Here is a 55,090-nt window from a genome sequence, read left to right on the forward strand (position 1 = left end):
GAGGTGGAGGCCGAGGCGGTGCGCGGTGACGCCGGGCCCCCGGCGCCGGGCGCGCCGCCCACCGGTACGGCATTGGCGCTGCGCAACAAGGAGATCGAGCTCACGGATTTCTACCGGAGCACCTCCGAGGCGCGCGGGACCTGGCAGGGGCCGCAGGCTTCGGCCGGGTACTCCTCGGCCGCGCGGCGGGCCGGTGATCGCGCCGGGCGCGCGGCCCGGCTCGGGAACAACGCCGAACTGGACGGTCCCCGTGGGCAATTGCCGCGCGGGGAAGGATGATCGGTGATGCGTTGAGTGTGCGAGACGCCCAGCGCGCCCGTGTCTACGACGCGGAAATGCTGGTGCGCGGGGTGTTCGACCGCGCCGACGAGTTCGGCGCGCGCGGCATCGAGGTGTTCGGCTCGCAGGTGACGCTGCCGATCGAGCGGCGGTTCGCGTCGGTGGAGTCGGTGCAGACCTACGCGGATCGGGTGCTGGCGTTGAATTGGGTTCGGGCACAGTGGGAGCCCGCTGCCCACCCGATCACCGTGCGGGCTCGTGCGGGTGCGAAGGCGGCCCACTACGAGGCGGGGAAGGCGGTCCTCGCCGTCCCGCTGCACGCCCACGGAACCGCCTGGGCGCTGCGGGAATTGGTGATCCTGCACGAAATAGCCCACCACCTGGACCCGTCCCCGGCGGATTCGGCACCCCACGGTCCCGAGTTCTGCGATCGCTACCTCGACCTGCTGTCCGGGGTGATCGGTCCCGAGGCGGCACTTCTGATGCGCAGCACCATGTTCGACTGCGGCGTGCGCATCGGCGCGCGCTCGGGCGACTGAGCGCCCGCCCGAAAGCCTGCCGCCCGCGTCAGCTGTCCGGGAGCAGCTTCCGGACGCGGTCGAGCCGCTGCCGCCACCAGAGTTCGCGGGCGGGATCGGGGTGGCGGTAGCGCTCAAGGAGGGCGGGGTCCGGGGCGGGCGGTGCGGGCGGGACGGTGAGGTAGCCGTCGACCGGGCGCAGGGAGTCGGTGACGGTGTCGCCGGTGAGCAGGGACAGGGTGTCCAGGCCGCAGGCGAGGTCGAGGTGGGGGAGGGTGGCGGCCAGGCGGATCTGGGCGGCGAGGCCGACGCTGGATTCCAGGGCGGAGGAGACGATGCAGGGGAGCCCGGCGGCTGCGGCGACCCGCAGGGCGCGCCGGACACCGCCCAGGGGCGTGCATTTGAGCACCGCGATGTCGGCGGCGCCGGCCACCGCGACGCGGAGCGGGTCCTCGGCGCGGCGAATGGATTCGTCGGCGGCGATGCGCACCGTGACCCGGCGGCGGACCTCGGCGAGCTCCTCGATGGTGCGGCAGGGCTGTTCGACGTACTCCAAACCGCCCGCGGCACGGTCGATTCGGGTGATGTGGTCGATCGCGGTGGCCACGTCCCAGACCGCGTTGGCGTCCACGCGGACCGCGCCGCCGGGGCCGAGGGCCTCGCGGGTCGCGGCGACCCGGTCCAGATCCTCGGCGAGGGAGTCGGGATGGTCGGCGACCTTCACCTTGGCGGTGCGGCAGCCGGAGGCGGCGACGATCTCGCGTGCCCGGTCCGGCCCGACGGCCGGCACGATGCAGTTGACCGGCACCCGATCCCGTACCGGCGCGGGCCAGCCCGCGCTCACCTGCTCCACCGCGGTGGCCAGCCAGTTCGCGGCTTCGCGGTCGTCGTATTCGGGGAAGGCACAGAACTCGCCCCAGCCGAGCGGCCCGGGAATCAGCATCCCCTCGCGCACGGTGATGCCGCGGAATCGCGTCCGCATGGGTATGGCGTACACGACCGCGGCATCGAAGTCCGGTCCACCGGGTTCGTCACTCATCATCGTGCAGCCTACCCAGCGCGTTCGCCCCGAATCCCCTTCGCCGGACCCGGGGTAGCGGTCGCCCCCGTATGCGGTCAGAATCGGGATGACGACGATCAACCGGGGGAGCCCACCAATCATGTTTCCGCCCAACGAACCGCGACGGCCGGGGGCGGACGACCCGCGCTCGCGCCCGGGCCATCCCGGAACCGGCGATTTGCCGGTGATGAGCGGGCCGAGTGGCCAGTCTTACCCACCCAATCCGGGTGGACATCGGCCGAGCCCCGGGCCTGCCACGGGTGACCTGCCCGCCTTCGGCGGTGCGGGCGGCCGGTTCGGGAGCGGCCCCGGCGGTCCGGGACATGGGGTGGAAAGGCCTGCCGGGCACCCGGGGACCGGTGAGCTAGCGGCCTTCAACGGTGCGGGCGGACAGAACTTTTCGCCGGGCGGGGGCGGGCAGCTGCCCGGACCGGGTGAACGGAATCAGCCTCTCGGCCGGGCCTTCGGGGGCGCGGCGGAGGGTGCGGGACAACACATGTCGGGCGGGGCCGGGCATCCACGAACGGGAGATCTTCCAATGACGAACGGCGCGGGCGGGCCGGGTTACCCGGCGGGACCGAACAATCAGGGGCGGTCCGGTGACCCCGCGCAGCAGCGCAATCCCCAGGGGCCGGGGCCGGGAGGGCCGGGGCCGCAGCGTAATCCGGGTCAGCCGCAGGGGCCCGGGCGTCAGCAAGGGGCCGATGGCTACGGGCAGCCACAGGGCGCGGGTGGTCCGGGGCAGCCGGGACACGGTCAGCCGCAGGGGCCCGGTGGTCAGCCGCAGGGTCCGGGCGGGCCGGGGCGTCGGCCGGGATCCGACAACTACGGTCAGCCGCAGGGGCCCGGTGGGCCGGGACAACAGCAGGGTCCCGGCGGACAGGGGCAGGGATCCGGCGGGCCGGGGCCGCAAGGTCAGCCGCAGGGTCCGGGTGGGTACGGACAGCCGCACGGTCCGGGGCAGCCGGGCGGGTACGGGCAGCAGCCCCAGGGGCCGGGTGGGCCGGGGCAGTCCTGGGGCGCGGGCGGGCCGGGCCAGCCGCCGAGTGGTGCTCCGCCGCAGCGGAATTCGTGGGAGCCGGGGCCGCCGTCCGGTCCCGCTGGGCCGCAGCAGAGTCCGGAAGCGCCCGTGATGTCCAAGCCACAGGGCGGCCCGAACCCGGCGCAGAGTCCGGCCGATTCGTCCCCGACGGTGCGCCGGGCGATTCCGCCCCAGGGCGGCGGCCCGCACACGGGCGCGAACCCCGCCGTGCCCGGCGGTCGCGGTGATGCCCGCCCGGGCGGTTTCGGCGGCCCCGACACCGGCGCGAATCCCGCGTTCGCCGGTCCGCGCGGCGACGCGCGACCCGCCGGGAAGTTCGGCCCGGACACCGGAGCGACCCCCGCCTTCTCCCCCTACGACGGCGCGACCCAGGCATACGACATCCCGTCCGGCCCGAACGGCCCCGCCGGAAACCCCGGCGGCGCAGGCGATCCCGCCGGAACCCCCGCCGGGCAGGGCGACCCTGCCCCGAACACCAGCACATCCGCGAAGGCGGCCCCCACCCGCCGCAAGGATCTCCTCCTGGCGGGCGCGATCTACCTGGTGAACCTGGTGGTAGCCGCCCTGTGGTCCTACGACCTGTTCGGCAAGTTCTTCGACCTGGTCAAGAACCGCTGCTCGGCCAAGCGCGATTTCACCGTCGAGTGCATAGTGCAACGCCCACCCGCCCAGGGCCTCTGGGGCCTGCTGATCGGCGGCGGCGGCCTCTCCCTGACCCTGGTAGCCGCCCTGATCCTGACCGCCGTTGCCGCCATGACCGGCCGCCGCGCCTGGATCTACCCCGCCCTGGCCCTCCCGATCATCGCGATAACAGGCGCGATAGGCCACTTCCTGGTGGGCGGCGCCGTCAACTGACCCGAAATCCCCGCCCCGCCGGGGCATCCTGCCCGGTCGTCACCGCCCGGGCGCCGATCGCTGCGGCGGGCCGAAGGTATCGCGCCGGCGCGTCACCGGTCCGAGCCCCTCGGGGAACCTGGAGCGCGCGTCTGACACTCGACTACGGTGACGAAATGCTGCCGGGGCGTGCGTGCGACTCCGAACACGGTGAGATCCGGGCGCAGCTGTAGCGCCCGAGGTCTGCCACCGGCCCACAGTGGTGGTGGCACTCCCAGCCCCGCAGGGACTCTGTCCTGCCATACGGGTCGTCACCGCCCCGGCGCTCCATCGTGGCGGGCCGAAGGTGGTGCGCCGAGGTCGCCCACCCTGCGGCATCGGGCGAACCCTCGATCTCCATGCCCCGCCGGGATTTCCGCTGTCGGCAGCCGTCGTCGCATCCCGCCTCGATCTTCACCGGCTCGGTCACTATCGGTGCCGAGAGGTGCGGGTGTCGACGGAGCGGGCGCCCACCGACCCTTCGGCGGAATGAGCTTCCGGAGCGGGGACCGGACCGGGCGCGGACGCTTCGCATCGGGCGACGGTGGAAATGGGCGTTTCGGGGGTGGGGTGGGCGGGAAATCCGGGGTATGGCGGACTACTGGCGACCGCCGGTGCGGCGGGCGGATGTCGTTGTCGCGGTGGTGATCTACGTTCTCGCGGCGGCTTGCGCGTGGGTGGCGGTGGGGGTCGTGCCCAAGTACGAGGTGCTCGCGCGGGAGACGGGGGAGACCCGGTACCTGCCGTACGCCTACGCGGTGGGGTGGGCGGGGATCGCGGTCACGCTCATGGTGGTGCCGCTGTGGGTGTTGCGCGCGGTTCGGCTGCGTCAGCCCGCCTGGCGGACAGCCATATTGGCGTTTCCGCTCATGGCCGAGGCGCTGCTGCTGGGGCTGCTGGCGGCCGTCGTCGCCGTATCGCTGTGAGGGGCCGCCCGCCCGAACCCGCCGTGCGCCGCGACCGCTCACCCGGCTGTGAACCAGCGACCGGGTCGCTCGCTCGTGAGCGTGTGACCCGCTGACCCGTGAAAGCCCGACCGCCCGCCCCGGAACCCGGGGCGGGCGGCCGCGTCCGACTCAGAGGCGCTCGTAGATCGTGGCGTTCGCCAATCCGCCCGCCTCGCACATGGTTTGCAGGCCGTAGCGCGCGCCGCGCTCGTGCAGGGCGTGCACCAGGGTCGTGGCCAGCCGGGAGCCGGAGGCGCCGAGGGGGTGGCCCAGGGCGATGGCGCCGCCGTTCACGTTGACCTTGGACATATCCGCGCCGGTGTCGGCGGCCCAGGCCAGCACCACCGAGGAGAACGCCTCGTTCACCTCGAACAGGTCGATGTCCGACAGCTCGAGACCGCTGCGCTGCAGCACCTTTCGCGTCGCGGGGATCACCGCGGTGAGCATGAGCAGCGGATCGTCGCCGGCCACGGCGAAGCTGTGCAGGCGGGCGAGCGGGCGCAGCCCGAGCTGGGCGGCGCGCTCGCTGGTCATGATCAGCACCGCGGAGCTGCCGTCGTTGATCTGGCTGGCGTTGGCGGCGGTGATGTTCCAGCCGATCTGCGGGAAGCGGGCCGCCATCTCCGGGCTGTAGTACGCGGGCCGCAGCTTCCCCAGCGTGTCCGCCGTGCTGCCGACGCGGATGCCCTCGTCGGCGTCGAGCCCGCTCAGCGGCGCGAGCTGGCTCTCGAACAGCCCGTTCTTCGTCGCGTGCGCCGCCTTCTCGTGGCTGGCGAGCGCGAAGTCGTCCAGCTGTGCGCGGGTGAGCCCCCAGCGCGCGGCGATGAGTTCGGCGCTGATGCCCTGCGGCACGAGCCCTTCTGGGTAGCGCTCGGCGAACCCGGCGCCGCTCACGTCCTCGGCGCCGATCATGTTGGCGCCCATGGGAACCCGGCTCATGGATTCCACGCCGCCCGCCACGACGATGTCGTACGCCCCGGCGATCACGCCCTGCGCGGCGAAGTGAATGGCCTGCTGGCTGGACCCGCACTGCCGGTCCACGGTCGTCGCCGGCACGGATTCGGGATATCCGGCCGCCAGCGCGGCCCGGCGGGTGAGGTTGCTGCCCTGCTCGCCGACCGCGGTCACCACGCCGCCGATCACGTCGTCGATGAGCGCCGGGTCGATCTCGCTGCGCCGCACCACTTCCCGCAGGCTGTGCGCGAACAGGTCGGCGGGATGTACCCAGTGCAGGCCGCCGTCGGCCTTACCCCTGCCGATCGGAGTGCGTACCGCTTCGACGATGACTGCGTCTCTCATGGCATGTCCTTCTCGGAGCCCCTCGCGGGGTACCTGACTATATGTCGATAAAGTCAGATTACGAGCTGGCCATAGTGGAGGCAAGTCAGAGTTGTATGATGTGTGCCATGTCTGTCGTATTGGAAGGACCGCTCGCCGATCTGAGCGCGTGGCAGCCCGACGGCTGCTCCATCGCCAAGGCGATGGACATCATCGGCACCCGCTCGGCCATCCTGATCCTGCGCGAGGCCTACTACGGCACCCGCCGCTTCGACGGTTTCGCGAGCCGCGTCGGCATCACCGACGCCGCGGCCTCGACCGCCCTGCGCAAACTCGTCGACGCGGGCCTGCTGGAGAAACGCCCGTATCAGGAGGAGGGCAAACGCACGCGCAGCGAATACGTCCTCACCCGCATGGGCGCGGACCTGCTGCCCGCCGTCGTCGCGCTGTGGCAGTGGGGTGACGAGTACCTGCAGGACGGCACGCCCCCGCTGGAGCGGCTCGAGGACACCACCGGTGAACCGGTGCGCGTCGCGCTGATCACCGACTCGGGAACCGAAGTGCCCCTGGACAATCTGCGGGTCCGCGTCAACAAGAACTGGCGCCGTCCCCGGAAGTAGGGACGACGCCGTTCTCGCTGCTCGCGTACGGAATCCGTGCCGCGGCTCAGTTCAGCCGCGCGCCGGTCTCGGGGTTGAAGAAGTAGATGTGCTCGGCCCCCGCGTTCAGCGTCAGCTGCGCGCCCTTGGGCGGCGGGTTACGCCAATCCGCGCGCGCCACAATGGTTTCCCCGGCGCCGATGCCGCCGATGGTGCGCCCGTAGATGTAGGCGTCCGAGCCGAGTTCCTCGACGACGTCGACCTCCATGGCCACGCCCCCGCCGTTGCCGGTGGGCTCGAAGTGCTCGGGCCGGATACCGACCACGACCGACCCCGAGGTGCCCTCGACGACCGAGCGCGGCACCCCGAACCGGTAGCCGCCGAGCGCGACCGCACCCTGCTCGACCGGCAGCGTGAACAGGTTCATGGCCGGCGATCCCATGAACCCGGCCACGAAGAGGTTGGCGGGGTTGCGGTACAGATCGCGCGGGGAGGCGCACTGCTGCAGCAGCCCGTCCTTGAGCACCGCGACGCGATCACCCATGGTCATGGCCTCGACCTGGTCGTGGGTGACATACACCGTGGTGGTGCCCAGCCGCCGCTGCAACTGCGCGATCTGGGTGCGGGTCTGCACGCGCAACTTGGCGTCCAGGTTGGACAGCGGCTCGTCCATGAGGAACACCTGCGGCTGGCGCACGATGGCCCGGCCCATGGCCACGCGCTGGCGCTGACCACCCGAGAGCGCCTTGGGCTTGCGGTCCAGGTACTGCTCGAGGTCGAGCAGCTTGGCCGCCTCGAGCACCCGCTCGGCGCGCTCGGCCTTGGACACCTTGGCCATCTTCAGCGCGAAGCCCATGTTCTCGGCCACGCTCATGTGCGGGTAGAGCGCGTAGTTCTGGAACACCATGGCGATGTCGCGTTCCTTGGGCTCGGCGTGCGTGACGTCGTTGTCGCCGATGAGGATCCGCCCGGTGCTCACTTCCTCGAGTCCGGCGAGCATGCGCAGCGAGGTGGACTTGCCGCAGCCGGACGGCCCGACGAGCACCAGGAATTCGCCGTCGGCGATCTCCAGATTCAGTGCGTCCACCGCGGGCTTGTCCCCGCCCGGATACAAACGCGTGGCCTGATCGAAAGTCACCGTTGCCACGGTGCACATCCCTTCACCGGCAGGAACGTGCCGGACGATCCGAGTAGAGGGGGTGGTTCCGGACCTCGAGGTCCGGGCCCGGGCACGATATCAAGGTAGCCTCGGATCCGGACATGGCCCGGCCGGTTCGGGCCAGGAGATTGCCGAGGCGAGGAGCGTTCATGAGCCGACCGGTTCGTATCGGAGTGCAATTGCAGCCGCAGCACGCGCCCAATTACGGGCTCATCCGCGATGCGGTGCGCCGGTCCGAAGACGCCGGGGTGGACATCGTCTTCAACTGGGATCACTTCTATCCGCTGTACGGCGATCCCGAGGGCGCGCACTTCGAGTGCTGGACCATGCTCGCCGCGGTCGCCGAGCAGACCGAGCGGGTGGAACTGGGCGCGCTGGTCACCGGCGGTGGCTACCGCAACCCGGACCTGCTGGCCGACATGGCCCGCACCGTCGACCACATCTCCGGCGGCCGCCTGGTGCTCGGCATCGGCGCGGGCTGGTTCCAGAAGGACTACGACTCCTACGGTTACGACTTCGGTACCGCCGGAAGCCGTCTGGCGCTGCTCAAGGATTACCTGGCCCGCATCACCGATCGCCTGGCCAAGCTGAATCCGCAACCCGTGCGCGAGATTCCGATTCTCATCGGCGGCGGCGGCGAGAAGAAGACGCTGCGCCTGGTCGCCCAGTACGCGCACATCTGGCACAGCTTCGCCGAACTCGACGTGCTCGAGCGCAAGTCGGGCATTCTGGCCGAGCACTGCGCCGAGGTCGGCACCGATGTGAACGCCATCGAGAAGTCGGTGGACTGGCCGGGCGCGGACAAGGCGGCCGATTTCGTGAAGGCGGGCGCGACCCTGTTCACCGTCGGCACCGGCGGCCCGGACTACGACCTGAGCGTGGTGGAAGAGGCCGTGCGCTGGCGCAACGAGTTCAATCCGGAGTCCGTCGCCGGCATCGCCTGAGGTTTGCTGATCCGGGGACCCCGCGCGGGGGTACCCCGGATTCGCGGCCGATATTCATCTGGACTCCGCCGGACTGCAACTCTGGCTCGACGACCATGCGCCGCTAGGGTGGCTAGTCATGGTTCGCTTGCGCACAGCCGATCCCCGTCGCCCCGGGTGGCGATCTCGCGTGACTGCGGTCGCGGGGGTGTTGCTGGTCACTCTGGCGGGGGTCGCGACTATCGGTGTGGGCTCCGGCACCGCCGCCCCGGGCGGTGGTGATCTGTGTTCGCCGCCGGGCCTGTCGGCCGCCAGCGCCGCCCCGACGAATCTGGCCTCGGGGCAGCAGTCACCGGCCTCGGACAAGTACACGACGGCCACCACCGAACCGCTCGATCGCATCGATACGAGCAAACTCGGCCTGCTCACCCCCGGCAAGCTCAGCGTCGGCACGCTGTCCGACGCCCCGCCGAGCATCTGCGTGAACTCCGCCGGCGAGTTCACCGGTTTCGACAACGAGCTGCTGAAGGCGGTCGGGGCCAAGCTCGGCCTGCGGGTCGAGTTCACCGGCACCGACTTCTCGGGCCTGCTGGCCCAGGTGGCCAACGGCCGCTTCGACGCCGCGTCCTCGAGCATCACCAGCACCGACGCCCGCCGCGAGCTGGTCGGCTTCACCAACGGCTACGACTTCGGCTACTTCTCCCTCGTCGTACCGAAAACCAGTGGTATCGAGGCATTCTCGGACCTGAACGAGAGCACGCGGATCGGCGTCGTGCAGGGCACCGTGCAGGACGAGTACGTGGTCAACGAACTCGGCCTGGACCCGGTGAAGTTCCCGGACTACAACACCGCCTACGCCAATCTCAAGACCGGGCAGATCGACGCCTGGGTCGCGCCCTCGCAGCAGGCCATCGGCGCGATCAAGCCTGGCGATCCGGCCACCATCGCGCAGAACACCTTCAGCCTCAACAACTACACCGGCTGGGCGGTGCGCAAGGACAACCGCCCGCTCACCGACGCGCTCAACGCCGGGCTGGACGCGGTCATCGCCGACGGCACCTACGCGCGGCTGTATCAGGACTGGGTGCCACGCGAGATCCCGCCGGGCTGGAAGCCGGGTTCCAAAGCCGTTGCCGCGCCGCAGCTCCCGGACTTCGCGAAGATCGCTGCCGAACGCGGGGACAGCGGCGGGGACTACGAGCCCGTGCAGCCCAAATCCACCCTGGAACAGCTGAAGGACACCTTCTTCGACTGGTCGCTGTATCGCAAGGCGTTCCCGGATCTGATCAAGACCGGCCTGCCCAACACCCTGATCCTGGCGCTGGTCTCGGGTGCGCTGGGCACCGTCATCGGCATGCTGCTGGCCGTGGCGGGCATCTCCCGCACCCGCTGGTTGCGCTGGCCCGCCCGCGTCTACACCGACGTGTTCCGCGGCCTGCCCGCGGTGGTCATCATCCTGATCATCGGCCTGGGCGTCGGCCCGCTGGTCAAGAACATCACCGGCAACAACCCGTACTGGCTGGGCGTGGTGGCGCTGGCGCTGCTGGCCTCGGCCTACATCGGTGAGATCTTCCGCTCCGGTATCCAATCGGTGGAACCGGGCCAGCTCGAGGCCGCGCGCGCGATCGGCTTCGGCTACCGCCAGGCCATGACGCTGGTGGTCATCCCGCAGGGCGTGCGCCGGGTGCTGCCCGCGCTCATGAACCAGTTCATCGCGCTCATCAAGGATTCCTCGCTCATCTACTTCCTGGGTCTGCTCGCCACCCAGCGCGAGTTGTTCGCCGTCGGCCGGGATCTCAACGCGCAGACCGGAAATCTCTCCCCGCTGGTGGCCGCGGGCCTGATGTACCTGGTGCTGACGGTCCCGCTGACCCACCTGGTGAACTACATCGACCGGCGGTTGCGCACCGGCCGCCGGGTGGATCCGACCGAGCCGGTCGAACAGGCCGTGATCACCGAAGGACGTGGAGCATGAGTGCCTCGCTCACCGGAACCGGACTGCGTTTGACGCTGGGCGGCAACGAGATTCTGCGCGGCGTGGACATCCACGTCGACGCCGGCAAGACGACCACGGTCATCGGCCCGTCGGGCTCGGGCAAGTCCACGCTGCTGCGGGTGCTGAACCGGCTGCACGAGCCGACCGCGGGCGACATCGCGCTGGACGGGAAGTCGGTGCTGGCCGAGAGCCCGGACGCGCTGCGCCAGCGCATCGGCATGGTGTTCCAGCACTTCAACCTGTTCCCGCACCTGAGCGTGGCCGACAACATCGCGCTCGGCCCGCGCAAGCTGCGCGGTCTGGACAAGGAGCGGGCCCGCGAGCTGGCGCTGGAACAGCTGGCGGCGGTGGGACTTTCGGGCAAGGCCGACGTGCGCCCGGCGCAGCTGTCCGGCGGCCAGCAGCAGCGCGTGGCCATCGCCCGGGCGCTGGCCATGAAGCCCGAGCTCATGTTCTTCGACGAGGCGACCTCGGCGCTGGATCCGGAGCTGGTCAAGGGCGTGCTCGCACTCATGACCGACTTGGCCGCCGGCGGTATGTCGATGATCGTGGTGACCCACGAGATGGGTTTCGCCCGTTCGGTATCGGATCGGGTGGTGTTCATGGATCACGGGCTGGTGGTGGAGACCGGCGCGCCGGACGAGCTCTTCGACGACGCGAGCACGCCGCGCCTGCGGCAGTTCCTCTCGCAGGTGCTCTAATTCATCCGGGACGCGGGGCCGTCGTCTGACGCGGCGGCCCCGCATCCCGTCGGCTAACTAAGGGCAACCTAATTGGTCGTCCGTTCATCTGCTTGTCTTCTGCGGCTCTTCTGGCCTGGTTACCGTGCGCGCGACAGTCCAACCCCGGGAGCATGTTGTGAGCCTGAAACCCCTCGCCCTTTTCGTGAAGCACGACGGGGCCTCGTCGCGCGCCTCCATCACCTGTCAGTACAAGTGCGGCAACGCCTGCTTCCACGAGGTGCCCAACACCTCCGACGGCGCGTACTTCGGCGACATCGTCGCGGCCATCTCGCGCCGCCGCCTGTTCCAGGGCAGCGCGGCCGCGGTGCTCGCGGTCGGGGCGGGCAGCCTGCTCGCGGCCTGCGGCGATGACAAAGCCGGTGCGGCCGAAGCGGATCCGGGTACCGGGATCGGCACCGACTTCACACCCATCGCGCCCAACAAGCAGGACGCGGTGGTGATCCCCGAGGGGTACGACCAGGGCGTGGTGATCCGCTGGGGCGATCCGGTGCTGCCCGGGGCGCCCGCGTTCGACTTCGCGAAGCAGACCGCCGCGGCGCAGGCCCAGCAGTTCGGCTTCAACAACGACTTCGCCGCGCTGCTGCCCATCGAGGGCCGCGACGGCAGTTTCCTGCTGGTGGTCAATCACGAATACACCACCGAGCCGTACATGTTCACCGGGTACACCCCCGGAACCCCGACCAAGGAACAGGTCGAGATCGCCCTTGCCGCGCACGGGCTTTCGGTGGTCGAGGTCAAGGGCGAGAGCGGCGGCGGCAAGCTGACCCCGGTCATGGGCCAGTACAACCGGCGGATCACCGGCACCACCGAATTCAAGGTCACCGGGCCGGCGGCGGGCAGTGCCTTCCTGAAGACCTCCGCCGATCCCACCGGCGCGAAGGTGCTCGGCACCCTCAACAACTGCTCCGGCGGCGTGACCCCCTGGGGCACCGTGCTTTCCGGCGAGGAGAACTTCAACCAGTACTTCGCCGGGGTGATCGCCGACCCCACCCTGCAGGCGATGGGCAAGCGCTACGGCCTCGGCCACCCGGGCGCGGGCCAGGGCGAAATGCCCCGCCGCTGGGAGCTTTTCGACAAGCGCTTCGACGTGGCGCAGGAGCCCAACGAATCGCACCGCTTCGGCTACGTGGTCGAGGTCGACCCGTGGGATCCCAGCGGAACCCCGGTCAAGCACTCGGCGCTGGGCCGGTTCAAGCACGAGGCCGCCAACATCCACGTCACCGGCGATGGCACCGTGGTCGCGTACTCCGGCGACGACGAGCGCTTCGAGTACATGTACAAGTTCGTGTCCGCCAAGAAGATTCAGCCCGGCAACACCGCGGCCAGCCGCCAGGCGAACATGGGCATCCTGGCCCAGGGCACGCTGTACGTGGCCAAGCTGACCGGCGATCATCCCGATCGGATCGACGGCACCGGAAAGGTGCCCTCCGACAAGGGTTTCACCGGTAAGGGCCAGTGGATTCCGATCCTGGAGACCGGCGCGGACGGTAAGGGCCGCTCCCTGGTCGACGGTATGTCGGCCGAAGAGGTCGCGGTGTTCACCCGAGTCGCCGGTGACAAGGTCGGCGCGACCAAGATGGACCGCCCCGAGGATTTCGAGGCCAACCCCGAGACCGGCAAGGTCTACGTGGCGCTGACCAACAACAGCAACCGCGGCACCGAGGGCAAGGCCGGCGCCGACGAGGCCAACCCGCGCAACCAGAACAAGAACGGCCAGATCCTGGAGCTGGTCGACGACCACGCGGGTACGTCGTTCACCTGGTCGCTGCTGCTGGTCTGCGGCGATCCCAAGGCCGCCGACACCTACTTCGCGGGCTTCGACAAGACCAAGGTCAGCCCGATCTCCTGCCCCGACAACCTGGCCTTCGATCCGCACGGCAACCTGTGGATCTCCACCGACGGCAACGCGCTCAAGTCCAACGACGGCCTCTTCTCGGTGGCCCTCGAGGGTGAGCGCCGCGGCGAGACCAAGCAGTTCCTGACCGTCCCCATCGGCGCGGAGACCTGCGGCCCGGTCGTCACCGCCGACCGCGTCCTGGTCTGCGTCCAGCACCCGGGCGAGCTCGACGGCCACAGCGCCGACAACCCGGGCTCGCACTGGCCCGACGGCGGCACGAGCCAGCCTCGCCCGTCCGTCGTCGCGGTGTGGAAGAAGAACGGCAAGATCGGCGTGTAAGCGCCTGCGGCCGAGCGGGAGCCGATCCCGTTCGGCCGTCCCCCGATCAGGGGCGAACACCGCTCGAAGTCGAGTGGCGGATGGAAACCGCGATGAGCGCCCACGCGGCCGTCAACCGGTCGGCGGGCCGTCCAGGTCGCGAATTCCGTGATGTGGACGGCGATTTCGTGAGCTGCGCGACGGGGTTTCACGACACCCCACTTTCCGCGGTGCTTCACCGTGAGCGGCGAGTGCGAAAGTGGACGCCCGGCAGGGGCTAGCTGCTGCCGAAGCTCGGCATGTTCGCGAAGCGCGCGAAATCGCCCTGGGCGCCGCTGTACACGTTGATGTCGGTGCCCGCGGCGATGCCGGGGATCCGGCCGGAGTCGGTGTACTGCCAGAAGGTCCAGGCGGGCCAGCCGCCGGGCACCTCGGGTCCCTCGTTGCCGCGGTAGTCCGCGATCCAGAGCGGATAGCGGTGGAACTCATGGGAATCGGCCATCGCCGTGCGCCAGAAGTTCGGGTACGTGTAGATGATCGGCGTGCGGCCGGTCAGCGCCTGCACCGTGTTCAGGTAGCGGTGGGTCCAGTCGATGAGCGCGGCGGGGGAGAGCCCGCCCGAGTCCTCCATGTCGAGCACCGGGGGCAGGTCCAGCATGCCGTTCTGGCCGAGCACCACCGCCGCGTACATGGCGGCCTGCGGTTCGGGCGCGAGCGCGGGCCGGGCGTAGTGATAGGTCCCGCGCGCCACCCCGGCCGCCCGCATGAGCAGGCTGTCAGGCACGAAGTACGGGTTCACGTAGCTCAGGCCCTCGGTCGCCTTGACCATGGCGAAGTGATTGCCGGACGCGCGGACCGCGTGCCAGTCGATGCCGCGCCCGTCGATGTGCTGCCAGGACGAGACGTCGGGTCCGCTCACCTCCGCCGTCGCGGGGGCGGCGGCCACTGTCGCGAGAATGCCGGTCGCGGCGAAGGCCGCCAGGGCCAGCCGGTGTCGTCCTGCCATACGAGCGGACGCTATGTGAGACGCGTCGCTCTGGCCAGCGACCGGGCCGCATGTCGGCCAACTGTTAGCTGAATCTCAATCCCGCCGTTTTCGCTGATAGAGGGCTCGGCCGAGCTATAAGCGCGCGGCAGACCGCCCGGTCACGGGCGGTCCGGGCGGCACCTCCCCGTCACCCGAGCCAGTCGAGCACCGACGCCGCCGTCCACGACTGCTGCATCGACCCCAGCGGCTCACCGGTGAACGGTTCGTAGTACTCGGCGAACGTCCCGTCACTGGCCTGCCGCAGGCCCTCCGCGCGCAGCATGAACGCACGCTCGGCCCACCCGCGCCGGGCGAACACCCAGGAGAACAGCCAGCTCATCACCGGCCACACCGGGCCGCGCCAGTACTCGCGCGGGCGGAAGTCCTTCGAGACCGGCGACGTCGACGGCGGCAGCGCGTAGCGCAGGTCCGGATGCCCGCACCAGCGCGGCCCCTCGAACAGGCGCAGCAGCCGGCGTTCCGCGTCCCGGCCCAGCCCGCCGCACAGCAGCGGCGCGAACACCGCCAGGGTCTCGGTGTCGATCCACTCGTCCGCGCGCACGTCGTAGTCGCGGGCGGCGCCGGTGCGCGCGTCGGTGGTGGCGATGACCCCGGCCCGGAAGTAGTCGGCCCACTCGTAGAGTTCGCGCACGTCGGCCAGGGGCTGCTTGTAGTCCTCGCCGATATTGGCGAGCACATCGCACGCCAGCGCGAAGATCGCGGTGACGAACACGTCCTCGACGGCGAAGCTCATGGTGGAGGCGAGCTCGAAATCGTCGTAGCCCGAACGCCGCATCTGCTCGACCAGCCACAGGTACCTGTCGTACTCGCGATCGCTGGGCCGCTGCGTGGGATCCCCGACCACCTGCCGGTCGGCCCGCACATACGGCGGCAGGTCCGGGCCCGGAATCACGTTGGCGTAGGCGCGATCCCAGCGCGGCGAGTTGTCCATCCCGGACTCCCAGCCGTGATACAGCGTGATGCGGCCCTGCTGTTTGGGATCGCGCGCGTAGGCCAGCCAGCGATGCCAGCGCATGAGATCGGGCCAGCGCCGCTGCAGGAACTCCTCCGCCACGGCCCGGGTACTGCGCCCGTGCCGCCGCGAATGATCCAGAATCCGTTGCACCGCAATGGCATGCACCGGTGGCTGGGTGATGCCCGAGGTGTCCGGGCCGTCGGGCGCGTTCGCCGCCAGCCGGCGGCACTCCCAGCGCGCGGGACCCGGGAAGTACCCGTCCACCCCGTTCGCGAACACGATGTGCGGGATCATGCCGTTCCGCCATTGCGCGGACAGCAGGGTGTCCAGCTCCAGCGCCGCGCGCTCCACGCTCAGCGGCGCCAGCCCGACCGCGACGAACGCCGCGTCCCAGCTCCACATGTGCGGATACAGTCTGGGCGCCGCACTGGTCATGGTGCCCAGATCATTGCCGCGCAGCAGGTAGGCGGCGCGGGCCGCGAGCTGGGTCGGCGTGAAACCGGGATGTGTCATCGCCCTATTCTGCGACGGAACGCGCAGGTATGCGCGGTGGGCGTGCCGCACGGGATGGTCGGAGGGCGGCTCCGCTACGCCAGAATGCACTCTGTTCGCCTTCTCATGATTCGAACCTGTGGTGTGCCTAGCCGGAGCATCGCCGCGCGGGGGCGCCCGGTTACGGTGTTCGCATGGCGAATTCCGCGAAGACCAGCACAGACCGGCCGACCGCGTTGATCACGGGCGCCAGTCGCGGGCTCGGCGCCGCCATCGCGCGGGGGCTGGCCCCCACGCACCGCCTGCTGGTGGGTGCCCGCACGCCCGCGGCCCTGGAACCGATCCTGCGCGAATTGCCCGGCGCCACAGGCTGGCCGGTCGATCTGACCGACTATCCCGCGGTCGCGCGAGCGACGGAAACGATCGAACGGCTGGACGTGGTCGTGCACAATGCCGGAATCGCCGACTTGGGAACGATAGCCGATTCGTCCGTTGCGCAGTGGCGGAATACCTTGGAAGGCAACCTGATCGCGGTGGCCGAACTGACGCGGCTACTGCTTCCGGCACTGCGTGCCGCGAACGGTCATGTGGTGCTGATCAATTCGGGTGCGGGCCTGCGCGCCAACGCCGGCTGGGGCGTCTACGCGGCGAGCAAATTCGGCCTGCGCGCCTTCGGCGACGCGCTGCGCCTCGAGGAGCCGGACCTGCGCGTCACCTCGATCCACCCGGGGCGGATCGACACCGACATGCAGCGCGAGATCATCGCCGGGGAACAGCGCGCCTACGAACCGAACGAGTTCCTCACCGCCGAGACGGTGGCGCGGACGGTGCGCAACGCGATCGAGCTCCCGCGTGACGCGCACCCGACCGAGATCGTCCTGCGACCCGTGCCACGGTGACGACCCGCGGCGGATTTCCTCTCGATTCGAATCATTTCGCGTCATGTACGTGACTCGTTCACCCGGAATCGCTATAACCGGGGAGTTATGGACCGACGACATCTGCTCACCTGGCTGGCGGCCGGAACCGCGGTGGCCCTCACCGGGTGCACCGCGGCACGCAGTGACACGTTGCTCGACTCCGGATCCGGGGGCGGCACCCTGCCCGAGGCCGCGCCCGCCCCGGTCGTGCCGCGGCTGCTGCCGCCGCCCGGCGGGCCCAAGACTGCGATCCCGGCCGGGACCATCACGGCGCTGCCCGGCCCGGGCAACTCGCTGGCACTGACCGTGGACGACGGCGCCAGCCCGGAGGTCGTCGGCGCGTACATCCGGTTCGCCCGGGACACCGGCGCGCGCTTCACCTTCTTCGTGACCGCCTACTACGACTCCTGGACCACACACCGCGACGCCCTGCGGCCACTGGTGGAGTCCGGGCAGATCCAGCTCGCCAATCACACCTGGGATCACGCCGACCTGACCGCGATCTCCGCCGGCGCGGTCTCGTCGCAGCTGGATCAGGCGAAGCGGTTCCTGCGCGACAATTTCGGCGTGGACGGCACCCCGTACTATCGCCCGCCCTTCGGCCGCCACAACGCCACCGTCGACCGGGTGGCCGCCGATCTCGGCTACACGGTCCCGACCATGTGGTACGGCTCGCTCTCGGACTCCGGGGTGATCACCGAGCAGTACCTGATCGAGTGCGCCCACAGGTATTTCAACCCGCAGACGATCATCATCGGCCACGCCAACGCGCCCGCCGTGACCCACTGCTACGACCAGCTGGTCGAGATCATCCGCGAGCGCAACCTGTCGATGGTGACCCTGAACGACGTCCTGCTCCCGCCCGGTTAGCGCCCACTCCGATGTATGTCGTTGCCGCACGGACGATCCGGGCCCGATGCGCACCGCGCACCGGGCCCGAATCGGATGGTCACGTCCTCAGGCGACGATGTTCACCAGTCGCCCGGGGACCACGATGATCTTGCGGGGATCCTTGCCGCCCAGCAGTTCCGCGACCTTCGGATCGGCCAGCGCCGCGGCCTGCACCGCGGCCTGATCGGCGTCGGCGGGGACGCTGATCCGGCTGCGGACCTTGCCGTTGACCTGGATCGGGTACTCCACCGAATCCGCCACCAGCAGCGCCGGATCGGCGGCCGGGAACGGGCCGTGCGCCAGGGACTCGGTGTGGCCCAGGCGTTCCCACAGTTCCTCCGCGATGTGCGGGGACATGGGGGCCAGCATCAGCACCAGCGGCTCGACCACCGCGCGCGGGGCGCCGTCGCCGTAGTTCTTGGTCAGGTAGTTGGTCAGCTCGATCAGCTTCGCGCCCGCGGTGTTGTCCCGCAGGTTGGCGTAGTCGTCGTCGACCCCGGCGATCGTCTTGTGCACCAGGCGCAGCGCCTCGTCCGACGGCGCGTCCTCGGTGACCCGGACGGCGCCGGTCTCCTCGTCGACCACCAGTCGCCACACGCGCTGCAGGAAGCGCTGCGCGCCGACGACGTCCTTGGTCGACCACGGGCGCGAGGCGTCCAGCGGGCCCATGGACATCTCGTAGAAGCGGAAGGTGTCCGCGCCGTACAGGTCGTACATCTCGTCCGGGGAGACGGCGTTCTTCAGCGACTTGCCGATCTTGCCGTACTCCTGGAACACCTCGATCTCGGTGCCGGTCGTATCGGTCCAGAAGAACTTGCCGTCGCGCTCGACGATCTCGGCGGCGGGCACGTACGCGCCGCGCTCGTCGGTGTACGCGAAGCCCTGGATGTAGCCCTGGTTGAACAGGCGGCGGTACGGCTCGCTGGAGGACACGTCGCCCAGATCGAACAGCACCTTCTGCCAGAAGCGCGCGTACAGCAGGTGCAGCACCGCGTGCTCCACGCCGCCGATGTACAGATCCACGCCGCCCGGATCCTTGGGACCGTGCTCGGCGGTGCGCGGGCCCAGCCAGTACTGCTCGTTCTCCTTGGCGCAGAACGCCTCCGAGTTGGTGGGGTCCGCGTAGCGCAGCTGGTACCAGGAGCTGCCCGCCCAGTTGGGCATGACGTTGGTGTCGCGGCGGTACCGCTTGGGGCCGTCGCCCAGATCCAGGGTGACGTTCACCCAGTCGGTGGCCTTGGCCAGCGGCGGGGACGGCTCGGAGTTCGCGTCGTCCGGGTCGAAGGTGACCGGTGCGAAGTCCTCGATCTCCGGCAGCGTCACCGGCAGCATGGATTCGGGCAGCGCGTGCGCCGCGCCGTCCTCGTCGTAGACGATGGGGAACGGCTCGCCCCAGTAGCGCTGCCGCGCGAACAGCCAGTCGCGCAGCTTGTACTGGATGGTGCCCCGGCCGTGGCCGTTCGCCTCCAGTTCGGCGATGACCTTCGCCTTGGCGGCGTCGATCTCCAGCCCGTCCAGGTAGCCGGAGTTCACCAGGGTGCCCTCACCGGCGTAGGCGGCCTCGGAGACATCCCCGCCCGCGACCACCTCCACGATGGGCAGGCCGAAGGCGGAGGCGAACTCCCAGTCGCGCGGATCGTGGCCGGGCACCGCCATGATGGCCCCGGTGCCGTAGCCGCTCAGCACGTAGTCGGCGATGAAGATCGGCACGCGCGCGCCGTTGACCGGATTGGTGGCGTAGGAGCCCAGGAAGACGCCGGTCTTCTCCTTGCTCTCCTGACGCTCCAGATCCGACTTGGCGGCGATCGACTTGCGGTAGGCCGCAACGGCTTCGGCCGGGGTGTCGGCGTTGCCGAAGGTCCAGCGCGCATCGGTGCCGGACGGCCAGGTGGCCTCGGTCAGCCGGTCGACCAGATCGTGTTCGGGGGCCAGCACCACGTAGGTCGCGCCGAACAGGGTGTCGGGCCGGGTGGTGAAGACCTCGATGACGTCCGCGCCCGCGGTGAACTTGACCTGCGCGCCGCGCGAGCGTCCGATCCAGTTGCGCTGCATGGACTTCACGTTGTCCGGCCAGTCCAGCTCGTCCAGGTCGTCGACCAGGCGATCGGAGTAGGCGGTGATGCGCATCATCCACTGCCACAGGCGTTTGCGGAACACCGGGAAGTTGCCGCGCTCGGAGCGGCCGTCCGCGGTGACCTCCTCGTTGGACAGCACGGTGCCCAGACCCGGGCACCAGTTGACGACCGAATCGGTCTGGTACACCAGGCGATAGGAGTCGATCAGGGTGTTGCGCTCGGCCGGGGACAGCTCACCCCAGGCCCGGTTGTCGGCGGGGACGGCGCGCCTGCCGGCCTCGAAGTCGGCGATCAGCTCCGAGATGGGGCGGGCGCGGCCGATGCCCTCGTCGTACCAGGCGTTGTAGATGCGCAGGAAGATCCACTGCGTCCACTTGTAGTACTCGGGATCGGTGGTGGCGAAGGACCGGCGGCGGTCGTGGCCCAGGCCCAGCCTGTCCAGCTGGCGCTGCATGTTCGCGATGTTGGACTCGGTGGTCACCCGCGGGTGCGCGCCGGTCTGCACCGCGTACTGCTCGGCGGGCAGGCCGAAGGCGTCATAGCCCAGGGCGTGCAGCACATTTCGCCCGCGCATGCGGTGGAAGCGCGCGAAGACGTCGGTGGCGATGTAGCCCAGCGGGTGGCCGACGTGCAGGCCCGCGCCCGAGGGGTACGGGAACATGTCCTGGACGAACAGCTTGTCGGCCGGGGTCTCGCCGGCCAGCGGGCCGACCGGGTTGGGCGCGTGGAACGTGCCGCGTTCGCGCCAGGCCGCCTGCCACTTCTGCTCGACGCGACCGGCCAGGTCGGCGTTGTAACGGTGTGCGGGCACATCGCTGCCCCCACCCGCCGTCGCGGTGGGTGTGTCGGTTGCGGGAGTGTCCTGCACGGTCCTGCCTTCTTTACCTAGCCGATCCCCGATAAGGTCCGCCACCAGGGTAAAGCGTGGCTACCTCGGTCCCCAAAAAGGGTCCGAACCTCGCACCCCCGCCGTACCGGGCGCGATCCGGCGGGTTCGCCGCCCGGCAGTGACCGCCGTCTCGTTCGCCCTCTCGTCCGATGGGTCGCGAACCCCGGCGAACCCGCCGGAGGTAAATTGGGGCGCGTGGCGGTCGTGGCGTTGATTCTGTTTGCTCTGTCGGTGGTGGCCGTGGTCACCGGGGTGCTCGGCTGGACCGGCACCATGCCGCCGAATCGCATCTTCGGCGTGCACTCCGACGAGGCGATCAAGTCCGAGGAGAACTACCGCCTCGCCAATCGCATCGCCGCCCCGACCTCGGTGGCCGCCGGCTTCCTGCTCGCCGCCAGTGGTGCGGTCGTGCTGGTCGCGGGCGGTATCGCGGCCATCGGCGTCGCCGCCGTCGCGGTGATCATCGCGCTGTTCACCCTGGGCGCGGGCGCGAACGCGGCCAACAACGCGCTGGCCGCGCTGGCCCCGGCCGAGGAGCCCGGCGGCTGCGGCAGCGCCTGCGGTTCCTGCTCGCTGCGCGACGCGTGCGAGCCCGCCGACGCCACCAACGGCTAGCCTCCGCTCGTCCACCGATCCGGATCGGGATCCCGCCCGGGATGGATCAGGACTCGGTGAGCGACTTGCGCATCCAGATGTGCGGAATGCCCGCGTCCATCTCGATCTCCCCGTACGCCTTGTAGCCGAGCCGCTCGTAGAAGCCCTCGGCCTGGGTCTGGGCGTGCAGTTCGAGCGCGGGCAGACCGCGTTCGCGCCCCCGGCCCTCGATGGCTCGTACGAGCGCCGCGCCCAGACCCGTGCCGCGGGCCTCCCGCAGCACGGCCAGTCGGCCCAGCACCCCCGCCTCGTCGCGCACGATGAGCCGGCCGGCGCCGACCGGACGCCCGTCGAGCAGGGCCAGGAAGTGGTCGGCGCTCGCGTCGAACTCGTCGAGTTCCAGCTCCGGGGGCACGCCCTGTTCGTCGACGAACACCCGGATCCGGACCGCGTACGCGTCGGCCAGCTCCCGTTCGGTGGACACCGTGCGGATTTCGATCATGAATTCAGCATGCCCCGGTGAGCGGGATCACCGGCGGGCAGAGCTCGATTCGCGCTCGCCCGGCATCCGCGAGCCGCGCGGATCCGAGCCGGCGACGCCGGTCAGTGCTCGTCGTAGTGGCCGTCGTGGGCGGCGTGCCGGTGGCCGTCGTGGATGTAGTCCATGTGATCGCCGTGCGGCACCGCGACATGGCCGCAGCCCTCACCGTGTTCGTGGGTGTGCCCGGCGTGCTCGGCGTGGGACGAGGGCTCGCACTCGTCGTAGTGGCCGTCGTGCGCGCGGTGCAGGTGGCCGTCGTGGACGTAATCCACGTGATCGCCGTGCGGCACGGCAACATGCCCGCAGGCAGCGCCGTGCGCGTGATCGTGGTCGTTGTGCAGAACGTGAGTCATGGAACTTCCCTTTCGAGACGAATCAGGACATCTTCCAGCAAACAGATACGAACATTAGCACTGATGCATCTATCGCCCGAATCGGCGACGACCGCCCGTCTTCGGCGGGGGCACGCCGACGTGGGCTGCGAACGCCGCGGCGTCGGCCGCGGTGGTGGTCTTGGGTCTGGTGGCCGCCCACTCCAGGAATCGGGCCGTGAACTCGGGTCCGCACGCGTACGCGAACACGGGAAAACGGGCGGCCACCTCACCGGCCCGCTTGTGCAGCAGCGCGTGCGCGGTGGCGGCCAGATCCGCGGCGTCGAAGCCGGGTGGCGCCGCCGCGCCCGCGACCAGCGCGCGCACCAGCGCGGCCTGCTGCTCGGCAAGGCTCGGCTGGGGAGCGGGCGCCCCCGAGGGGCCGGTCCGATCCGCCGAATCGTCGCCGGCCGTGTCGAAACCCGATGGTGCCGGGACGCCCGTTGCCGGGGCGAGGAGTTCCTCGGCTCGGCGGTCATGCAGACCGGACCCGAGTTCGGACGACGGTTCTCGGGCGGCGGCCGTGCCGGTGGCGGGAATCCCGTTGCCGGCGCTCATGTCGGCAGCGGCGCGGGCCGCGAGGTGATCGCCGGGCGGCGAGCCGCCGCGGCGATCGCGTTCAGCTCGGCGAGCAGTTCGGTTGCGGGCGGGTAGTTTCCGTCGCGTTCCAGCATCAGCGGAACCGGGCGGGACGGGGCGAATTCGGCGACCAGGGCCAGCACCTCGGCGGGCACGGCGTGCACGTGGGTGTCGTGATAGCGGCCCGCGACCTCCCGGCCACCGGCGACGTGGCAGTACGCGATGCGTTCGGCGGGCAGGCGCAGCAATTCCGCGAGCGGATCGCGAGAACCGCTGCGGGCGTTGGCGTAGACGTTCGCGATATCCAGCAGCAAATGAACCCCGGTGCGCTCCAGGAGTTCTCGAAGGAATTCCGCCTCGGTGAATTCCGCGTCCGGCCAGTCGAAGAGCGCGGCGATATTCTCCACCGCGAGCGGCACGGGCAATTCCCGCTGCACCCGGGAGATATTGCGCACCAGGGCATCGAGCGCCTCCCGGGTGCGGGGGACCGGCAGCAGGTGCCCGGCCTCCACCCCGCCCGCGCGGACGAACGCGATGTGCTCGCTCACGACCGGCGACCCCAGGGCGCTCGCGCAGGCGGCCAGGTGCGCGACCCGCCGCTCGTCGACCGCCTCCGCGCCGCCGAGCGAGAGTGAGATACCGTGCGGCACAGCGGGTACGCCGCGCGCGATCAAGGCCGACAGCTCGTCCGGCACGGTGATCCCGGCCCGCCGCCGCCACCTACCCGCCGGGGCGCGCAACGATTCCGCGATCACCTCGCAGAACCCGATCCCGTCGAGATCGGCGATCATGCCGCAGATCTCGGGCCGCCACCCGATCCCGATCGCTCCGGCCGGCAGCGGTCCGTCGCCGTGGCGGGGACCGCCGTCGCCGCCCGGCATGCCGATGTCGCCGTGGCGGGTCATCCGCCGCAGCCTCCGCCACCGCCGCAACCCCCGCCGCCGCAACTGCTTCCGCCGCCGCTGTCGCCGCCGGAGCAGCTGCTGCCGCCGCCGCTGAAGTCGCCGCCCGACGCGCTGACCGTGCCCGTAGCGCCCGCGAGGCCGGGATCGGCGCTCCACAGCACGGCCGCGCCGAACAGGGCCACGGCCACGGCCGCGCTCTCGGCGCCGTACGCGGCGTAGGCGGGGGAACGATCGGGGCGCAGATGGCCGTTGCGGCGCGTGGCCTCGGCGATGGCGGCCCGACCGCGCCGGGTCAGCCGGGGCGGCTGTACGAGTAGCCGGGTGGCCGTGAGCAGCACGAAGATACTGATGACGAGGTAGATCACCGGCCGGTGATTGTCCAGGCCCGCGAAGAACCGCAGCACGCCGACCGCCAGCAGTGCCCACAGCGGAATGGCGGACAGCCGCAGCGCTCGTCGCTGGTCGTCGCCGAACAGATAGCCGCGCTTGCCCAGCGAAACCCGCACCGCGTCCAGTGCGCCCCGTGCCGCCTTCAGCAGTGCGGGTACCTTGCGGTCGGCCGAGACGCGCAGATGCGCGTACACCGCCCGCGACACCGGATCCAGCGCATCGAGTTCCTGCGTGGAGACCGCGCGGCAGGGCACGCCGGCGGAGTCGATGAGCCCGCGTCCGCGCAGGGACGTGAGGGCGGCGAGCACCGCGCGCCGGTCGTCGAACAGCAGCGCGGTCTCGATCGGATTCAGCGGTCCCGCATAGGGATCGGCGGCGCCCTGCGAGCGCGCGAGGTGCACGCGCTGCCCGATGACGAAGACTCCGCCCGCCAGCGCGGCCAGCCAGAACAGCGCCAGGAACGTCGGCCCGGAAATACCCCAGGTCTCCGCGGCGAGGGCCGGGGCGTGCGTACCGGCCAGTGTGGTCCAGGGAACCATGGCATTCCACCTCGGAACTCGTGCGTGCGGTCGATCGACATCAGTATCGCGGTCGTCCGGGTGCGGTGTTAATCCTTTTCGCCGGGGGTGATTAGCCTTGACCCGTGCGATTTCTCAGCAAGTTCTATATCGACGGATTCATTTTGTCGATCCTCGCCGTCATCGCCGTGGCCAGTATTTTTCCGGCACGGGGCGACGCCGCCGATATTGTGAGCTGGCTCACCAAGATTGCTATCGCATTGCTGTTCTTTCTGTACGGCGCGCGCCTTTCCCCGAACGAGGCCGTCGAGGGCCTCAAACACTGGCGTCTGCACCTGGTGGTGCTTGCCTGCACCTTCGTGCTGTTCCCCGTGCTCGGGGTGGCCGCGCACCTGCTGGTGCCGGGCGTGCTGACCGAGGACCTCTACACCGGTCTGCTGTTCCTGTGCCTGGTGCCCTCGACCGTGCAGTCCTCGATCGCCTTCACCTCCATCGCCAAGGGCAACGTGGCCGGTGCGATCGTCAGCGCCACGGTCTCGAATCTGCTCGGCGTTTTCCTGACCCCGGCGCTGGTCATCCTGCTCATGAACACCACGGGCCAGGCGCGGGTGGATCCGTCCGCGATCCTCGACATCGTGCTGCAGCTGCTGGTCCCGTTCTTCCTCGGGCAGCTCGTCCGGCCGCGAATCAAGGAGTGGATGGCCCGCTACGCCGAACCGACGAAGCTCGTGGATCGCGGCTCGATCCTGCTGGTGGTCTACAGCGCCTTCAGCGCGGGCATGGTGGAGGGCATCTGGCACGCCATGTCGCCGTGGCGGATCCTGGCGCTGCTCGCGGTCTGCTGCGTGCTCCTGGCGCTGGTCATCGCCGCGACCATGGCGGCCGGTCGCGCGGCGGGCTTCAACCGCGAGGACCGCATCGTCGTCGTGTTCTGCGGTTCCAAGAAGAGTCTCGCCACCGGCCTGCCCATGGCGACCGTGCTGTTCGCGGGGTCACCGATCGGCCTGATCGTGTTGCCCCTCATGCTCTTTCACCAGGTGCAGCTCATCGTCTGCGCGGCCCTGGCGCAGCGCTGGGCCCGCACGGCACCGTGAGGGCGATCAGGTGACTGTCGTCGGGGGCGAGCGCGCGGGCGCGCGGCTCACGGTCGCCGGTGAGGGCGCGTAGCACGGCGGTGTCCGCGGCGGGGTCGCCGACGGCTACGCGCACACTGCCGTCCGGGTAGCGCTTGGCCACGATGCCCGCTCGGGCCAGCGCCGGTGCGATGCCGGCGCCGGGGAGGTAGAGGAAGTTGGCGCTGCTGCGCGGGACGCGGATGCCGGCCCGGCGCAGGGCGGTGCGCAGGAGTTCGCGCTGGGTGGTGATGCGCAGGATGCGTTCGCCCAGTTCGAATTCGGCGGCATACGAGGCGCGGACCGCGGCGACGGCGAGCGCGGGGATGCCGAAGGGCAGTTGCAGTCGCCGCACCCGGCGGATCAGCGCGGGATCGCCGAAGGCGTAGCCGATGCGCAGACCGGCCAGACCGTACGCCTTCGAAAAGGTCCGCAGCACCAGCACATTCGGGTGCCGGCGCACCAGCTCGACGGTGTCCAGGACCTCGCTCGCGCCGAGGAATTCCAGGTAGGCCTCGTCGAGCAGGACGGGCACCCCGGCGGGAACCGCGCACAGGAACGCGCCGAGTTCGCTGCGGGAGAGCACCGTGCCGGTGGGATTGTGCGGCCGGCAGACCGCGACGAGGCCGGTGTCCGCGTCGACGAGCCGGGCCATGGCCCACAGGTCCTGGCGTCCGCGCAGGTCCACCGGCACCGGGACCGGCCGCAATCCGGTCATGCCCGCCAGGATCGGGTAGCCGTCGAAGGTGGGCGCGGCGAAGACGAAAGGCGCACCCCGGCGGGGGAGCGTCTGCATGATCTGCATCGCGACGCCGGTCGCGCCCGCGCCGACCACCACCTGATCCTCATGCACGCCGATGTGCCCGGCGATCAGTTCGGACAGTCGCAGCGGCGCGAACTCCGGGTACCGATTCGCGTCGGCCAGGGCCTCGTCCAGCGCGTCGAGCACCGAGGGCAGCGGTGGGAAGGGGTTCTCGCTCAGGCTCAGATCGAAGCGCTCGGTCTCGAAGCGGCCGGTCGCGACGTGGTACGACTCCAGTGCGGTCATCGTGCCGCACCCCAGCGCACGGCCGCCGCGCCCGCGAAATCGCCCGCGTGCGCGAACGCGGCCATGAGCACCACCGAACCGTTGCGCAGCCGACCGGCGGAGTTCTCGGTGTCCAGGGTGACCGGAATGCCCGCGGCGAACAGGTTTCCGCAGTGATCGAAGGTGTCGGGGTGCCGTTCGGCGGGCAGCTCGAGCGCGTCGTGCCAGTTGCGCAGGAACAGGCGATTGGGCTGATTGGTGACCAGGGTGTCGATGTCGCTGCTCTTGACCCCGATGCGCTTGCACACCGCCTGCGCGACCTCGGGCACCAGCCGATTGCCGCGCGTGAACACCTTGGCCACTTTGGATTCGGTGAAGGTGACGCACGCCTGACCGGAGCCGGGCTGCCAGTACTTGCGCTCGGAACCGGTGTCGAAATCCATGTCCCCGGCGAACTCGGGGTAGGTCCGGCATTCGATGTCGAGGATGGGCGCGGCGCTGTTCTTGACCAGCAATCCGACCCCGCAGCCGTCGCCCGGCACCGGGGCCTGCGCGAGACCGCGGATGTCGGGCTGGGTGAAAACCGGTCCCGCGCAGTTCTGGGTGGTGACGATGAGCGCGGTGCGCGCGTCGGTGGTCCGCAGCACGGTGCGGGCCAGCCACATCATGTGCACGAAGGCCGCGCACCCGCCGTTGTGCACGTCGAAGACGTAGCGCGGGCGCATGTTCAGCCTGCGCGCCATCTCACCGCCGGGGCCGAGCACCGGATTGTCCGGCAGCTGGGTATGGGTCAGCAGCACATCGATCTTCGAGAGCTCCTGCGCCCCATGGCGTTCCACCAGCGGCGCGACCGCCCGCTCGGCCATGTCGACCGCGGTCTCGTCGGGCCCACGATGGTGGCGGCCGGTGGGCGCGCGGAACATCACGTTCTTGGCCATGCGCTCGGATCGTGAGTAGCGCGTGAAGTATTCGGTGCCCACGGGTTCGCCGGGCAGGTACGAGGCGACGTCGAGCAGGCTGACGGCGGGGGTGACGAGGGCGGGATCGGTGAAGTCCATGGCGCACACCTCATCTCATCCAGGTGGGCGTGAGCGGGAGCCCGTGTGCGGCCCGATACTCGGCGATGGCCCTGAGATTGTCGAGTTCGAGCTGGTGCCCGGCGGAGAACATCTCCCAGAAGTCACCGACCCACACCTTGCGGTCGCCGGGCGCGCTGTCGCGGTACGGGTTCTCGTCGTAGAACGGGTGGTGGCAGTTGGTCCAGAGCACCACCGATCCCGGCTTGTCGAACACCACCTGCGCGTCGACCACCCGCAGCAGGTAGATCATCCACAGGTGGTCGGGCTGATCCCAGGCGCAGTGATAGTCGACGGTCATGGCGTCGGGATTGGCGACGGTCCGCGTGAAGATGCGCGTGTTGTCGCCGAGCCGGTCGTAGGACTCCCACAGCCCGGGCGTCGCGGTCTCGGTGAAACCGCGCAGGCTGTAGGTCCACTCCTCGAGCGAGCGGGTGTCGGCGAGGTAGTCGTAGAGTTCGCGCGGCGGCGCGTCGATGTGGCCCTGGACCGTGCAGTACTCGCCGAAGACCTGATCGTGGGGATAGACCGAGCGCAGCATGTCCAGAATGATCGGGGTGGTGGCCTCGCGGTCCGAGGTCTCGATGCGCAGGACGCCGGGCACATCCGGGGGCAGGTCCTCGAGGGCGGGGAGTCGCTCGGGTCGGGTCGAACTGGTCACGGTTACCTCCGGGGTGCCGTCAGGAACGGTGTGAAGGGCGGGATCTCGTCGGGATCGCAGTCGACGGCGATGCACGACGGTCCGGGACTGCCGAGGCAATGCCGCAGCGCGGCACGGAGTTCGGCGCGGGTGGTGGGTGCGTGGGCGCACAGATCCGGGAACATGGCGGCCAGACCGGCGCCCGGATTCGCCGGCCGAAACCGGTTGAAGCTGTATCGATCCCGGTAGTAGAGCTGTTCGCGGGTGACGCACATGGCGTGTGCGTTGTTGTTGAACAGGACGAAGGTGATCGGTAACCCGTATTCGATCGCGGTGTGGATCTCCATGCCGTGCATGTAGAAGGCGCCGTCGCCGGCGATCACGACCGTGCGCCGGAGGCCGCCGTCCCCGCGGTGCCGCCGCGCGAACGCCGAGCCGATGCCCGCGCCGAAGGCGTACCCCATGCCGCCCATGCCCAGGGCGACGGTGAAGCGCCCGCCCCGGGGCAGGCGCAGGTGATGCGTCACGGCGGCACCGGTGTTGCCGGCGTCGGCGAAAACGTCTGCCTCGGGCGGCAACTCGGCGTTGATTGTCTCCACCACCGTGCGGTAGCGCAGTCCCGGCCCCGTGGCCGGGGGCACCTCGAGCGCGGTGACGGCGGCGGCGGGAGCCGGTGGGCCGGTCGCGTCGCGGTCCGCCTCGAAACGCGCACGGCGCGGGGACGATTCGGCGCTCCCGCCGACGGCGAGCACGGTGATCGGCGCGGACGGCGCCAGTGCGCCGGTCAGTTCGGCGAGCGCCGGTCCCAGGTCGGCTCCGCGCGCGTGAATCGAAGGCAGGAACGGGATTTCGGCGCCGACGCTGGCCAGCGGCACGGCCCGCAGCGCGTCCTCCAGCCCGGCCCGGTCGGTCACCGGCATTCGGGTCCCGACCAGCAGACACAGGGCCGCGGCGTCGAGCGCGGCGCGCGTCCCGGGGTGGCCCATGCTGCCGACGAGGCCGCAGAAGCCCGGGTCGGTGTGGTGGTAGACGTCGATGGCGTCCGGGGCCACCGCGACGGCGGCGCCGAGCACCGCGGCCAGCTCGGCGAGTTCGGCGCGCGCGTCGTCCCGGGCGACCTGGGCGCCCGCGATGATCAGCACCCGGCCCAGTTCGCGCGCGGTGCGCACGGTGTCCGCGACCCGGTGCAGGCTCGCGGCGGGCGGGCGGTGCGGGCGCGGTGGGGGCGTGAACTCGGGGGCGAGCAGATCGGCCTGCTGAATGTCCTTGGGCAGCAGCAGGATCGCCGGTCCGCCGCCGTGCCCGCCGGTGTCCGGATCGTCCCCGCGCGCGGCGAGCACCGCGCGGGTGAGGTGAGCGGGCAGGTCGGCGGCCGCGTCGACGCGCGCACAGTAGTGCGAGACCGGCGTGAACAGCCGGACCGCGTCGATGGCGCCGGCCCGCCCGCTCGTGTCCTGGAAGGCGCCCTTGCCCTCCAGGACGGTCGGGGGCTGGCCGATCAGGGCCAGGACGGGAACCCGGGAGGCGAAGGACTCGGCGAGTCCGGGGAGCAGGTTCATGGCGCCGCCGCCGGAGGTGGCCGCCACGACGCCGAGCCCGGAGGTGGAGCGCGCGTAGCCGTCGGCCATGGTCGCGGCGGCGAATTCGTGCTTGGCCACGACGGCGGTGAGCAGGCGGCGATGATCGTGCGCCGCGTCGTACAGGTCTTCGATATTGGCCCCGCCGACCCCGAACAGGTGTCGCACCCCCAGCGTGGAAATCGCTCTGACCAGGTGATCCACCACTCGTGTTCCATTGTGCATGGGCGGCTCCTCTCGGCGCCGGACACCGGATGCCCGAGTCGGTTCTACCCGGGGATACGAGGGTGGGCGGGCCACGGTTCAATCGGCGGGCGCGGCCGGTTTCCGGGCGAGTTCGCCGCCCCTCTTGCAATGTATGTATACGTCTACGTATAGTTGGCTCATGCCGAACAAGACGATCTACGTATCCGATGACGACCTCCAGCTGTTCACGCGTGCGCAGGAACTGGTCGGGGGCAATTTGTCGGGCGCGATCGTGACGGCGCTGCGCCGGTTCATCGACATCGAGGAGGGCCGCCTCGAGGGCTACGACGAAGTGGTCCTCAAAGTCGGCAAGGACGGGGTGCGGCAGGTGCGCTTCTCGGCCACCCTGCTCACCGAATGGCACCAGGTCACCGACAAGCGCGTCGAGGACATCCGGGTGTACCGCACCCGCAAGGGCGCGTACGCGGTGCACAGTCACTTCTCCAACTGGAGCGAATTCCCCACCGACACCAACATTCTCAAGGATTGGAAGCAGTGGCGCCGCCTGCTCGGGGTCGGCGAACAGGACTGGGGTGACTACGAACTCGTGGTCGTGGAGGAACTCCACGAACTCGAGAAGCTGATCCCCCAGCGTCTCTACGCCCGCCTGGTCGACGCCGCCGAACACCCGAACGTCGAAGTCCTCGACATCTGATCCCCACGGGGCGGCATCCGCTCCCGCACAACCGAACAGTTCATCGCTTTGATCGCAGCCTCGGCGGTCACGGCCCACCCGACGCATGCATTCATGCGTATCCATTGATTCGAGGGGAACAATGAACCACGATCCGAGCACGGCGGCGATCACCGCGACCGGCCTGTGCAAATCCTTCGGCGAGCAGATAGTGCTCGACCGCATCGACTTCCGCGTCGACCGCGGCAGCATCTTCGCGCTGCTCGGCCCGAACGGCGCGGGCAAGACCACCACCGTGCGGATCCTGTCGACCCTCATGCGCGCCGACGGCGGCGACATCCGGGTCGGCGGGCACGATCTCGCGACCGAACCGGAGCGGGTGCGCTCGGTGATCGGGGTGACCGGGCAGTTCTCCGCGGTCGACGAACTGCTCACCGGCCGCGAAAACCTGCTCCTCATGGGCGATCTGCGGCATCTGCCGCGGGCCGAGAGCCGGCGGCGGGCCGGCGAACTGCTGGAACGGTTCGATCTGGTCGAGGCCGCGGACAAGCCCGCGGGCAGCTACTCCGGCGGTATGACCCGCCGCCTCGACCTGGCCATGACCCTGGTCGGCGACCCGAGCGTGATCTTCCTCGACGAACCCACCGTCGGCCTGGATCCGCGCAGCCGCCGTGCCATGTGGGACATCATTCGCGAACTGGTCCGGGGCGGGGTGAGCATCCTGCTCACCACCCAGTACCTGGAAGAAGCCGATCAACTCGCGGACCGCATCGCGGTGCTGCACGGCGGCAGGCTGGTCGCGGAGGGCACCGCCGATCAACTCAAGCGCCTGGTGCCCGGCGGCTACATCCGGCTCGACTTCACCGACCGGGACCGATTGACAGACGCCGCACAGGTATTGGGCACCGCCGCGCAGGTCAACGGCGATCTCACACTGGCCGTCCCCAGCGACGGCGGCGTGCGCTCGGTGCGCGAGGTGATCGACCGCCTCGACGCCGCGCGCATCGAACCCGCCGGGCTGTCGGTGCACACGCCCGACCTGGACGACGTCTTCCTCGCCCTCACCGGCGGACACACCACGAGCAAGGAGAACGCGCGATGAGCGCCCTGGCCACCGCCTACGCCGATTCCGCCACGATGCTGCGCCGGAACATGGTGCACGCCAAGCGATATCCCTCTATGACCTTCAGCATGATCCTGATGCCGATCGTGCTGCTGCTGGTGTTCAACTACGTGTTCGGCGGCGCGCTGGGCGCCTCCACGGGCAAGTACATCGACTACCTCACCCCCGGCATGATGCTCATCATCCCGGCGTACATGATCGCCGGCGTGGCGGTCTCCATGTGCACGGACATGACCAAGGGCATCGTCGATCGCTTTCGCACCATGCACATCTCGCAGTCGTCGGTGCTGACCGGACAGGTCGTCGGCAGCTGGATCCAGGGCATGCTGGGCGTGGCGGCGATGACCGGCGTCGCGGTGCTGGTCGGGTTCCGGCCGTCCGCGACCCCGGTGGAGTGGCTGGCCGCGATCGGGCTCATCGGCCTGGTGTTCTTCGCGCTGAACTGGCTCGGGGTCGCGTTCGGTCTGCTCGCCCAGACGCCGGAGAGCGCGAGCAACATGCCCATGCCGATCCTGTTGCTGCCCTTCCTCGGCAGCGGTCTGGTGCCCACCGACACCATGCCCGCCGGCGTCCGGCACTTCGCCGAGTACCAGCCCTTCACCCCGATCACCGAGACCCTGCGCGGCCTGCTCATGGGCACCGAGATCGGTAACAACGGCATCATGGCGCTGGCCTGGTGCGTCGGCATCGCGGTGCTCGGATTCTTCTGGTCCACATCGCTTTTCCGCCGCCGCGCCAACTGATCCCCGGCGCCTGAACGACACCCGCACGTCGCGATGACGGCGCACCCGAGCAGGGTGCGCCGCTTTCGTGCGTTCCGGTGCGGTTCGACCTCGAACCTCAGATATCCGCCGCCAGTAGGACTTTCCCGTACCCGTTACGCACCTCGACGGCGCGCAGTCGGTCCGGCGCGGCCGAGGTCGTGCCGTCCGGGGTGAAGACCCGGCCCGGAACCGCCGTCCACTCCGCCAGTTTGGATTGCGTGCCGTCGTCGCGCACGACCCACAGCGACAACTGCCAGGAGTAGACGTCCTCGGACGGCGGGTAGTCGCACCGCATGTCCACCCGGGTCTGCCCGTCCACCACGCGCACCTCGAATGTCGCGGTGATCGGCGTCTCGACCCGGGCCAGCAGCGGGCCCTGCGCCACCACCTCCACCGCTGGGCGCTGGTGCTCGACCACCGCGGCCGTCACCGGAACGGCGACGCACGCGGCCGCCGCCGCTGCCGCGATGGCGCCGCCCGCTGCCCACCGGCGCCGGCGGACGCGTGCGCGGGCGGCTTGCGCGGCCAGGCCCGGCAGCAGCCGCTCGGGCGGCGGCGGCACCGCGTCCGGTGGATCCGGCCGGGCCGCGAGCGATATCGCCGTCTCCGGATCGACCAGCGTCAGCAGCCCGGGCAGCCCCGTCAGCTCGGCCACCGCCGCGCGGCAGGGCGCGCAGCCGGCCAGATGCTCCTCGTACGCGCGGCGTTCGGCCCGGGCGAGAGCGCCGAGCACGTACGCGCCATCCCAGGTCGTGAACCCTTCGCAGAGTTCATGTTCCGCGGTCATCTCGTCACCCCCATCTCCTGCAACGCCAGTCGTAGCGCCCGCATGCCGTAGTGCATGCGGGACTTCACGGTGCCCTCGGGAATGTCCAGTTCCGCGGCGATCTGGTGGGTGGACAGGCCCCGGTAGTAGGCCCGCACGATGACATCGCGGTGATCGGCGCTCAAGCGCGCGAGGGCGTCGGCGACCAGCCAGCCGTCCAGGGCGCGATCGGACTGGTCGGGCGTGACCTGCTCCGGTGGATGATCGGTGCGCAGCTCCCGCCGATTGCGCGCGGATCGATGTTCGTCCACCGCCAGATGCCTGGCCACGGTGAACAACCAGGCGCGGGCGGAGGTGGTGGACTGATCCAGGATCGCCGGGCGCTGCCAGGCGCGCAGCAGGGTCTCCTGCACGATGTCCTCGGCCCGCCCCGGATCGCCGACCAGGCCGAAGGTGAACCGCCACAGCGGCGCCGCGTGCTCGTCGTACAGCGCCCGCAACAGGGCCTCGGAGTCGTCCGCGGGCGCCCGGACCGGCACCGGCGGATCCGGCGGCCGGGAGTCCGGTCGCCGGTCGGATTCGCCCGGCACAGTGCCCATGACCTCACCGAATCAGTCGGCGGATACCGCTGTTCCCGCTGTCCACACCCGAACCACGGTGTGGGCCGCGATTCAGTTCGATCGGGTGCGCGGCGAGTCGACCGGGTGGGTGGCCAGCAGCGAGAGCGGCAGCGGCTGCCGCCGCAGCACGCGGCCCCACAGGTCGACCCGGCCGGCGAGCGGATCGCCCGGCAGCGCCGAGAGCACGATCCAGTCGCCCCGATCCAGTTCACCTTCGAGCTGACCGAAGGTCCAGCCCGCGTAGCCCGCGAAGACCCGCAGGCCCTCGATGAGCGGTGCGATGCGTTCGGGGTCGGAATCCAGGTTCACCAGCGCCACCCGGCCGTCCACCCGCCGCAGCCCGGGTACCCCGGCGATGGTGGCGCCGATCTTCAGGGTGGCCAGGCACAGGGCGGAATCGCGCTGCACCGGTCCGCCGAGATAGAGGGTGTCCGGATCGGCCGCCAGCGCGCTCCAATCCGGTAGGACTTCCGCGACCGGGGTCTCGCTGGGCCGGTTGAGGATTACCCCCCGACTGCCCGCCTCGTTGTGTTCGACGATGTACACGACTGTGCGTCGAAACGCCGGTTCCGTGAGGTCGGTCGCGGACACCAGCAGCGTCCCCGGACGCACGACCTGGTCCTCATGCCGGAATTCGCGTCTAGAACTGTCGCCATGTTCTTCTGCGCGTGCCACCCCGCCATCATTCCACCGTGGCACCACAATTGCGCCGGGTAATTTTCGGAACCGCGCAATTGCGTCATCGGCCGGGTACGGCGGGCCCGCGTTCGCACTCGCCCCGGCGCGATCGCGATCCGGTGGCTAGGGTGAGGCCATGGAACGGCCCGAGGTTGTCCTCGAGAACAGCGACGCGGTCTACGACTTCTATCGCGACCATCAGCAGAATCTGCTCCAGGCCAGGGGGGCCTACTGGATGCTGGGGCGGCGCTACCGCCCCCGCGTCTCCTACGCGGTCGGCGCGCGGGAGCGATTGCGGGAATTGATCTCTCAGCGGCGCCCGCTGCTGATCGCCATCAATCACCTGTCCCAGCTGGACCCGTACACGGTGGCCGCGGCGGCCTGGCGCAGCGCGCTGCGGCCCGCCATCGGGCGGACCCGGGTGCTCGCCAAGGACGAATTGTTCGAAGAGCCCAAGCTGCGCGCGCGGATCGACATGATGGGCGGCATTCCGGTGTTCCGCGGCAAGGACCACGGTCTGCGCGCGGTGAACGCCGCCGGCCAGCGCATGATCGACATCTGCGCCGAGCGCCTGGCGCGCGGGGACGGCGTCGCGGTCTTCCCCGAGGGGACCTGCAACAACGTGGACCCCACCCAGCTGCAGCCGGTGGGAACGGGCATCGGGCACATCGGATTCCGGGCCAAGCGGCTCGGCGCCGACCCGGTCCTGGTGAGCCTGGGCCTGAGTTACGGGCCGCGCCTGGACCCGAAGGTGGAGCCGACCAAGGAGGAGGCCAAGTCGGCCAGCTTCTACTTCGGCCTGCCCGTCGACGGTCTGCCCAGCAAGCCCGCCGAGATCACCCGCGTGGTGCGCGACGAACTCCAGTCCGCGCTGGACGGCGCGGTCAAGGCGTACTCGGCGCACTGAGGGCGTCGCTCGTGCGCGCACCTAGGTCGTCGCTCGACGCGGACCCGGCGCTGTCGCTGCGCGCCGGGTGATCGACGGGATCGGTTTCGGTGCGCGGCGGGCCGCCGTCGCGGGCGATTCGCCGCCGCCGGGTCGCCCTTACTTCTGGGGCAGGTTCAGCCGTTCGCGTGACCACTGCGGGACCAGCGCCAGGTATTCCGGCCGCGATTCGACGAAGTGGTGCACCATCGGGCACAGCGGCAGGATGCCGAAGCCCGCGGCCCGGGTCTGGTCGAGCGCGCCCTGCACGAGTTTGCGGCCGTAGCCCTGCCCCTCGAATTGGGGATAGATCTCGGTGTGCACGAACGCGCGCTCGTTGGCGGTGTCCTGATAGGCCGCCACCCCCGCCAGATAGCCGTCGACGTACAGCTCGAAACGATCGAGCTCGTCGTTCTTGCGGACCTCTATCGGCGCATTCGGCTCACTCGGCATATATCGAAAATAGCCCGAGGGTCTGCGGCTATTTGTCCGTTCCCGGGTTCCACACCCTCGGCGTGTCGCAGATACGGCGCGCCGTCGCGGTGCCGGATGCGCGGCGATGGACAACACTGTCCTGGTGACGCCCACCCGTGCCCGCCGGGTCCTGCTCGCCCCGGACAAGTTCAAGGGTTCGCTGACCGCCGCCGAGGTGGCGACGGCCCTCGAACTGGGGTTCCGCCGCGCCCACAGGGGTTTCGAGGTCACCCGGCTGCCGATCGCCGACGGCGGTGACGGGACGGTCGACGCCTTCCTGGCCGCGGGCTGGGACCGGATCGCGGTGACCGCGCCCGGGCCGACCGGCGTCCCGGGCGAGACGGCGTATGCCCGGCGCGGGGACACCGCCGTGGTCGAACTCGCCGCCGTGGTCGGCCTCGCGAAACTGCCCGGCGCACAACCTGATCCGCTGCACGCGGATACCCACGGCCTGGGCGTGGTCGTCGCGCACGCGCTCGACGCCGGGGCGCGCAACATCGTGCTCGGCCTGGGCGGCAGCGCCTCCACCGACGGCGGGGCCGGCCTGCTGCGGGCCCTGGGCCTGCGCGTACTCGACGCCGACGGCGCCGAATTGCCGCCCGGCGGAGCGGCTCTCGCCCGCGCCGCGCGCGTCGACCGTACCGGCCTGCACGCCGGGGTCGCCGGCGCCCGGTTCACCCTCGCCACCGATGTGGACAATCCGCTGCTCGGCCCGCACGGCGCGGTGGCGGTCTACGCGCCCCAGAAGGGCGCGACCCCCGCCGATCAGGCGATTCTCGAAGCGGGACTGACCCGCTGGGCCGCCCTGCTCGGCCCGGAGCGGGCCGGCGAGCCCGGCGCGGGCGCGGCCGGCGGCACCGGCTTCGCGGCCCTGACGGTCCTGAACGCGATCCCGCGCCCGGGCATCGAGGTGATCCTGGAACTGGTGGATTTCCCCGCCGCCCTGGCGACCGCCGACCTGGTCGTCACCGGTGAGGGATCGTTCGACGAGCAGACACTGCACGGCAAGGCCCCGATGGGGGTGGCCGCCGCGGCCCACCGCGCCGGTGTTCCGGTCGTCGCCATAGCGGGCCGAATCCTGCTGAGCCCCGGGCAGATACGCGCCGCCGGTTTCGACGCCGCCTATGCGCTGTCGGAACTGGAACCGGACCCGCGCGTCTGTATGGCCGAGGCCGCCGACCTGGTACGGCGGACCGGGGCCCGCATAGCGGCCCGGCTGTGATCGCACCGCGGCGTGGCCGCGTGCGTCCGGGAAGCCGTTGTGCCCGAACCTGTTCGGCGGCGGCTAGCCCGCGACGCTGAGGGGGCGGCCCAGGATCCGGCCGCGATTGCGATCGCCCCACTCCTCCAGGGGGCGCAGGGCCACGTTGAGGTCGTGGCCGAGCTCGGTCAGCGAATACTCCACGCGCGGTGGGATCTCCGGGTAGATCTCGCGGTGCACCACGCCGCTGGCCTCGAGCTGGCGCAGATTCTCGGCGAGCACCTTCTCGCTCACGCCCGACAGCAGGCGGCGCAGCTCGCCGAAGCGCTGCGGGCCCGCGCCCAGGGCCCACATCAGATGCATCTTCCACTTGCCGCCGACCACGTCGATGGCCACGGACATGCCGCAGATGTCGTGATCCGCGTCACCGTCGTTGTTCATGGCGGGGCTCCTGACCGTATTTCGAACCTGCAGGTAAGCAACCACACCCCGACGTGCGGTCTTCCCGAGCTTACCGATCAGGGCCAGTATCGATTTCGGCGCCGATACCAACACAGCGACGAACGAACAGGACACACCATGTCTGAGCAGCGTAATTCCGTTTCCGTCATCGGCCTGGGCCCCATGGGACAGGCGATGGTGCAGGCCTTCCTGAAGGCCGGCGTCGAGGTGACCGTGTGGAACCGCAGCACCGCGAAGGTCGATGCCATGGTGGCGCTGGGCGCCAAGGCGGCGGCCACCGTCGCCGAGGCCCTGGACGCCAACGAGGTGTCGGTGCTGAGCCTGACGCACTACGCCGCCATGTACGACGTCCTCGGCCAGGCCGTGGATCACCTGCCCGGCAAGGTGATCGCCAACCTCTCCTCCGATTCCCCGGAGCACGCCCGCAAGGGCGCGGAGTGGGTGCGATCGCACGGCGCGCAGTTCATCTCGGGCGGCGTCATGTCGGCGGGCGACAACATCGAACATCCGGCCTCGTACATCTTCTACAGCGGCCCCCGCGAGGTGTTCGACGCGCACGCCGAGCTGCTGCGCCCGCTGAGCCCGCAGGAGTACCTCGGCACGGACGACGGTCTGGCACAGGTCTTCTACCAGGGCCTGCTCACCACCTTCCACCCGTGGCTGCTGGCCTTCGACCAGGCCACGGCCATGATCAAGCGGTCCGGGCACTCGGTCGCCCAGTTCGTGCCCTTCGCGATCCGTTCGAGCGAGGCGTACCCGTACTTCATGGAGGAGTTCTCGGTCGCCAACGAGAACGGCGGCTGGGCCGATGTGGCCAGCCTGAAGATGATGGACGCGGGCGCGCAGCACATCATCGAGGCCAGCGAAGAGGTCGGCGTCGACGCCACCCTCTCGCGCACCTCGCAGGAGTACTGGCGCAAGGCCATCGCCGCCAGTGCCGATGCGGGACGCGCGGTCTCGACCTTCGAACTCATGCAGGGGGCGAAGAAGTAACCGGCACCGGACATCCCGGCCGGACGCGGCCGCGACCCGCGTGACGAACACCTATGGCCCCGCCGCACCGGAAGGTGCGGCGGGGCAAGGTCGTTCGGTCACCGGATGCCGTGCCCCCGGCCCCGCGCCGCTGCGGGCGCGGCGCGCTACGCGGTGTCCGAGCCGAGGCGCGGGAAGGGCGCGGTCGAGAAGACCACCTCCACCGGCACCTCGAAGTACTGGGAAACCCGCAGCGCCAGATGCAGACTCGGGCTGTACTCACCGCGTTCGAGATAGCCGATCGTCTGATAGTGCACGCCCAGCGCCGCCGCCAGCTCGCGGCGGGACACCCCGCGCTCGGCCCGCAGCATGGCGATCCGGTTGAAGATGACCTCAGTAGCCACGCTGAATGGCCTTCTCCCGCCGGGCCGCCACACTCGACCCCGACTCGCGGCGGGCCATGCGGCGCAACAGGATCGGCGCGAGCACCAGCCCGGCCACCGCCCACAGGCCCAGCACCGCCGCGGTTTCCAGGGTGCGCCAGGACTCGCCGAGTTCCACCGCCGCCGCACTGTCCGGCAGCAGGGCCGAGCGCATGCCCAGGCCGAGCCAATAGATGGGGAACAGCTGCGCCACACCCTGCAACCAGCCGGGCATGGCGGTGATCGGATAGAAGATGCCGGAGATCGCCACGAGACCCATGATGGGGAATGCCATGAAGCCGATGCTGCGCGGGCTGTCGAACAGCGATCCCAGCGCCGCTCCCATCGGCAGTACCGCCAGCAGACCCAGGACCAGCACCCAGAGCAGGGTGAACAGCGACCCGGCGCCGTCCAGGTGCACGCCCCCGACGATGATCGAGCCCACGCCCAGGATCACCGCCACCTGGATGAGCACCGACGCCGAGGACACCGCGATCTTGCCGACCAGATAGCCGACCATCCCGTTGGGAGTCGCCTTGGCGCGCAACAGCGTTCCATCCTCGCGGTCCATCGCCAGATAGCCCGCCATCGCGAACATGCCGTTGAACGCGATCATCATGCCGACCACGCTGGGCAGCGCCAGCGCGCCCAGGGTCAGCCCGCTGGCCTCGAAAGCGCCGTCCCGCATGAAGAACAGCGCGCCCAGCGTGAGGACCGGCCAGATGAACTGACCGAACAGATCCTGGCCGTTGGTGAAGGTTTGGCGCGTTTCGATCCACCCGCGCAGCAGTCCCGCGCGCGCCGCGATCACGGTGGGGTTCATCGGATCACCTCCTCGAGGGTGTGCACGTCGTCGCCGGACTGCCGCCCGGATTCGAAGCGCTGCACCAGCGTCATGTACGTGTCCTCGAGCGAGGCGCGGCGCACCTCGAGCTCCTCGATCGCCGCGCCGTGCTCGCGGAACAGTTCGTGTACGAACGCGGTGGACTCGGTGGTGGTGTGCACGAAACGCTGCCCGTCCCGCGTCCATTTCACCTCCGCCTCACCGGCGATCCGGCGGGAGAGCTGATCGGCCGAACCGTCGGCGATGATCCGGCCGCCCGCCAGGATCAGGATGCGGTCGGCGAGTTTCTCCGCCTCGTCCAGGTCGTGGGTGGTCAGCACGATGGTGGTCTGCTCGTCGTCGGCGAGCCGGTGCACCAGATCGTGGAATTCGCGGCGCGCCTGCGGGTCGAAACCCGCGGTCGGCTCGTCCAGGAACAGCAGTTCGGGCCGCCCGACGATGCCGATCGCCACGTCCAGGCGGCGGCGCTGGCCGCCCGAGAGCGTCATGGCCTTGGCGTTCGCCTGCGCGGTGAGGCCGACCGCGGCGATGAGTTCGTCGACGTCCCAGGGCCGCCGGATGTCGCCGGTGGAATAGGGGCCGTAGAACAGTCCCAGGTACGAGAGCAGTTCGCGGACCCGCCATTTGCCGTGATCGCGCCACGACTGCAGCACCACCCCGACGCGCGCCCGCCACGCCTCGTCGCCGTGCGCCGGGTCGACGCCGAGCACGCTGACCTCCCCGGCCGAGCGCATGCGGAAGCCCTCGAGGATCTCGATGGTGGTGGTCTTGCCCGCGCCGTTCGGTCCCAGCAGTACCAGGACCTCGCCCGCGCGGGCCTGAAAAGTGACGTCCCGCAGCACATCCCGGTCGCCGTAACGCATACGCAGCTGGTTGACGTCGAGCACGATGCCGGCGCCACCCCCCGCGTCCCCGCCGTAAGCCATTGCATCCTCCGTAGTCATCTCATGATGCTATGTAGCATATCTACTACATTCTGAGGTGTACAAGCTATTTACTTCGAGGGCGCTCGGCGCACGAAAAAGGCCCGGCTCGTGATGAGCCGGGCCTCGGGCGCCGAAAGATCAGCGGGTGGCGAGGAATTCGACGGCGGCCGCGTACCCCCGGATACCCATGCCCGCGACGACCGCGGTGGCGATGGGGGAGACGTAGGAGTGATGCCGGAACTCCTCGCGCGCGTGCACATTGCTGATGTGCACCTCGACGATCGGCACCTCCGGAATCACCAGGGCGTCGCGCAGCGCCACCGAGGTGTGGGTGAGCCCGCCCGGGTTGATGACGATGCCCGACACCACCCCGCGCGCGGCGTGGATCCGGTCGATCAGCGCGCCTTCGTGATTGGACTGGAAGGCGTCGATCTCGCGACCGAACCGCTCGGCCGTGACCCGGCACAGCTCGACCACGTCGTCGAGCGTGTCGGCGCCGTACACCTCGGGCTGTCGCGTGCCGAGCATGTTCAGATTCGGACCGTTGAGCACCAGGATCGGACCGGCGGATTGAGCCATGGCTCGCATCCTACGTCCGCGGCCCGGGTGGCTAGAGTCCGCGCGGGCCTTCCGCGCGCAGGTCGTCGACCTGGCGCATGGCCGCGCGCAATTCCTCGAGCCACTCCTCGGCGTGCTTGCCCGCGAGTTTGACCGTCCACGCCAGCGCGTCCGATCGCGAGCGCGCCACGCCGGCGTCGACCAGGGTGTCGAGCACCTTGCGCTCGGGCTGGCGCAGGCGCGTCATGACCGGAACGGACAGGTGGGTGAACAGGATTCGCTCGCCGGCTATCGTCACGCCCCACGCCACGCTGCGGCGATAGCGGCCGTGCGCCTCCAGGGCGATCTGCATGCGGGCGGGCCGGGTGGATTCCCGGAAGCGGGAGACGAGTCCCTCCCGGGTGGCCCTGGGGACCTCGGCGGGCGGTGCGTCCGGGTCCGCGGCGTCGGTGGGTTCGACTGCGGGGAGCGGCAACTCGCCGATGACGACGATCTCGTCGCGGTCGATCTCCAGGAGCGGAGGACCGGTGAACCACTCGACTGGCAACCTTCCGGCGAACCAATCCTTCGCGTCCAGGGCGTCGGGGAGGTCGGCCTGCTGCCAGCCCCCCGGTCGGCCGAGATCGCGTTCGCGCTGTCCGTTTCTCATCGCGGTCACTCTCGCTTACTGCCTGAAGTTGTAATGCTGATTACAACATTACGTTTCGCGGCGCCGATGCGATTGCGCTCTCGGAGAACGGTGTTCGAACGGTGTCCTGGGAGGCGCCCGCGCGGCCACCATCAGTACGGACCGGACGGTTCAGGGGTGGTGGAACACGCCGGGGTCCGTAACCGACCGGTGATCATGTAACTGGTCCCGAACGACCGATATCGGCACTATGGTGGTGCTCAATAGGAGTACGCCTGGTGGAAAGGTGGCACCGCGAGCTTTCGGTACGCGGTACCGTGGTCCCTGTTGCTGATGTGGCAAGAGTGAAGAGTGGGCGATATGGATGTGTGGGGATCCCGCCGCTTCCGAGTACGTGGGGCAATCGTGCTCGCGGTGGCGGCCGGTGTCGCGATCGCGATGGGGTCATGTGCTGTTCGGGATCGGACGACCGGGGCCGAAGCGGTCGTCGAGCGGTTCAGCACGCTCCTCGACAAGAAGGACTATGACGGCGCCGCGCGCCTCACGTCCTACCCTAACGGTGCCTCGGCAACGTTGAAGCAAGTTTTCAGCGGACTCGAGTCGGGCACACCCGACTACGAGATGACCCAGTTCATCGGACTCGACGGGAACACCGGTCTTTTCAGCATGACCGGCGCCTGGAACTTCGGGGAGAAGAAGGACTGGAAGTTCGACCTGCAGGGCACCGTCCGCAAACTCAGTGTCGGCTGGCGCATCTCGTGGGACCCCGCCCTGGTGCTGCCGCAGCTCGACGCCAAGCGCAGCGTCCAACTGGTGCGCACCTACGCCGCGCCGTCCCCGCGCGTCAACGACATCGTCGGCGCGCCGCTCATGACCGAGCAGACCATCAACGTCATCAAGCTCGACCCTGCCAAGACCGGCGACCCGGTGGCCTCCTCCAACGCCCTGGCCGCCGCCATCGAACCCGTCGCGCCCCTGATCACCGGAGATTCGCTGCTGCAGCAGCTCTCGTCGTCGCAGGGCAAGCCCATCGTGGCGGTGAACCTGCGCGACGGCGACTTCGAGATCCTCGAGCCGCGCATGGCGCCCATCGCCGGCGTGGTCATGGAGAAGCAGCCCCGGCTCATCTCCGCCGACCGCCGGGTCTGGTCCCCGCTGCTGGACTCCCTGCGCAAGGTCTGGCAGGACAACCGCGACGAGCGGGCCGGCTGGGGCGTGCAGCTGTTCGAACCGGACGGCAAGTTCGTCACCCAGCTCGCCGGTGAACAGGGCCCGCCCGGACCGGACATCGCCGCCACCATGGACCAGCGGCTGCAGCGCGCCGCCGAGGACGCGGTGGTGAGTTACGGCGCCCCCGCCTCGATCGTGGCCATCCAGCCCTCCAGCGGCGCGGTGGTCGCGGCCGCGCAGAACAGTCAGGCCAGCGCGCACGGCTCGGTGGCCTTCACCGGCCTGTACCCGGTCGGCGGGCTGATCGAGGTGTTCAAGAACGTCGCCGCCGTCGCCAAGCAGAAGGCGCCGCAGGACGTTTCGGTCAGCGATGCCGCCGAGGCCGCGACCATGCTCGGGGTCGGCATCGACTTCAAGGTCGCCGGTCTCGACGAATCCACCGGCAGGCTGCCCTCGGGCAAGAACGGCGCGGAGACCGTCGGGCGCGGCAACGCCGCGGACTCGCTGCTGGCCAGCCCGTGGGGCATGGCCATCGCGGCGGCGGCCATCGCCAACGGCCAGGTGCCCAAGCCCATGATCACGATCGGCAACCCGGCCACCACCGAGGTCGAGCTGCAACCGCTGGCGGGCAACGTCACCGATCGGCTGCGCACCATGCTGCGCGACGCCACCGGCGCGCCCGAACTCGCCGGACTCGGCCGCTACCAGGGCATTCAGGCGTTCAGCGCGACCGCGGGGGCCAACGGCTGGCTCATCGCGACCATGGGCGATCTGGCCTTCGCGATCCATATCGACGACGTGGACAGCGCCGACGCCACCGGGCGGATGGCGGTGCGCCTGATGCAGGCGCTGTCGAGCCCGGACGACTAGCGCGGCGCGCCGGGGTCGATTCTTGCGGCGCGCCTGGTCAGTTCGGCGTGTCGCGCCCCGGCGGCAGGGCCCGCGACCGGATCAGCGCAGCGCCCGGAGCGCGGCGCGCGGGCCGAGCAGCACCAGCGCCAGGAAGCAGGTCGCCACGATGACGAAGCTCAGCGCGGTACCCTGACCGCTGACCGCGCGCAACACCATGCCGCCCGCCAGCGTGCTGATCCAGATGACGACTCCGGCGGGCCACAGCGCCCCGCCGTCGAAACGCCGTGCCGCGGTGAGCCCCTCGCGGCCCGAGGCCAGCGCCACGGCGATCACCCAGCCCAGCAGCAATCCGGTGAGAAACGGCCACGCGGTCCGCGCCAAGCCGGTCAGTACCTCTTCGTCGTGGCTGCTGCGGCCGATCGCACAGAACACGATCACGAACACCACATCGACGACGAACGGCACCAATTTCTTCACGGGCCACAGGGTATCGGCACCGCATCGGCCGGTCGCGCAGGGACACTCGTGCCGTGCGAGGGACATATCGTGCACCGCGCGGGGACACTCACGGCGTCGCCGGGCCTACTGTTCGGCGGCGGGGCGGTTCGGCGCGCCGGTGCGGCGCTGCTCGAACTCCTTCTCGTACTCGGCGTCGTCGACGTGCGGCTTGCGGTAGAGGAACAGGAACACGATCCAGCCGACGATCGCCACCAGGATGAAACTGACCAGCCGATACAGGAAGGCGGCGGCCACCGCCTGCGAGGCGGGCAGCGCCGCGGCGACGGTCAGCGAGTAGATGAGGGTGGCGTCCACGTAGACGATGCCGCCGGGCGCGAAGGGAATGGTGCCCACCGCTTTTCCGGCCGCGAACACCAGCATGAGGGCCGCCAGCTTGGGCTCCGCGCCGACCGCGTAGCAGGCCGCGCCCAGGCAGGCCACGTCCGCCATCCGGTGCACCAGCGCCCACCAGGTGACCAGCGCGCCGTCCCGGCGGCCCAGATCCACCGACTCCAGCTGGCCGAGGATCTCGCTGATCTTCTCCGAACCCTCGGTGCTCGGCCGGTGCCGAATCCGGTTGATCAGGTGCAGCACCCGGTGCAGCAGCGATTCGATGGAACCCGGATGCTTGGACACGTAGTTGAACGCCCAGATCAGCACCGCCACCGCGCCCAGCGACACGATCACCTTCAGGGGGCCGACGCGGTCGCCGACCAGCACCGCGCCGAACAGGCCGAGCAGGGTGAGTCCGGCGGTCGCGACCACGCCCGACATGACCAGCTGCCAGGACGCCACGATCGGGCTCGCGCCCCACCGCCGAATCTGTCTGTAGGTGAACGCGGTGGAGAAGACCTGGCCCGCGGGCAGGGTCAGCGCCATACCGGTGGAGCCGTACACCACCGAGACCGACTTGCGCTGACTCACCTCGACGCCGCCCGCGTGCAGCAGCTGCTTCTGGATCCGGCCGTACCCGCTCATGGAAACCGCCTGCATGAAGATGCAGGCGGCGACCCAACCCCAATGGATTTCGGTGAGGTTCTTCCAAGAATCGGCTAGGCGCGGATAAAGATATGCGCCCTCGGAAATCAACAACGCCAGCAGTGCGGCCCCGACCACCCATTTGGCCCATCCGAACCTGCCGCGGCGCGAGTTCTCCGCGGGCGGCGCAGGTTCGCCGGCCAGCTCATCATGGGCCGTCACGGGGTCAGCCTAACGAACTGGTCGCCGCCTCGTCTGTACCCCTCAGGTCGCTACTCGAGCGCGGCCAGGCCAGCCGAGTTTTTCTGCGCCGTCCGCGGAGCTGGACTTCGTCGCCGGTTTCCCAATGCCGCTGTTCGTTCTCATCGGCGAAATACAGCGCGCTGCTCGAGGTCAGGACGCGTTCGGGGCGGTCCTTGGCGAGCTCGGTCAGCCGCGACGCCTCGTTCACCGGATCGCCGATCACGGTGTACTCGAATCGATTTGCCCCGCCGATATTGCCGGCGACGGCCAGCCCGGCCGACACGCCCATGCCGATATCCAATCCGGGCACCTCGCGCAGGGCTTCGCGCAGCTCACGGGCGGCGGCCAGGGCGGCGGTCGGCGCGTCCGGGCGATCCAGCGGCGCGCCGAAGATGGCGAGCGCGGCATCGCCCATGAATTTGTTGATGAGGCCGTGATGGCGGTCGATCACATCGACCACGACGCGGAAGAACTCATTGAGCAGACTGACCACTTCGGTCGGCGGGCGTTCGGCGGCGGTGGCCGTGGAACCGACCATATCGACGAACAACACCGCCACGAATCGGGTTTCACCACCGAGTTCGGTGCCGTACTCCAATGCGCGCCGCGCCACGTCCTCACCGACATGGCGGCCGAACAATTCCTGCAGTTCCCGGCGTTTGGCCGCCTCGCCCATCATTCGGTTGAAGCCAACCTGCAGCAGCCCGATTTCCGAACCGTCGAAAACTTCCACCTGAACGTCCCGCGCGCCTTCCTGCACGCGATCGATGGCCTGGCTGAGCTGCCGAATCGGATCGGAAATACTTGACGCGGTGAGCATCGACAGCGCCAGCGCCTGCATGATCACCACGCCGCACAGCAGCAGAATCGACACCGCCAGCGACTGGGCGGAGAACTGCACGCGCGCGGAAATCTGCGTCACGCACAGCAGCACGATGGCGATCACCGGCGCGAACGTGCCCATGCCCCACGTCATGGCCATGCGGGTACCGACGCCGGCGGTCAGCGTGTGGTCGAACACGCCCGCGGTCAGCGCCTCGGCCGCGACCGGGCGCAGAATGCGTTCGCCCAGCATGTAGGTGAAGCCGAAAACGATGGTGGCGGCCATGCATTCGGTGACGATCACCGCCGCGGCCAGTTCCGGGGTGCGCACGATGATCAGCGAGGCCAGCACCGCGCCGCCCACCAGCCACAGCACCAGGTGCACGATGGCCTGCCGCAGCGGCGCGTGCAGCGCCGCCATCTGTTCCTGCCGGCTCGGCGGCCCGCCGCGCATCTGCCAGCGCATGACCGGGCGCAGCATGAGCGCCGACGCGGTCAGGCTCAGGAACCCGCCGACGGTGAAGACCAGCCCGGGCACCAGCAGCCCGGTCTGGCGGGTCGCGCTGGTCTCGCCCTCGGGCACCGGCAGGCCGTACTGGATGAACGCCCACACGAGCACGGCGCCGAAAGCGTTGGCGGCGAGCATCGATGCCAGATACAGCGGCCAGCGCGTGCGCATCGTCTGTTTGACCGCTTCCAGCGGATCCCGGGCGGTCGTCATGTCGCCACCGTTCGTCGCCCGGCCGGCCGCGCGGATATCGCGGCTGAGCTTGCTTCGCGGGGCGTTGACACGAAGACCAATCTAGCGGCGGATCGGCCCGTCCGAATATTTGGCGCACGGCTGCGCGCCACCGGAGCTCGCGTGCGCGGGCGGGCGGTTGGGCGCGGGGCCGATTTCCCGGTTACCCCGAACACGCCCCCGCTACACCCGAAATCGGGTGTGACGTCGCGTGAGAGGGAAATGGCATGGGCGCGGCGGGCGATCGAGCGTCCGTTCACACCAGCGCGGGACAATTCGGACACAGTAGGGTTCGGGGGGTGAGCGAGGCGCAAGCGGGGGACGGGCACGCCGATCAGCCGAAGTCGGCGCGCAAGAGCGATTCCGACGCGGTGCATCCGCTGGTGCGCGAAGCCGCCGAATGGAGCTGGCGGCTGCTGCTCATCCTGGCGGCCATCCTGACCGTCGCGTGGATGGCGCATCGGCTCTCGGCCGTCACCATTCCGCTGTCGATCGCGCTGCTGGGCGCGGCCCTGCTCTCGCCGCTGGTCGACTGGATCCAGCGCCTCGGCGTGCCGCGGTCGCTCGGGGTCTTCGTCGCGCTGACCGGATCCATCGGCCTGCTCGCCGGCATCATGACCTTCGTCGTCGAACAGTTCGTCGTCGGCGTGCCGCAGCTGTCCGACGAATTCAAGGACAGCGTCCACGAGATCCAGGACTGGCTGATCAACGGCCCGCTGCACATGAGCAACGAGCAGATTCGCAACGCGGGCGACACCATCGTCAAGACGATCGAATCGAATCAGGCCACGCTCACCAACGGGGCGCTCACCACCGCCACCGTGATCGGCGAGTTCTTCACGGGCGCGTTCCTGACGCTGTTCATCCTCATCTTCTTCATCTACGGCGGCGACCAGATCTGGGAGTTCATGACCCGGGTCGTACCGCGCGCCCAGCGCGATCGGGTGCGCACCGCCGGGCGGCTCGGCTTCGGCACCCTCACCGGATTCGTCCGGGCCACCGTGCTGGTGGCCGCGGTCGACGCCATCGGCATCGGCGCGGGCCTGGCGATCCTGCAGGTGCCGCTCGCGCTGCCGCTGGCCTCGCTGGTGTTCATCGGCGCGTTCATCCCGATCATCGGGTCGTTCATCGCCGGCTCGGTCGCGGTCTTCATCGCCCTGATGACCAAGGGGCTGGTCACCGCGCTCATCGTGCTCGGCATCACCGTCGCGGTCATGCAGCTGGAAGGGCATGTGCTGCAACCGCTGCTGATGGGCCGCGCGGTGCGCATCCACCCGCTGGCCGTGGTGCTCGCCATCGCCGCGGGCGTCGTGCTCGCGGGCATCGCGGGCGGTCTGCTCGCGGTGCCGTTCGTGGCCGTGCTCAACACCGCCATGCGCTCGCTGCTGGCCGACTCGCCCGACGAGCTGTACCAGGATCTGCACACCGGGGATCCGCACGAACGGATGTTCGCCGCCGAGCCCGACACGCCCGACCCGAATCGTTATCGACTGCCCGAACCCGGGGCGACGAGCGCGGCGCCCACGGCCGGGCCGAGCGCGCCGGCGCCCGCCGCCGACCCGGATGCCGCCGGTGACACGCCCGGCTGAACCCGCCTCCGATGACGCCGCCACCTCCCCGCTGTGGCGGGCCGCGCAGGCGTTCCGGCTGGTCACGCTGATCTACGCGGTCGGCCAGCAGGCCGCGTCGGTCTCGAACTACACCAATCAGCGACTGAGCTGGGTGCTCATCGCGCTCATGGCGGTGTGGTCCGGCGTCTCCGCGGTCATGTTGTCGCAGTGGCGGATTCACAATCTGCGCCGGGTGCGCACCACCGTCGTCATCGGCGACCACGTGGTGGTCATCGCGCTGATCTTCGCAACCCGCCTGGTCTCGGACTTCGACTGGTACCACGGGCATCAGACCCTGCCCACCACGCTGTGGGCGGCCAACGCGGTGATGTCCTCGGCGATCCTGTGGGGACCGTTCGGCGGGGTCATGTCCGGACTGCTGATCGCCGCCGCCATCATCACCGCGCGCGAGCAGTGGGAACTCGACATCTGGCGGGACGCGACCGCGCCGGTGCTGGTCTCGGTCGGGCTCGCGATCGGCTTGGCCGCCAACACCGCTCGCCGCGCCCAGGCCCAGCTCCAACGCGCGGTGCGGCTCACCGCCGCGGCCCAGGAACGCGAGCGGCTGGCCCGCGAGGTGCACGACGGCGTACTCCAGGTTCTGAGCTACATCAAACGGCGCGGCACCGAAATCGGCGGCCCCACCGCGGAATTGGCGCAGCGCGCGGGGGAGCAGGAGGTGGCGCTGCGGGTGCTCATCTCCGAACAGGGCGAACGCTCCGACGCCGGCGGCCCGGAGGTGGATCTGCGGCCGCTGCTGACGGCCCAGGCCACCCCGTCGGTGCTGGTCTCCACCCCCGGCGAGCCGGTGCCGTTCGGGCGCTGGGAGGCGCGCGAGATCTCCGCGGCGGTGGCCGCCGCGCTCGCCAACGTGGTGCAGCACGCCGGGCCCGGCGCGAAAGCCTATGTGCTGCTGGAGGATACCGGCGACGAACTCATCATCAGCGTGCGCGACGACGGGCCGGGCATCGCGTCCGGTCGGCTCGCCGAAGCCGAAGGGCAAGGGCGCATGGGGGTTTCGCGCTCGATCGTGGGCCGCATCGCCGCCATCGAGGGCACGGCGCACCTGCTGTTCGAGACCGCGGGCGCGGACGGCTCGGACGACGGCGCGGAATGGGAGTTCCGGGTGCCCCGGCGCCCCTGACCATCCGCGGCCGCGATCACTCACAATGGGACCGGAGGTGCACATGTCCGAACAAGCAGGGCCGATCACGGTCATGGTGGTCGACGACCATCCGATCTGGCGCGACGGCGTTGCCCGCGACCTCGCCGAGGCCGGATTCGAGGTGGTGGCCACCGCCGACGGCGTCGCGTCCGCCGCGCGGCGGGCCGCCGCGGTCCAGCCCGCCGTCGTCCTCATGGACATGCAACTGCCCGACGGCAACGGCGCGGACGCCACGGGTGAGGTGCTGCGCGTGTCCCCGCGCACCCACGTCCTGGTGCTCTCGGCCTCGGCCGAACGCGACGACGTCCTCGACGCCATCAAGGCCGGGGCCATCGGTTACCTGGTCAAGAGCGCCTCGGCCACCGAACTCGCCGACGCCGTGCGGGCCACCGCCGCGGGGCAGGCCGTGTTCACCCCGGGCCTGGCCGGCCTCGTGCTCGGGGAGTTCCGGCGCATCGCCAACAGCCCGGCCGACCGGGACGAACCGCACCGGCCCGCCCTCACCGACCGCGAGACCGAGGTGCTGCGCATGGTCGCCAAGGGACTCTCGGCCCGGCAGATCGCGACCCGCCTGAACCTGAGTCACCGGACCGTGGAGAACCACGTGCAGTCCACGCTGCGCAAACTCCAGCTCGGCAACCGGGTGGAACTGACGCGGTACGCGATCGAACAGGGCCTGGAATAGCGGCCGCGGTATCCGGGCGTGGGGGCGGGATTCAGGGATTGCCCTGATGCGCGAACACCCCCGCGCTGGCTAGCCTCGAAGGCATGGGTGGCCCTGAATCCGGCATCGAGACGGGCGTGATCGGCGATCGCGACCTGCGCGTGGGGGATGCCGAATGCGAACACGTCGGAACGTTGCTGCAGCGCGCGGTGGGCCTGGGCATGCTGTCCCTGGGGGAATTCACCGAGCGCATGGACACCGCGCTGGCGGCCAAGACGCGCGGCGAGCTCAACGCCGTGCTGGTCGACCTACCCGGTATCCGGCTGGCCGGGCAGCCCGGACAGGCGCCGCCGCACTACCCGAACGCGCGCGTCCACTCCGCACCCCGGCCGTTCACCGGCGGGCGCGCGCAGTTCGCCACCGGATTCGCCACCGCCGCAGCGCAATTCGCCAACCCTCGGACGCCGGTGTCGGGCACCGTGATTCGGGCGCGCATGTCCGGCATCACCCGTAAGGGGCCCTGGCAGGTGCCGCCGGCGTTGACGGTGGAGAGCTTCATGGGCGGTGTCACCCTCGATTTCACCCAGGCCATCATGTCCACGCAGGTGGTGGAGATTCGGCTCACCGGGTACTTCAGCTCGATCGAACTCGTCGTGCCGGGCGAGGCGACCGTCGACGTGAACGGCGTCGACCTGGTCGGTTCCTCGGCCAACAACAAGGTGCGCACCGGGCCGCCCATGGGCCCGCTGCACCTGGTCGTGCTCGGTGACCTGCGCTTCGGCTCGATCACCGCAAAGCATCCCTTCGGCACGAACTGGAAGCGTTTCCTGAACGGAGCCTGACCCCCGGGGCCCGAATGGGCTGCGGCGGCAGGCGGTTCCGGCGGGTATCCTCACGCGCATGGTCGAAGGCGGGGCGGCGGGCGCGATTCCGAAACCACTGGTGCGCACCGGCCGCGGCGAACCCCTGCTGCTGTTGCACGGGGTGCTGCTGACCTGGCAGTCCTGGATTCCGATCATCGACGACCTGGCCGCCGATCACGACGTCCTGGCGCCCACCCTGCCCGGGCACTTCGGCGGCCCCGAACCCGAGCGGCCGGTCACCGTCGGCGCGCTCGCCGACTTCGCCGAGGCCCTGCTCGACGAAGTGGGCTGGCCCACAGCGCATATCGTCGGCAACTCGCTCGGCGGCTGGCTCGCCCTGGAACTGGCGGCGCGCGGCCGGGCCCGATCGGTCACCGCCATCGCGCCCGCCGGACTGTGGCGCACCCCGCAGGCCGCCGACGCCCTGCTGCGCAAGTTCCTGATCTTCGGCCCAGTGGTCGGCATCTCCACCGATCGCCCCGCCACCATGCCCACGATGCTCCGCAGCCTGCTGCTCCCGCTGCTGGCCCACCGCCCCGCCGCGGTACCCAACCAGCTCGCCAAGGCGATGGCCGCCGCCGTGACCCACTGCACGATAACAACCGATCTGACCCAGGATCCGTTGCTCCCCAAGGGTTTCACGACCCTGTCGACCCTGGAGACCCCCACCACGATCCTGCTCCCCCAGCACGACCGGATCCTCCCCGCCCACCTCTACCCCGACCTCCCCACGACCCCGGCCCTCGACGTCCGCCCCCTGACCGGCGTAGGCCACGTCCCGATGCTCGAGGCCCCCACCCGCGTGGTGGCCGAGGTCCGCGCGACCCTGACCCGCGCGGCGTCTCAGTCCGCCTGACCGGCCCGGCCACCCGGCGCGGATCCGGCTCGATCAACCGGCAGCGAGATCTGTCGCCGACGGTTTCGGACATGCGGTCCGACGCGATCCACTTCGCGAACTCGAGGCGGCGCCGAGCGCGTTCGGCGGCGGGCAGTTCGAAACGGGGATCGCGCCGTCAGCACCGCCGAAGCCGTGCGGGTCGTTCGCGTTCGCCCTGATTACGCAACGTGGTCACCTCTCGTCCCGGGGAACTGTCAGACGGTGGTCTGTGCTGTGACATCGGTCGGGCAAACTGGGTTGGGGTAGGAATCGGGGGTGGCTCGGGGGTTTCTACTCATGTGGGAGAAAGCGCCGGTCGCGAGGCTTTAGGGCATGAACACCGCCATCGATCCCCGCTTGATCGCACGGCTGTCGACCGAATTCACCTCGCTCAGCGACCACATGAGCACGCTCGGCCGGGACCTCGAGGTCCTGCGCGGGCAACTCGTCGCCGAGCGGGGCGGGCCGACCGCCCAGGGCGCCGCGACGGGCGCGTTCCCGTCGCAGCCGCCGAACCCCCGCACACCGCCCGCCCCGATGCCCTCGGTGGCGGGCGGCGTCGTGCCGCCGCCCGGTGAGTGGGCGCGGCCCGTACCGGCCGAAGCTACCGGTCCGGCGGATTCCGTACCGGCGGCCGAAGCCGCCGCTGCCGCAGCGGCGTTCGCGCGTCGAGCGTCGGAAACCTCTGCGGCCGAACCTGATCGGACCGGCGCTCCGACCACCGGTGCGCCCGGATGGCAGAACCCGCCCGCCGCGCCGGTACCGCCGGCCGGGGGACTGCTACCGCCGCCGCCGTATCAGGGTGCACCCGTTCCGCCGCGCTACGCGGGAGTTCCCTTGGCGCCCGCGCAGACCCGGGCCGGGTGGATGGGCGGGCCGCCGCCACGGGTCGGACCGGCGGGGCAGCCGGTGTACGGGGCCATGCCGCCCGTCGCACCGCAGCGCCGTGCGCCGCGACCGGTGCGGACGCCGTGGTGGCAGCGTGAGGGGGTCGTCAGCCGGGTGCTCGCGGTCGCGGGGGTCGGCGTCACGCTCATCGGCGTCGTGATGCTGCTGGTGCTGGCGGCGCAGGCCGGAATCTTCGGGCCGGTGCCGAGAGTCGTTGCCGGGGCGCTGTTCTCGGCGGCGCTGGTGGGTATCGCCGGGCGGGTGCACGGCCGGGCCGGCGGGCAGGTGGGCGCGGTCGCGCTGGCGGCCACGGGTATCGCCGGGGGATACCTGACCGTCGTCGCGGTGACCGCCGTGTACGGGTGGCTGCATCCGATCATCGGCTACGGCGTCGCGCTGGGGATCGCGGCCGGTGGCGTGGCGCTCGCGATGCGGTGGCGCGCACAGGCTCTGGCGGTGCTGGTGGTGCTGGGCGCCGCGCTGCTGTCGCCCGCCGTCGCCACCGGAATCGCGCTGCTGGTCTTCCTGATCGTGCTGCAGCTCGCCGCGGTTCCCGTACAGGTGGTGCGGGATTGGCCGTGGCTGCACCTCGTGCGCACCCTGCCCGCGGCGCTGGCCGTCTTCTTCGCCGTGGCCGCCGCCGCGCTGGGCGACGCCGCGCGCGGGCAGCGCTACGAGATCCTCGCCGCCGCCGTCGCGGTGGCCGTCATCGGCCTGGCCGGTGCGCTGGTCTCGGTGCGCGCCCGCGCCGGAGACCTGACCGCGAGCCTGACCTTCGCCGCGGCCACCGTGCCGCTGCTGGCCGCGCCCGTCATGTTCGAGCGCCGCACCTCGGTACTCGTGTCCGCCGTCTTCGCGGCCGTGCTGCTGCTCGTCGCCGCCCTGCCGTGGATCTCGAAACTGTCCGAGCGCGTGCGTGTTCCGGGCCACCTCGCGGCGGTCGCGGCCGTGGCGGGCGCCTGCGCCCTGCTCGAGGCGTGCGTCGGGGCGACCCGGGTGCAGACACTCCCGATCGCGCTCTTCCTCGCGGCCCTGGGCTTCCTCGCGGTGGCCGGGCAGCAGCGCTCGCGGCTGACGACCGGTCTCGGCGCGGCCTTCGGGGTTGCCGGCACCCTGGTCTTCCTGGAGCGGGCCAACCCGTCCACCCTGGCCGAACAGGCCGAAGCCGAACGGTACCTGGGCATCTCGACCGCCCTGGCCGCCGTCGCCGCGCTCGCCGTCCTCGCCACCGCGTTCTGGTGCGCCCGCAGGCTCGGCCTCGCCGCCACCGAGAGCGACGCCAGCGCGCTCGGCGTGGTGGGCGGCA

At 70.3% G+C, this 55,090-nt stretch carries 55 protein-coding genes (2 of these 55 only partly in view); 26 read left to right on the forward strand and 29 right to left on the reverse strand.

Features of this window, described 5'->3' with window-relative positions:
- Together ACWIGI_RS04605 and ACWIGI_RS04610 are read left to right on the forward strand one after the other, a co-directional pair.
- Window positions 1-279, forward strand: the 3' end of a protein-coding gene (locus ACWIGI_RS04605; RefSeq protein WP_454200951.1) for a DUF2786 domain-containing protein. Its footprint begins 576 nt before the window's first position; only the last 279 of its 855 coding nucleotides appear in the window; its start codon lies beyond the left edge, outside the window; the stop codon is at window positions 277-279.
- 11 nt (window positions 280-290) lie between these two features.
- The gene (locus ACWIGI_RS04610) at window positions 291-818 is read left to right on the forward strand and encodes a TIGR04338 family metallohydrolase (RefSeq protein ID WP_454200952.1); all 528 of its coding nucleotides are present in this window, start codon (window positions 291-293) and stop codon (window positions 816-818) included.
- A gap of 28 nt (window positions 819-846) precedes the next feature.
- Here ACWIGI_RS04610 and ACWIGI_RS04615 read toward each other — a convergent pair whose 3' ends face one another.
- Complete coding sequence (locus ACWIGI_RS04615; RefSeq protein ID WP_454200953.1) at window positions 847-1,836, reverse strand: o-succinylbenzoate synthase; 990 nt, start codon at window positions 1,834-1,836, stop codon at window positions 847-849.
- A 385-nt stretch (window positions 1,837-2,221) separates the two neighbouring features.
- The gene (locus ACWIGI_RS04620) at window positions 2,222-2,809 is read right to left on the reverse strand and encodes a hypothetical protein (protein ID WP_454200954.1); all 588 of its coding nucleotides are present in this window, start codon (window positions 2,807-2,809) and stop codon (window positions 2,222-2,224) included.
- 180 nt (window positions 2,810-2,989) lie between these two features.
- Between ACWIGI_RS04620 and ACWIGI_RS04625 the strand changes: the two genes are divergently transcribed.
- Together ACWIGI_RS04625 and ACWIGI_RS04630 are read left to right on the forward strand one after the other, a co-directional pair.
- Entirely contained in the window at window positions 2,990-3,754 is a 765-nt protein-coding gene (locus ACWIGI_RS04625; RefSeq protein WP_454200955.1) for a hypothetical protein, read from the forward strand.
- 608 nt (window positions 3,755-4,362) lie between these two features.
- Complete coding sequence (locus tag ACWIGI_RS04630) at window positions 4,363-4,698, forward strand: hypothetical protein (RefSeq protein ID WP_454200956.1); 336 nt, start codon at window positions 4,363-4,365, stop codon at window positions 4,696-4,698.
- Window positions 4,699-4,848: 150 nt separating this feature from the next.
- Here the strand turns inward: ACWIGI_RS04630 and ACWIGI_RS04635 are convergent, their stop codons facing one another.
- Window positions 4,849-6,018, reverse strand: a complete 1,170-nt coding sequence (locus tag ACWIGI_RS04635; RefSeq protein WP_454200957.1) for a thiolase family protein — start codon at window positions 6,016-6,018, stop codon at window positions 4,849-4,851.
- A 107-nt stretch (window positions 6,019-6,125) separates the two neighbouring features.
- Between ACWIGI_RS04635 and ACWIGI_RS04640 the strand changes: the two genes are divergently transcribed.
- Window positions 6,126-6,617: a winged helix-turn-helix transcriptional regulator gene (locus tag ACWIGI_RS04640; protein WP_454200958.1), complete on the forward strand. Its 492-nt coding sequence runs from the start codon at window positions 6,126-6,128 to the stop codon at window positions 6,615-6,617.
- Window positions 6,618-6,663: 46 nt separating this feature from the next.
- Here ACWIGI_RS04640 and ACWIGI_RS04645 read toward each other — a convergent pair whose 3' ends face one another.
- Window positions 6,664-7,743: an ABC transporter ATP-binding protein gene (locus tag ACWIGI_RS04645; protein ID WP_454200959.1), complete on the reverse strand. Its 1,080-nt coding sequence runs from the start codon at window positions 7,741-7,743 to the stop codon at window positions 6,664-6,666.
- A gap of 161 nt (window positions 7,744-7,904) precedes the next feature.
- Here ACWIGI_RS04645 and ACWIGI_RS04650 point away from each other — a divergent pair, with 161 nt between their 5' ends.
- The 4 genes from ACWIGI_RS04650 to ACWIGI_RS04665 all read left to right on the forward strand — a co-directional run bounded on the left by ACWIGI_RS04650 (window position 7,905) and on the right by ACWIGI_RS04665 (window position 13,593).
- The gene (locus tag ACWIGI_RS04650; protein ID WP_454200960.1) at window positions 7,905-8,699 is read left to right on the forward strand and encodes an LLM class F420-dependent oxidoreductase; all 795 of its coding nucleotides are present in this window, start codon (window positions 7,905-7,907) and stop codon (window positions 8,697-8,699) included.
- A gap of 118 nt (window positions 8,700-8,817) precedes the next feature.
- Window positions 8,818-10,653 carry an ABC transporter substrate-binding protein/permease gene (locus ACWIGI_RS04655; RefSeq protein ID WP_454200961.1) on the forward strand — a complete coding sequence of 612 codons (1,836 nt, stop codon included), beginning with the start codon at window positions 8,818-8,820 and terminating at the stop codon, window positions 10,651-10,653.
- Entirely contained in the window at window positions 10,650-11,375 is a 726-nt protein-coding gene (locus ACWIGI_RS04660; RefSeq protein ID WP_454200962.1) for an amino acid ABC transporter ATP-binding protein, read from the forward strand. Before ACWIGI_RS04655 ends, ACWIGI_RS04660 begins: the two co-directional genes overlap by 4 nt.
- Before the next feature lie 157 nt (window positions 11,376-11,532).
- Window positions 11,533-13,593, forward strand: a complete 2,061-nt coding sequence (locus tag ACWIGI_RS04665) for a PhoX family protein (protein WP_454200963.1) — start codon at window positions 11,533-11,535, stop codon at window positions 13,591-13,593.
- Window positions 13,594-13,849: 256 nt separating this feature from the next.
- Here ACWIGI_RS04665 and ACWIGI_RS04670 read toward each other — a convergent pair whose 3' ends face one another.
- Together ACWIGI_RS04670 and ggh are read right to left on the reverse strand one after the other, a co-directional pair.
- Entirely contained in the window at window positions 13,850-14,578 is a 729-nt protein-coding gene (locus ACWIGI_RS04670; protein WP_454200964.1) for a glycoside hydrolase family 25 protein, read from the reverse strand.
- A gap of 169 nt (window positions 14,579-14,747) precedes the next feature.
- Window positions 14,748-16,088, reverse strand: coding sequence for a glucosylglycerate hydrolase (gene ggh / locus ACWIGI_RS04675; protein ID WP_454200965.1), 1,341 nt, complete (start codon window positions 16,086-16,088; stop codon window positions 14,748-14,750).
- 173 nt (window positions 16,089-16,261) lie between these two features.
- Here ggh and ACWIGI_RS04680 point away from each other — a divergent pair, with 173 nt between their 5' ends.
- Both ACWIGI_RS04680 and ACWIGI_RS04685 read left to right on the forward strand, forming a co-directional pair.
- Window positions 16,262-16,966, forward strand: a complete 705-nt coding sequence (locus tag ACWIGI_RS04680; RefSeq protein WP_454200966.1) for an SDR family oxidoreductase — start codon at window positions 16,262-16,264, stop codon at window positions 16,964-16,966.
- Between the two features lie 87 nt (window positions 16,967-17,053).
- On the forward strand, window positions 17,054-17,857 hold the full coding sequence (locus ACWIGI_RS04685) for a polysaccharide deacetylase family protein (protein WP_454200967.1): 804 nt from the start codon (window positions 17,054-17,056) through the stop codon (window positions 17,855-17,857).
- A gap of 87 nt (window positions 17,858-17,944) precedes the next feature.
- On the opposite strand, the gene leuS is transcribed toward ACWIGI_RS04685, so the two are convergent.
- Window positions 17,945-20,821: a leucine--tRNA ligase gene (gene leuS / locus ACWIGI_RS04690; protein ID WP_454200968.1), complete on the reverse strand. Its 2,877-nt coding sequence runs from the start codon at window positions 20,819-20,821 to the stop codon at window positions 17,945-17,947.
- A 216-nt stretch (window positions 20,822-21,037) separates the two neighbouring features.
- Here leuS and ACWIGI_RS04695 point away from each other — a divergent pair, with 216 nt between their 5' ends.
- On the forward strand, window positions 21,038-21,457 hold the full coding sequence (locus tag ACWIGI_RS04695) for an SdpI family protein (RefSeq protein ID WP_454200969.1): 420 nt from the start codon (window positions 21,038-21,040) through the stop codon (window positions 21,455-21,457).
- A gap of 46 nt (window positions 21,458-21,503) precedes the next feature.
- Here the strand turns inward: ACWIGI_RS04695 and ACWIGI_RS04700 are convergent, their stop codons facing one another.
- The 5 genes from ACWIGI_RS04700 to ACWIGI_RS04720 all read right to left on the reverse strand — a co-directional run bounded on the left by ACWIGI_RS04700 (window position 21,504) and on the right by ACWIGI_RS04720 (window position 24,761).
- The gene (locus tag ACWIGI_RS04700; protein WP_454200970.1) at window positions 21,504-21,938 is read right to left on the reverse strand and encodes a GNAT family N-acetyltransferase; all 435 of its coding nucleotides are present in this window, start codon (window positions 21,936-21,938) and stop codon (window positions 21,504-21,506) included.
- A 101-nt stretch (window positions 21,939-22,039) separates the two neighbouring features.
- Window positions 22,040-22,330 (reverse strand): hypothetical protein, encoded by a 291-nt coding sequence (locus tag ACWIGI_RS04705; protein ID WP_454200971.1) that lies wholly within the window; start codon window positions 22,328-22,330, stop codon window positions 22,040-22,042.
- A 69-nt stretch (window positions 22,331-22,399) separates the two neighbouring features.
- Entirely contained in the window at window positions 22,400-22,906 is a 507-nt protein-coding gene (locus tag ACWIGI_RS04710) for a hypothetical protein (RefSeq protein WP_454200972.1), read from the reverse strand.
- Complete coding sequence (locus ACWIGI_RS04715; RefSeq protein ID WP_454201034.1) at window positions 22,903-23,808, reverse strand: DUF692 domain-containing protein; 906 nt, start codon at window positions 23,806-23,808, stop codon at window positions 22,903-22,905. The genes ACWIGI_RS04710 and ACWIGI_RS04715 overlap by 4 nt, the downstream gene beginning before the upstream one ends.
- Window positions 23,809-23,828: 20 nt before the next feature.
- Window positions 23,829-24,761 (reverse strand): TIGR04222 domain-containing membrane protein, encoded by a 933-nt coding sequence (locus ACWIGI_RS04720; RefSeq protein ID WP_454200973.1) that lies wholly within the window; start codon window positions 24,759-24,761, stop codon window positions 23,829-23,831.
- 104 nt (window positions 24,762-24,865) lie between these two features.
- On the opposite strand from ACWIGI_RS04720, the gene ACWIGI_RS04725 reads away from it, so the two are divergent.
- Window positions 24,866-25,834 (forward strand): bile acid:sodium symporter family protein, encoded by a 969-nt coding sequence (locus tag ACWIGI_RS04725; RefSeq protein WP_454200974.1) that lies wholly within the window; start codon window positions 24,866-24,868, stop codon window positions 25,832-25,834.
- Here the strand turns inward: ACWIGI_RS04725 and ACWIGI_RS04730 are convergent.
- Genes ACWIGI_RS04730 through ACWIGI_RS04745 form a run of 4 tightly spaced genes read right to left on the reverse strand, consistent with a single transcriptional unit; the run spans window position 25,785 to window position 30,397 of the window.
- The gene (locus tag ACWIGI_RS04730; RefSeq protein WP_454200975.1) at window positions 25,785-26,900 is read right to left on the reverse strand and encodes an aminotransferase class I/II-fold pyridoxal phosphate-dependent enzyme; all 1,116 of its coding nucleotides are present in this window, start codon (window positions 26,898-26,900) and stop codon (window positions 25,785-25,787) included. The two genes, ACWIGI_RS04725 and ACWIGI_RS04730, sit on opposite strands and share 50 nt — an antisense overlap.
- Window positions 26,897-27,937: a 3-oxoacyl-ACP synthase III family protein gene (locus ACWIGI_RS04735; RefSeq protein ID WP_454200976.1), complete on the reverse strand. Its 1,041-nt coding sequence runs from the start codon at window positions 27,935-27,937 to the stop codon at window positions 26,897-26,899. The genes ACWIGI_RS04730 and ACWIGI_RS04735 overlap by 4 nt, the downstream gene beginning before the upstream one ends.
- Window positions 27,938-27,947: 10 nt before the next feature.
- Window positions 27,948-28,616, reverse strand: a complete 669-nt coding sequence (locus ACWIGI_RS04740; protein WP_454200977.1) for an SRPBCC family protein — start codon at window positions 28,614-28,616, stop codon at window positions 27,948-27,950.
- A 2-nt stretch (window positions 28,617-28,618) separates the two neighbouring features.
- Window positions 28,619-30,397, reverse strand: a complete 1,779-nt coding sequence (locus ACWIGI_RS04745) for a thiamine pyrophosphate-binding protein (RefSeq protein WP_454200978.1) — start codon at window positions 30,395-30,397, stop codon at window positions 28,619-28,621.
- A gap of 160 nt (window positions 30,398-30,557) precedes the next feature.
- Here ACWIGI_RS04745 and ACWIGI_RS04750 point away from each other — a divergent pair, with 160 nt between their 5' ends.
- The 3 genes from ACWIGI_RS04750 to ACWIGI_RS04760 all read left to right on the forward strand — a co-directional run bounded on the left by ACWIGI_RS04750 (window position 30,558) and on the right by ACWIGI_RS04760 (window position 32,918).
- A complete protein-coding gene (locus ACWIGI_RS04750) occupies window positions 30,558-31,073 on the forward strand; it encodes an EXLDI protein (protein WP_454200979.1) in 516 nt (171 codons plus the stop codon).
- Between the two features lie 121 nt (window positions 31,074-31,194).
- A complete protein-coding gene (locus ACWIGI_RS04755) occupies window positions 31,195-32,154 on the forward strand; it encodes an ATP-binding cassette domain-containing protein (RefSeq protein ID WP_454200980.1) in 960 nt (319 codons plus the stop codon).
- Window positions 32,151-32,918 carry an ABC transporter permease gene (locus tag ACWIGI_RS04760; RefSeq protein ID WP_454200981.1) on the forward strand — a complete coding sequence of 256 codons (768 nt, stop codon included), beginning with the start codon at window positions 32,151-32,153 and terminating at the stop codon, window positions 32,916-32,918. Before ACWIGI_RS04755 ends, ACWIGI_RS04760 begins: the two co-directional genes overlap by 4 nt.
- Window positions 32,919-33,015: 97 nt before the next feature.
- Here ACWIGI_RS04760 and ACWIGI_RS04765 read toward each other — a convergent pair whose 3' ends face one another.
- The 3 genes from ACWIGI_RS04765 to ACWIGI_RS04775 all read right to left on the reverse strand — a co-directional run bounded on the left by ACWIGI_RS04765 (window position 33,016) and on the right by ACWIGI_RS04775 (window position 35,000).
- Window positions 33,016-33,726: a zf-HC2 domain-containing protein gene (locus ACWIGI_RS04765; RefSeq protein WP_454200982.1), complete on the reverse strand. Its 711-nt coding sequence runs from the start codon at window positions 33,724-33,726 to the stop codon at window positions 33,016-33,018.
- Complete coding sequence (locus tag ACWIGI_RS04770) at window positions 33,723-34,304, reverse strand: sigma-70 family RNA polymerase sigma factor (protein ID WP_454200983.1); 582 nt, start codon at window positions 34,302-34,304, stop codon at window positions 33,723-33,725. The genes ACWIGI_RS04765 and ACWIGI_RS04770 overlap by 4 nt, the downstream gene beginning before the upstream one ends.
- Window positions 34,305-34,376: 72 nt before the next feature.
- The gene (locus ACWIGI_RS04775; RefSeq protein WP_454200984.1) at window positions 34,377-35,000 is read right to left on the reverse strand and encodes a YqgE/AlgH family protein; all 624 of its coding nucleotides are present in this window, start codon (window positions 34,998-35,000) and stop codon (window positions 34,377-34,379) included.
- A gap of 139 nt (window positions 35,001-35,139) precedes the next feature.
- On the opposite strand from ACWIGI_RS04775, the gene ACWIGI_RS04780 reads away from it, so the two are divergent.
- A complete protein-coding gene (locus ACWIGI_RS04780; RefSeq protein WP_454200985.1) occupies window positions 35,140-35,910 on the forward strand; it encodes a lysophospholipid acyltransferase family protein in 771 nt (256 codons plus the stop codon).
- Window positions 35,911-36,048: 138 nt separating this feature from the next.
- Here ACWIGI_RS04780 and ACWIGI_RS04785 read toward each other — a convergent pair whose 3' ends face one another.
- Window positions 36,049-36,381: a GNAT family N-acetyltransferase gene (locus tag ACWIGI_RS04785; RefSeq protein WP_454200986.1), complete on the reverse strand. Its 333-nt coding sequence runs from the start codon at window positions 36,379-36,381 to the stop codon at window positions 36,049-36,051.
- 106 nt (window positions 36,382-36,487) lie between these two features.
- On the opposite strand from ACWIGI_RS04785, the gene ACWIGI_RS04790 reads away from it, so the two are divergent.
- Window positions 36,488-37,624, forward strand: a complete 1,137-nt coding sequence (locus ACWIGI_RS04790; RefSeq protein WP_454200987.1) for a glycerate kinase — start codon at window positions 36,488-36,490, stop codon at window positions 37,622-37,624.
- A gap of 63 nt (window positions 37,625-37,687) precedes the next feature.
- On the opposite strand, the gene ACWIGI_RS04795 is transcribed toward ACWIGI_RS04790, so the two are convergent.
- The gene (locus ACWIGI_RS04795) at window positions 37,688-38,044 is read right to left on the reverse strand and encodes a winged helix-turn-helix transcriptional regulator (protein WP_454200988.1); all 357 of its coding nucleotides are present in this window, start codon (window positions 38,042-38,044) and stop codon (window positions 37,688-37,690) included.
- A gap of 138 nt (window positions 38,045-38,182) precedes the next feature.
- Here ACWIGI_RS04795 and ACWIGI_RS04800 point away from each other — a divergent pair, with 138 nt between their 5' ends.
- Window positions 38,183-39,058, forward strand: coding sequence for an NAD(P)-dependent oxidoreductase (locus ACWIGI_RS04800; protein ID WP_454200989.1), 876 nt, complete (start codon window positions 38,183-38,185; stop codon window positions 39,056-39,058).
- A 146-nt stretch (window positions 39,059-39,204) separates the two neighbouring features.
- On the opposite strand, the gene ACWIGI_RS04805 is transcribed toward ACWIGI_RS04800, so the two are convergent.
- The 5 genes from ACWIGI_RS04805 to ACWIGI_RS04825 form a co-directional block, all read right to left on the reverse strand.
- Window positions 39,205-39,441 (reverse strand): helix-turn-helix transcriptional regulator, encoded by a 237-nt coding sequence (locus tag ACWIGI_RS04805; RefSeq protein WP_454200990.1) that lies wholly within the window; start codon window positions 39,439-39,441, stop codon window positions 39,205-39,207.
- Window positions 39,431-40,282: an ABC transporter permease gene (locus ACWIGI_RS04810; protein WP_454200991.1), complete on the reverse strand. Its 852-nt coding sequence runs from the start codon at window positions 40,280-40,282 to the stop codon at window positions 39,431-39,433. The genes ACWIGI_RS04805 and ACWIGI_RS04810 overlap by 11 nt, the downstream gene beginning before the upstream one ends.
- Window positions 40,279-41,247 (reverse strand): ABC transporter ATP-binding protein, encoded by a 969-nt coding sequence (locus ACWIGI_RS04815; RefSeq protein WP_454200992.1) that lies wholly within the window; start codon window positions 41,245-41,247, stop codon window positions 40,279-40,281. The genes ACWIGI_RS04810 and ACWIGI_RS04815 overlap by 4 nt, the downstream gene beginning before the upstream one ends.
- A 120-nt stretch (window positions 41,248-41,367) precedes the next feature.
- Window positions 41,368-41,817 (reverse strand): type II 3-dehydroquinate dehydratase, encoded by a 450-nt coding sequence (gene aroQ / locus ACWIGI_RS04820; protein WP_454200993.1) that lies wholly within the window; start codon window positions 41,815-41,817, stop codon window positions 41,368-41,370.
- 22 nt (window positions 41,818-41,839) lie between these two features.
- Entirely contained in the window at window positions 41,840-42,436 is a 597-nt protein-coding gene (locus tag ACWIGI_RS04825; protein WP_454200994.1) for a hypothetical protein, read from the reverse strand.
- 417 nt (window positions 42,437-42,853) lie between these two features.
- On the opposite strand from ACWIGI_RS04825, the gene ACWIGI_RS04830 reads away from it, so the two are divergent.
- Window positions 42,854-44,455, forward strand: a complete 1,602-nt coding sequence (locus ACWIGI_RS04830; RefSeq protein WP_454200995.1) for an NTF2-like N-terminal transpeptidase domain-containing protein — start codon at window positions 42,854-42,856, stop codon at window positions 44,453-44,455.
- 81 nt (window positions 44,456-44,536) lie between these two features.
- On the opposite strand, the gene ACWIGI_RS04835 is transcribed toward ACWIGI_RS04830, so the two are convergent.
- The 3 genes from ACWIGI_RS04835 to ACWIGI_RS04845 form a co-directional block, all read right to left on the reverse strand.
- Entirely contained in the window at window positions 44,537-44,914 is a 378-nt protein-coding gene (locus ACWIGI_RS04835) for a DUF3054 domain-containing protein (protein WP_454200996.1), read from the reverse strand.
- Between the two features lie 105 nt (window positions 44,915-45,019).
- A complete protein-coding gene (locus ACWIGI_RS04840; protein WP_454200997.1) occupies window positions 45,020-46,135 on the reverse strand; it encodes a lysylphosphatidylglycerol synthase transmembrane domain-containing protein in 1,116 nt (371 codons plus the stop codon).
- Between the two features lie 4 nt (window positions 46,136-46,139).
- On the reverse strand, window positions 46,140-47,657 hold the full coding sequence (locus tag ACWIGI_RS04845; protein ID WP_454201035.1) for an adenylate/guanylate cyclase domain-containing protein: 1,518 nt from the start codon (window positions 47,655-47,657) through the stop codon (window positions 46,140-46,142).
- A 431-nt stretch (window positions 47,658-48,088) separates the two neighbouring features.
- Between ACWIGI_RS04845 and ACWIGI_RS04850 the strand changes: the two genes are divergently transcribed.
- From ACWIGI_RS04850 to ACWIGI_RS04875, 6 genes are all read left to right on the forward strand, one after another.
- Entirely contained in the window at window positions 48,089-49,306 is a 1,218-nt protein-coding gene (locus ACWIGI_RS04850; protein ID WP_454201036.1) for an AI-2E family transporter, read from the forward strand.
- Window positions 49,281-50,471: a MacS family sensor histidine kinase gene (gene macS / locus ACWIGI_RS04855; RefSeq protein ID WP_454200998.1), complete on the forward strand. Its 1,191-nt coding sequence runs from the start codon at window positions 49,281-49,283 to the stop codon at window positions 50,469-50,471. The genes ACWIGI_RS04850 and macS overlap by 26 nt, the downstream gene beginning before the upstream one ends.
- Before the next feature lie 43 nt (window positions 50,472-50,514).
- Complete coding sequence (locus ACWIGI_RS04860; protein WP_454200999.1) at window positions 50,515-51,177, forward strand: response regulator; 663 nt, start codon at window positions 50,515-50,517, stop codon at window positions 51,175-51,177.
- A gap of 119 nt (window positions 51,178-51,296) precedes the next feature.
- Complete coding sequence (locus tag ACWIGI_RS04865) at window positions 51,297-51,998, forward strand: DUF1707 SHOCT-like domain-containing protein (protein ID WP_454201037.1); 702 nt, start codon at window positions 51,297-51,299, stop codon at window positions 51,996-51,998.
- Between the two features lie 58 nt (window positions 51,999-52,056).
- Window positions 52,057-52,875 carry an alpha/beta fold hydrolase gene (locus tag ACWIGI_RS04870; protein WP_454201000.1) on the forward strand — a complete coding sequence of 273 codons (819 nt, stop codon included), beginning with the start codon at window positions 52,057-52,059 and terminating at the stop codon, window positions 52,873-52,875.
- A gap of 354 nt (window positions 52,876-53,229) precedes the next feature.
- Window positions 53,230-55,090: the 5' portion of a DUF2339 domain-containing protein gene (locus tag ACWIGI_RS04875; RefSeq protein WP_454201001.1), read on the forward strand. 365 nt of this gene lie beyond the right edge of the window; only the first 1,861 of its 2,226 coding nucleotides appear in the window; it begins with the start codon at window positions 53,230-53,232; its stop codon lies beyond the right edge, outside the window.

The organism is Nocardia sp. NPDC055321 (assembly GCF_053645575.1).

Excerpts from the sequence above, each read along its gene's own strand:
- ACWIGI_RS04765 (WP_454200982.1), bottom strand. The coding sequence starts at position 33,726 with ATGACCGCGGAACATGAACTCTGCGAAGGGTTCACGACCTGGGATGGC.
- ACWIGI_RS04640 (WP_454200958.1), top strand. The coding sequence starts at position 6,126 with ATGTCTGTCGTATTGGAAGGACCGCTCGCCGATCTGAGCGCGTGGCAG.
- ACWIGI_RS04870 (WP_454201000.1), top strand. The coding sequence starts at position 52,057 with ATGGTCGAAGGCGGGGCGGCGGGCGCGATTCCGAAACCACTGGTGCGC.
- ACWIGI_RS04750 (WP_454200979.1), top strand. The coding sequence starts at position 30,558 with ATGCCGAACAAGACGATCTACGTATCCGATGACGACCTCCAGCTGTTC.
- ACWIGI_RS04860 (WP_454200999.1), top strand. The coding sequence starts at position 50,515 with ATGTCCGAACAAGCAGGGCCGATCACGGTCATGGTGGTCGACGACCAT.
- ACWIGI_RS04700 (WP_454200970.1), bottom strand. The coding sequence starts at position 21,938 with ATGATCGAAATCCGCACGGTGTCCACCGAACGGGAGCTGGCCGACGCG.
- macS (WP_454200998.1), top strand. The coding sequence starts at position 49,281 with ATGCCGCCGGTGACACGCCCGGCTGAACCCGCCTCCGATGACGCCGCC.
- ACWIGI_RS04705 (WP_454200971.1), bottom strand. The coding sequence starts at position 22,330 with ATGACTCACGTTCTGCACAACGACCACGATCACGCGCACGGCGCTGCC.
- ACWIGI_RS04790 (WP_454200987.1), top strand. The coding sequence starts at position 36,488 with ATGGACAACACTGTCCTGGTGACGCCCACCCGTGCCCGCCGGGTCCTG.
- ACWIGI_RS04845 (WP_454201035.1), bottom strand. The coding sequence starts at position 47,657 with ATGCGCACGCGCTGGCCGCTGTATCTGGCATCGATGCTCGCCGCCAAC.
- ACWIGI_RS04720 (WP_454200973.1), bottom strand. The coding sequence starts at position 24,761 with ATGGTTCCCTGGACCACACTGGCCGGTACGCACGCCCCGGCCCTCGCC.
- ACWIGI_RS04780 (WP_454200985.1), top strand. The coding sequence starts at position 35,140 with ATGGAACGGCCCGAGGTTGTCCTCGAGAACAGCGACGCGGTCTACGAC.
- ACWIGI_RS04815 (WP_454200992.1), bottom strand. The coding sequence starts at position 41,247 with ATGACTACGGAGGATGCAATGGCTTACGGCGGGGACGCGGGGGGTGGC.
- ACWIGI_RS04680 (WP_454200966.1), top strand. The coding sequence starts at position 16,262 with ATGGCGAATTCCGCGAAGACCAGCACAGACCGGCCGACCGCGTTGATC.
- ACWIGI_RS04670 (WP_454200964.1), bottom strand. The coding sequence starts at position 14,578 with ATGGCAGGACGACACCGGCTGGCCCTGGCGGCCTTCGCCGCGACCGGC.
- ACWIGI_RS04650 (WP_454200960.1), top strand. The coding sequence starts at position 7,905 with ATGAGCCGACCGGTTCGTATCGGAGTGCAATTGCAGCCGCAGCACGCG.
- ACWIGI_RS04660 (WP_454200962.1), top strand. The coding sequence starts at position 10,650 with ATGAGTGCCTCGCTCACCGGAACCGGACTGCGTTTGACGCTGGGCGGC.
- aroQ (WP_454200993.1), bottom strand. The coding sequence starts at position 41,817 with ATGCGAGCCATGGCTCAATCCGCCGGTCCGATCCTGGTGCTCAACGGT.
- ACWIGI_RS04715 (WP_454201034.1), bottom strand. The coding sequence starts at position 23,808 with ATGCCGGGCGGCGACGGCGGTCCCCGCCACGGCGACGGACCGCTGCCG.
- ACWIGI_RS04635 (WP_454200957.1), bottom strand. The coding sequence starts at position 6,018 with ATGAGAGACGCAGTCATCGTCGAAGCGGTACGCACTCCGATCGGCAGG.
- ACWIGI_RS04615 (WP_454200953.1), bottom strand. The coding sequence starts at position 1,836 with ATGAGTGACGAACCCGGTGGACCGGACTTCGATGCCGCGGTCGTGTAC.
- ACWIGI_RS04810 (WP_454200991.1), bottom strand. The coding sequence starts at position 40,282 with ATGAACCCCACCGTGATCGCGGCGCGCGCGGGACTGCTGCGCGGGTGG.
- ACWIGI_RS04760 (WP_454200981.1), top strand. The coding sequence starts at position 32,151 with ATGAGCGCCCTGGCCACCGCCTACGCCGATTCCGCCACGATGCTGCGC.
- ACWIGI_RS04655 (WP_454200961.1), top strand. The coding sequence starts at position 8,818 with ATGGTTCGCTTGCGCACAGCCGATCCCCGTCGCCCCGGGTGGCGATCT.
- ACWIGI_RS04630 (WP_454200956.1), top strand. The coding sequence starts at position 4,363 with ATGGCGGACTACTGGCGACCGCCGGTGCGGCGGGCGGATGTCGTTGTC.
- ACWIGI_RS04625 (WP_454200955.1), top strand. The coding sequence starts at position 2,990 with ATGTCCAAGCCACAGGGCGGCCCGAACCCGGCGCAGAGTCCGGCCGAT.
- ACWIGI_RS04825 (WP_454200994.1), bottom strand. The coding sequence starts at position 42,436 with ATGAGAAACGGACAGCGCGAACGCGATCTCGGCCGACCGGGGGGCTGG.
- ACWIGI_RS04785 (WP_454200986.1), bottom strand. The coding sequence starts at position 36,381 with ATGCCGAGTGAGCCGAATGCGCCGATAGAGGTCCGCAAGAACGACGAG.
- ACWIGI_RS04745 (WP_454200978.1), bottom strand. The coding sequence starts at position 30,397 with ATGCACAATGGAACACGAGTGGTGGATCACCTGGTCAGAGCGATTTCC.
- ggh (WP_454200965.1), bottom strand. The coding sequence starts at position 16,088 with ATGACACATCCCGGTTTCACGCCGACCCAGCTCGCGGCCCGCGCCGCC.
- ACWIGI_RS04800 (WP_454200989.1), top strand. The coding sequence starts at position 38,183 with ATGTCTGAGCAGCGTAATTCCGTTTCCGTCATCGGCCTGGGCCCCATG.
- ACWIGI_RS04685 (WP_454200967.1), top strand. The coding sequence starts at position 17,054 with ATGGACCGACGACATCTGCTCACCTGGCTGGCGGCCGGAACCGCGGTG.
- ACWIGI_RS04755 (WP_454200980.1), top strand. The coding sequence starts at position 31,195 with ATGAACCACGATCCGAGCACGGCGGCGATCACCGCGACCGGCCTGTGC.
- ACWIGI_RS04730 (WP_454200975.1), bottom strand. The coding sequence starts at position 26,900 with ATGACCGCACTGGAGTCGTACCACGTCGCGACCGGCCGCTTCGAGACC.
- ACWIGI_RS04770 (WP_454200983.1), bottom strand. The coding sequence starts at position 34,304 with ATGGGCACTGTGCCGGGCGAATCCGACCGGCGACCGGACTCCCGGCCG.
- ACWIGI_RS04830 (WP_454200995.1), top strand. The coding sequence starts at position 42,854 with ATGGGGTCATGTGCTGTTCGGGATCGGACGACCGGGGCCGAAGCGGTC.
- ACWIGI_RS04710 (WP_454200972.1), bottom strand. The coding sequence starts at position 22,906 with ATGAGCGCCGGCAACGGGATTCCCGCCACCGGCACGGCCGCCGCCCGA.
- ACWIGI_RS04735 (WP_454200976.1), bottom strand. The coding sequence starts at position 27,937 with ATGGACTTCACCGATCCCGCCCTCGTCACCCCCGCCGTCAGCCTGCTC.
- ACWIGI_RS04795 (WP_454200988.1), bottom strand. The coding sequence starts at position 38,044 with ATGAACAACGACGGTGACGCGGATCACGACATCTGCGGCATGTCCGTG.